The organism is Aquiflexum lacus, assembly GCF_015476655.1.
GTDB classification, from domain to species: domain Bacteria; phylum Bacteroidota; class Bacteroidia; order Cytophagales; family Cyclobacteriaceae; genus Aquiflexum; species Aquiflexum lacus.
Genome location: NZ_JABFHF010000024.1, coordinates 1 through 57,671, shown reverse-complemented (window position 1 = coordinate 57,671; position 57,671 = coordinate 1). Strand labels below are relative to the sequence as shown.

Below are 57,671 nucleotides of genomic sequence, written 5' to 3'. Positions count from 1 at the left end.
AACCTGGCAGTTAGCGCTCGAAATAGATGCAGATACGGGTGTCACGGATGCAGAGTTTGACCCTTCAAACCCTGATATTATCTATGCCGCAGCCTATCAAAGAAGAAGAAAAACCTGGGCCTTACTCGCCGGAGGGCCAAAGACTGGTATTTATAAATCCATGGATGGTGGTGAAAGCTGGAGGCGAATCAAAGAAGGTTTGCCTCAAGGTGATATGGGAAAAATAGGTTTGGCGGTAACTCCTGCCGATCCTCAAGTTGTATATGCGACCATAGAAGCTGACAATGCCAATAAAGGATTCTACCGATCCACAGATAAAGGGGAGCGTTGGGAAAAGCGTAACAGCTACATTTCCGGGGGTACCGGGCCGCACTATTACCAAGAGATTGAAGCTTCACCGACTAATCCGGACCTGGTTTACCAGATGGATGTGTTTATACATGTAACCCGTGATGGTGGAAAGACCTTCGATTATGGCGAAACCGGAAGAGCGAAACACAGCGACAACCACGCCTTATGGATTGATCCTGCAAATGGACAGCATTTGATCGTAGGAACGGACGGAGGTCTGTATGAATCTTTTGATGAAGGAGCCACTTGGCGTCACTTCCCAAACCTGCCGGTCTCACAATTTTATAAAGTAGGACTCGATAATGCTGAGCCTTTTTATAATGTGGTAGTGGGAGCACAAGATCTTGGGACATTATTGGGCCCTTCGAGAACCACAAATGTAGAGGGTGTGCGCAATCAGGACTGGTATGTCCCCTTGGGGGCTGATGGCTATGATGTCGCTTTCGATCCGCAAGATCCGAACATCGTGTATATGGAAATTCAGGAAGGCCAATTACACCGGCATAACAGAACTACAGGCGAAGTATTGAATATTCAGCCAAAACCTGAACCCAATGACCCACCTGAAAGATGGAATTGGGATAGCCCCATACAAATAAGCCCACATGATCATAAAACCATCTATTTTGGATCACAAAGGGTATGGAAAAGTACCGATCGTGGTAATTCATGGAAGCCGATCAGCGGTGACCTAACAACCAATATCAGCAGGTATGAACTGGAGATGATGGACCTTGTCCCAAGTATTGATGCCTTGTACGACAACGGTGCGATGTCGAAATTTGCCACTTTGACCAGCATTTCAGAATCTACCCTTCAAAAAGGATTACTTTATGCCGGTTCGGATGATGGCCTGATACATGTGAGTGAAGATGATGGTCAGAATTGGAGAAAATGTGGCAGCCTGCCCAAGGTTCCTGCACTGACATTCATCAATAGTATCGAAGCCTCTTCTCATGATGTCAATACCGTGTTTGCCGTAGCCGACGGGCACCAATTGGGTGATTATTCCTCTTACGTTTTCATCAGTACTGACAAAGGGAAAACCTGGCGCTCCATTGCAGGAGACTTGCCTGTGAATACGATTATTTGGGTGATCAAGCAGGACCATGTAGATGAAAATTTATTGTTCATCGGAACAGAATACGGAATGTATTTTTCGGTTAATAAAGGCATCAATTGGACCAAGCTTAATGCAGGGGTTCCGACTATTCCTTTCCGGGACCTCGCAATTCATCCCAGAGACAATGATTTGGTAGGGGCCAGCTTTGGGCGAGGGTTTTATGTATTGGATGATTACACTCCTTTAAGGGAGATCAACAAATTGGCCAATGCCAATTCAAATATGGTCTTGCCAGTGAGAGATGCATGGTGGTATATTCCGAGTGTGCCTTTTCAGGCAAAAGGAATGCCTTCTCAGGGATCCACGAGTTTTGTAAGTGATAACCCACCTTTTGGGGCAGTATTTACTTATTATTTAAAGGATCTTCCCAAAACCGAAAAAGCGCAGCGAAAAGAACTGGAAAAAAACCTCAATGAGCAAAGGGCCAGTATTCCATTCCCAGGTTGGGATCAGCTGAGACGGGAGACTATTGAAGAGGAACCAAGCGTCATGCTTTTGGTACGGGAAAAAAACGGGGAAGCCATACGTTGGATAGAAGGAGTAGCCAAAACAGGATTGCATCGTGTAAGTTGGGATTTGAGATTGCCTCCACCCAACCCTATCAATCTAACCGTTCCCGCTTTCCAACCCCCTTGGGTAAGCAATCCTGAGGGACCTTTGGTAGCACCCGGAAAATACAGTGTGGAGCTTTATGTGATGACTAATGGGAAATTGGAGCCACAAGGAGACGCACAGGAGTTTATGGTGAAACCAGTTCATCCAACAAGTGCTGATTTCGAGGAGATGGCGGCTTTCAAAAAGCAAACCAGTGACCTTTCCCGAAGGACCTCAAGTGCTGCCCGCCAATTGGGTGAGGCCGGGGATAAGCTTCGCTATATCAAGGCCGCCTTGACCAAAACACCAAATGCTTCTCCTGATTTATTTGCGCAATTGACAGCGCTCAATGCCTCTTTATTTAACCTGAGAACTGCACTAATGGGAGACGGGGTGCTTCAAAGCAAGGATGAGTCAACATCACCTTCAATCATCAATAGAGTAGGCAGCGTGATTTATGGACATTGGAGTACTACTGAGCCTCCGACTGCAACACACACACGCAGCATAGAAATTGCACAATCTGAGTTTGACCAATATTTGAAAGATGCTTCCAGGTTTTTTGATGAATTGACCGAGTTTGAGTTGAAGCTGGAAAAGGCAGGAGCGCCTTATACGCCAAACAGAAAAATGGATTAAAGGAGAAGGCGAAAATATTGACCTTAGCTAAAAAAAATAGGGACAAGCACCAGGCTATCTGTCCCTGTTTTTTATTTCCCACCAATTATTGGTTGGGCTAAGGCCGGGTATAACTTTCTCGCCCATAAGGGGTGTCACCAATTTGATGTTATTTTCTGCTGCCATATCAGCTACCATTTTGATAGATTCATCCCAGGGATGTAATGCCAAATCAAAGACGCCCCAATGTATGGGAAATAGGAGTTGTGTATTTATATCCTGACATAACTGAATGACCTGATCGGGAAAGAGGTGGGTCAAAGGCCATCCTTTGTTCCAGCCATCTATCTCCACAAAAGCCAGGTCAAAGGGACCATATTTTTCTCCTATGTCTTTCAGATGCGTGCCGTATCCGGTATCGCCACTTATAAATAGGTTTTTGTCATCCCCCTTAATTACAAAAGAGGCCCAAAGGGTTTTATTTCTATCATTATAACTTCTGCTGGTGTAGTGTATTCCTGGAAGGGCAGTTATTTGCAAAGAACCAACAGTCTTGGCATCATGCCAACCCAACTCGCTGATGTTGTTTTTCTGAATACCCCAGCCTTCCAATCTCGCACCTACACCAAGAGGCACGAGAAATTCTGTGTTTCTAGATGCGAGGAATCTCATGGTAGCAGCCTCCAAATGATCATAATGGTCATGGGTGATGACCACCAAATCAATCTCAGGCAGTTCCTCTCGTTTGATGGGTGACACATCAAACCTTCTGAGTATAAACGGTAGAGGACCTCCATTTTCAAAAACCGGATCGAATAAGATCCGCTTTCCATCAAGCTCCAAAATAAAGGTAGAATGACCAAACCACCAGGCAGCAAAATCCGAAGGGGTTTCTGAAAAATCACTTTTGGTAATCATCTGTTTGGGTAATGGGAACCCCGGTGCATTTGGTGAAATTTTAAAAAACCGTGCAGGGCCTGCATCTCCGCCTGTGGTTTGCTCCGGAAAATAGGGCAACTGCTCTGGACTTATGAACTGATCGGTAGCTTCATCATAATATGTCAACCCGGAAAATCTTGCTTTACGTTCTTCCAAGGAATCCAAACTGCCTATCTGTCTACTTACATAATATACCAAGCTCCCTACTACCATCAGAAGTATGGCCAAGGTCAATAGTGCTATTTTCAATATTTTCTTCATTCCTATAAATGGTTAATGACTTTTGGGTAATTCAGTTTTGGAGAAAGGGTATTTGGAGCTGTATTCTTCAAATTTACTCCTAGATTTTTAAAGATATAGATTTAATATTTTCTCGGTTCTGCCCGTCTGCATGCGGTTGGTAAGCAGTTTCTATTAGAGGAGTCACAGAAAAAGGATAGTCTTCTTTACTTAATGATGTTTAGCATCATGACAAGGCTTGCAGATTGAAACAAGCCAATCTACAGATTTTCAAGATTAGGACCCATGTAGCGAAATTCATCGGGTAGCAGCGGATTGTCCAACACAAAAATACGCCTGCTGTTCAGGTTCAGTTGCGCTGTAATTTTGCCGTAATGTGCATTAAAAATGGCGTCCAGCTTGCCTGAGGAGGTAATATTTTGCAGCCCTTGCTCAATCCTTTCGGCCAATTTTGGCAGATTCGGGTTTACATAAAACACAAGCGGAAAAGGATAGAAAAGCAATATATTTTGATCGATGATCAGGCCTTCGCGCTTCGATGCCCGGTTTTCATAAACTCCCAAAACCTCATTTGCCCCGAAAGTGCTGTAATCAAAGCGTTTGTTTTGAAGTCGGTCAAAAATATCATCGAAATTGCCTTTTTCAACCACATTGTAGCCGTTGTGTCTGAAAACAGTTGCGTCACTCCAAGTCTCGGGAATGCCATGTTCCAGCTTTTGCAACTCCTCTGGTACACTGATCCCGGCAAATAATCCAACATCTTCCGCCCTGATAATCAGAAGCCTGTATCCCAGCAGATTTTTCGTCAATGGTTGCGGGATTACAATCATTTCACCTTCCTTAAGTTTTTGATTTCCGGCGACGGTCACAAACAGGTCATGGCCTTTCTCCGCAAATACAAGCGATTCTTGATTACCGGGATACTCTTCCAGGGTCTCCTCTATTTCCCATGCTCCCCAAGCTGCCTCAGTGGCTTCCAGAACGGCTTTTAGTACCTGACGCTCATAAACCTGCCGGGCTTCAGACCTGTTCCCATTCCAAAAACTAACAGTGGTGGTTTTTTGTAGGTTTTGATCCATGGTTATTAGTAAATGGTTATCCGCATTTTTGCCAGTAACCCAATATTCTACAACAAACAGGTCCGATGTCCGATGTACCGGACATTTCAGTTTCCTACCGAGAATTATATTGAATTATCATTTACTGACATCACTACGTTCATACAATGTTTAGTACTTATGTTTCCCTAAAGTCCAGTCATTCTGTTTTAAATGTTTATCCCCCGACGCTATTGCCTCCTTTTCAAGTTCTGTACCCATAGAATCATTCCATCGATTTAAAAATCCAAAAAGAGCAATCACTCCAAGAATTTCCACAATTTCACCTTCATTCCAATACAATCTGAGTTTTTCGGCAACGGCATCATCCACTGCATTTGGAATCACTGAACTGGCAAATGCGAATTCAAGTGCAGCCCGTTCTTGTTCTGAAAACGCAGGATGTGTTCTGAATTCCCAAATATTTTTCAGCTTTTCTTCATCTGCGCCATATCTCTCAGCAGCCCTTATGGTATGCGCCTGGCAATACCTGCATCCTGCAACATTACTGCTGATATATCCAATAAGTCTTTTAAGTGAACTTGTCACCCTGCCTTTATTGTCCATTACTGCTTTGTTGAGTGCAATGAAAGCGTAGGCAATGGAAGGTCTGTGATACATTGTTTTTACACTGTTAGGGCAAAACCCCAATGTTTCATTAAAAAACTGTATCAAATCCTGGAAGGCTTTATCTTCTTTTTCTGCTGAGGGGAGTACTAAAGGTCTTTTCATATTTTATTCAGGGTTTATGGGTATAATTTCATTAAGTTCTTTTTCCTTCACAGTTTTTTCTTCTTCGAGATCATAATCATCTTGTAATCCTAACCAAAACTTTGCACTGGTTCCGAAAAATTTGGCAAATCGTAATGCCGTATCAGCGGTGATTCTTCTGTTGCCCTTAATAATCTCTGAAATGCGCGTTTGAGGAATAAATGTTTCCTTCGCTAAACGGTATGCAGAAATCTCCATAGGTTTCAAGAATTCCTCTAGTAAAATTTCACCTGGGTGTATATTTTCCAACTTTTCCATATTGTTTTGATTAATATTCAGTTGTTTCGACTACTTTCGATTTAGAAAGTTTGTCAGCCTACTTTTAGCCTGAGTGTGTGGTTAATTTTTAATAATTCACAATAGAGCATGCAAGTAGTTTGCTGAATCAATCAGTCCATTTTTGCGAAATCTATCCAAAACCTCAAATTCACCAAGATTGGGATTTGTTCTATTTAATACCAATGCTCTGAAAGCTTCCATTGCAAGATCAGGGTTTAAATCAATGGTATCAGTTATAAAATCATCCGCAGTCTTAGCTGTTAAGCCGAAGGTTGCCAAATACGCTGCAGGAAAGTCTTTCAAGTTGTTAGTTACGATTATGTTTGCATTCGTTTTGATAGCAGCGGCTAATACATGTCTGTCTTTTTCATCTGGCAATTCTAAAGAATTAACAAGTGCCTCATAATTATCAACTAATGCATCTGGGAAGGCACACTGAGCTTTGTTCAATCTCTTTTTTATCTCTTCATCAGGAATACCCTTACGTTTCATTATATTTTCCCATTCTGTAAATATGTGCTTACTCCATTTTGGGGTGAAAAGGTCATATGATGCAAACCAAAAAAGGAGATCTCTGATATCAATCGGATAGATTACATTGGTATCAAGAACGCAAGTGAACCGAACACTATGAATCATATAAACCAGCTTCTTCGTCCGTTTTCATGATTTCTATGAGCAGCCTCCGTTGTTCTGCTTTCATTTTCCTTTTGTAATCAATTACATCTTGGTATTTAATTCTTCTATGCTTACCAATCTTAGTGAAATTGATTTCACCATTCTCCAATAGTTTTACCAAATGTGGTCTTGAACACCCAATAAGTTCAGCAGCTGCTTGAGTAGTAATTTCGGTAGCAATCGGAACTATAGATACCGGTTTACCTTGGCTGGTTTCCTTCAGAATTTTAGCTAATAGTTGCAGTGCTTTCAAAGGAATCTTAATTCTCTCGTTATTCTCTTCGATTTCAATTTCAGGGTATTCAGATTGAATTTGATCTAATGCCGCGGCTAAGGCGTCATAAGACACCATGGCTGCTTTTTGTTCTTCCTTGGAAGGCCTTTCTATGTTCTCAATATTGTTCATATTAATCTGCTTTGTTGTAGCAAACATACGAAATATTCGAATCAATATTCTTTTATTTCGTTTTTAAAAAAGGAAGTTATACCGCCAATATCACAACGGCTTTTGTTTTACCAGTCCGTCTCGCGATATTGTTAACATGTATCAGGGAGTTTGACAATGGCATCCAAACAAGGGAAGGAACTTTGATTAACCTAAAACTTCCACAGCTATGTTTCCTGATCACAAACGCTATTCATGTCAAGTTATTACCCTGTTTCCTATGTATATAAAATCATGGATTTATGTCGTATTTTTTTTGGTTTCTTTTGCCTGTGGCAATAAAAAAGATACTTCCCATGGTGAATGGACGGTTTATCGTGGCGGAAAAGATGCCGCCCAATTCTCTGAATTGGATCAGATCAATGTGAAGAATATTCATTTGCTTGAGCCGGCATGGATTTTTAACACCGGGGACAGCGGAGAGAAAACCACCATCGAATGCAATCCGATCATCATCGGCAGGACGATGTACATCACCTCTCCTGCCCTCGCATTGATCGCCTTGGATGCTGCGACAGGGAAGGAACTTTGGAGATTTGATCCTTTTGCCGGTGAAACGGCAGTGGGTGTCAACCGAGGGGTAACCTACTTCAAAGACGGGGAGAAAGAAACCCTCTTTTTACCGGCGGGGAGCTATTTGTATGCAGTAAATGCCCAAACCGGAAAATTGCAGGCTGATTTCGGAAATCAGGGCAAAATTGACTTACGGGAAAACATGGGAATGGATCCGGAAAGCCTTTCTATAGGATTGTCTACGCCCGGAATCATTTACCAAGATCTGATCATCGTAGGTTCTACCACAGGAGAGGGTTACACCGCGGCACCGGGACACGTCAGGGCATTCAATGCCAAGACCGGTGAATTTGCCTGGATTTTCCACACGATCCCCCAAGAAAATCAGTTTGGTCATGACACTTGGAATTGGATAGCAGGAGAAAATTACGGTGGGGCAAACAACTGGGCAGGAATGAGTCTGGATGAAAATAAGGGTTGGGTATTTGTTTCCACAGGTTCGGCGGTATATGATTTCTATGGTGCCAATCGGCTGGGCGAAAATCTCTATGCCAATTCCATCATTGCACTGAATGCAGCCTCAGGGGAGAAAATCTGGCACTATCAGACCGTCCACCACGATTTATGGGATGTTGACCTTCCCTGTGCCCCGACCTTGATTTCCATCCCTTGGGAAGGGGGTTGGAAAGAGGCCCTGGCGCAGCCCACCAAAATGGGAGAACTGATCATCCTGGACAGAAATACCGGGGAGACACTTCTTTCTTCTGAAGAATCTCCGGTTCCCGGATCTAATGTCCCTGGAGAATTAGCTCATCCCACGCAAAAACTGAATCAGGGAATCCCTTTGGTCACTATGGGATTGGATCCTGAAAAATTGACTGACATTTCCCCGGAATCCAATCAATTTGCCCGAAAGGAACTGGCCAAGTATCGGAATGAGGGAATTTACACACCTCCGAGTATGGAAGGAAGCATAGCTTTCCCAGGACCTAGAGGGGGTGCGCTTTGGGGCGGTGCATCCTACGATTCCAAAAACAATATGATGTATCTCAACCTAAACGAGATCCCCATGATCCTACAACTGGCCAAAGTGGATTCAGAAGGAAAATCACCACAAGAATCTTTAAGCGGCTATGGACTGTATATGACCAATTGCTCTAATTGTCATGGCGCAGAAAAGCAAGGTGTGACGGGTTCTTTCCCTGCATTGACAGGGATTGAAAACAGGCTGGACAAATCCCAAATCATTCAAATCCTGAGTAAAGGAAAAGGAGTGATGCCGGCTTTTCCTCAGTTCACAGAGGCTGAACTCGAGAAATTGGCTGCTTATTTACTGGAAGGAAAAACCGAGAAACTATCCCCTGAAACCCCAAAGATCGGATTGGATAAATACGTACTTCAAGGATTCCGGATTTTCACCGACCAAGATGGATTTCCTGCCAACAAGGCTCCTTGGGGCACTTTGACAGCAGTAGATCTTGCAACGTTTTCGGTTAAATGGAAAGTCCCGCTGGGATACTATCCCGCATTGCGCCAAAAAGGAATATTGGAAGATACCGGTACGATGAATTATGGTGGATGCGTAGCCACGGCGGGTGGATTGGTATTCGTAGGAGCAACAGCGGATGAGCTTTTCCGTGCTTTTGATGCTAACAGCGGAAAAAAACTGTGGTCTTACAAACTCCCCGCCGGAGGATATGCTGTCCCCTCCGTATATGAAGTGGATGGAAAACAATATGTCGTCATCGCAGCGGGTGGAGGTAATCGAATGGGAACGCCCTAAGGTGATGCGATTATTGCTTTTTCGTTGCCGGATGGAAAAAAATGATGTTGATCAGGTGCTTTGCAATTTGGATTCAATCTGAGTTTTTGGAATAATAGGCTAAAGGCTTGGTAAATGGGAAGGTATCCGTCTGACAATCCCCGTGTCGGGATTGTCGGACGGATACGATAAAACCTACCTCAAAGTCTTCCTCTAACCCATCTCCTGCTTCCAAACTTAAAACTTAATCCTTTACACTTGATGTTTCAACCGGAGGTGAGACACCCGGCGGCAAGTCCAAAACCGGATCATCATTTTCGGGAATCCCCCCATCTTCATCATCATTATTGTCTTGATCCTTACATACATAAATTTTAAACACCTTATAAATGATAAATATATTCAGTATAATAAATGGAATATACAGCGGATGAGCAAGGATGTAATCAAGCATGCGGTGAGAAAACAAATTATTAAACCATCGAATCAAACCATTAACCTATTGTTCTCTCAAAAGTTTGAATTACAAGGATTTAAAACTCTCACTTTAGTGAAGTTTATCAGAAAGTAGCGAAAAAAACTAATTATCAAGAATTAATACTAAGTTTTTTGGTTGATGTAAGTTTTTCCAATCTTTTGCAGTTAGTAAGGATTGCTTACCAACTGAAAACAAGATTTACGACTGGGTTTGTAAAAATAGTCTGCGGAGACTGACTTTGGCGAAGAGGTCAAATAGGGAATGGTCAGTAAAGACAGTGACCTTGGCACAAGGGGTTAGTGAAATTGGTCAGTGAAGACCCTGACCTTGGCACGCTGACCATACCGCCAAGACCATGGTAAAAACTCAACTTTCCCCCATTTTCAACTTCCCTTTCCTAATAATTTTTTTGGCCTCAGCACCTTTGATCACACCATGTTTTTCATCTATCCACACAATCGCACCTGTGGGGCATCTTTGGATAGGTACCTGGGTTTGGTGGTTTTTGGAATAGTCGATGACAGGCAGATTATGGATCATGGTAATCATATTTGGGGCATCCATAGCGCATTTGCCACAGGCGGTGCAACCTACCTCACAATCCTCCAATACCCCATCACCTGCTTCAAGACTTTTGCAAGCCACCCATAATCTGTGGCTTATGGGATGAATGGAGAAAAGATCTTTGGGACAAACCTCGACACAATCCCCACAGGCGGTGCATTTTGCCTCATCGACAACAGGAATACCAAAGGCGTTCATACTGATGGCATCAAAATCACAGACTACCTCACAGTCTCCATGCCCCAAACAACCCCAAGAACAACCTTTGCCCCCACCTGAAATCAATGCCGCCCCCCTACAACTGCTCATTCCTTCATAGTTTGCGCGGTTAATAGCCACATTAATCCCGCCCGCACAGGCAAGTCGCGCCACCCTTTTTTCTTCAGAACCTGCATCCACTCCCAAATACGAAGCGATTTCTTTCCTACCTTCTTCACTGCTCACGGTACATTTACCGGGCAACATTTCCCCATTGACCAAGGCTTCCGCAAAAGGCCTGCAACCGGGATAGCCACAGGCACCGCAGTTAGCATGGGGAAGCATTCCCTCCACCACATCAATCCTCGGATCTTCATAGACATAGAGTTTCTTATTGGCAATGATCAGCATCAATGCCAAGAGAAGCGTCAGTCCGCCAAGGGCAAGTAAAGCGATTAGTATTGTCATGGGGAGCCTTGTTTTTTCACTTCGTTATTCGATATTTTTAATGTCCGATGTCGGGTGACCGATGACGGATGTTGCGTTATTATTTGCATCTGTCCTTCAATTGATTTAACATGACACTTTTTCCATCAATAGAGATTCTTCACTTCGCTATAGAGTTGGTTTTCAATTTCAAACTTTATCAAAGCTCGTTCAGAATGACGCACGCTATTTTCAACCCATTTTTGTAGCTAGCTTCCGTCTCCTGTCTTCTGTCTTCCGTCAAATTAACTTCGGTCATCCGACATCAGACATCGGTCATCGGTCATCTAACATCGGTCTTTCTCAATAAATCACCTCCGCCCACTTCTTCCCCGCAATCAATTCCGCTTTTCGGTTGTCCCATTTTTCTTTGGAACCCATGATGTTGATAAAGGCCTTGTTGAGGTTTTCCTTTACTTTTTCATAGCCTGCAATGTAGATGTAGGTGTTGGAATAGTTCAGCAGCTCCAGAATTTCCTCTGCCCTTTCCTCAATGGCAGCATCCAAAGAAATCGGATCTTCCCAATGGGGGCGGGGACTCAAAGCAGAGAAGGCTTCGAATGTCGCTTCATCGTAATAACTCGTCAGGTCACCGTCTTTGTCGTTGAGGTACAGGAGTTCCAAACCGCTTTTGGCACCATAAAACAACCTGATTTTTCCTTTCCAGTCTCCTACCTCGCTGTAGATATGCTTGACGAAAGCACGGAAAGGAGCAATGCCTGTTCCCATGCCTATCAATATCAGGTTGGAATTTTTATCGGCAGGAACTTTAAATGGCAATTCAAAGGGTCCTGTGATGGTAATCTCATCTCCGACTTGGCGGTCGCAGAGGTAGTTTGAACTCACACCATGATACAGTTCCCCGCTGAAATCATCCACATAGGAACAGCGCTTGACCAACATGGTGATATTGGCATTGCCGTTTTTGGTTTCAGGTAGATCGGCCACGCTGTAGAGGCGATGGTGAAACTCGTTACCAAATTCACTTTTATGTTCCATGAGGACACCAAAACTTTGGTCCACCTTAACCTTGAAATCAGGGCTACCGACTTCAAGTACAATCTCGCGTATTTCTTCGGTATTGGCAGGGGTAAGGCGCTCTGATTTTTTCACCTTGGCCTTGTATTGCTGCTTTGTATTGAGGTCTGATAGATAGGACATTGTTGTGCTATTTAGATGTTAGTGTTATATTTTTAAGTATTCTGGTTGGAAGACGGGAGACCGAAGACGGGAGACGGGAGATTGTGTACTATTTTTCCTTTTTGCACACTTTCACACAACCACAGTTGCCACAGCTTCTTCTTTCAGCAAGGACATCCTCATCGGAAATGTTTTCCGAAAAGGTATCCCTCCACCGGGATTGAACCCAGACCCAAGCGAGCATCATGACGACTATCGCCCCGATTCCAATTGCATATGTCATTAATGTTTCCATGTCGATGTGTTATTAACCCAATCCGGAAAATCCCATAAATGTCAGCGACAATATCCCTGCTATCAGCAAAGTAATGGCCGTTCCTTTCACCACATTGGGCACTTCGGCAAATTCCAATTGCTCCCTGATACCGGCCATCAACAGTAGGGCAAGCGTAAAACCTGCTCCGGCACCAAGGGCATACACCAGACTTTGGGAAAGATCATATCCCTTGTTGGTCTGGAACAAAGCCAAACCCAAAATGGCACAGTTGGTGGTAATCAGCGGCAGGAAAATCCCCAAAGCCCTGAACAAAGCAGGACTCATTTTCTTGATAAACATCTCCACCAATTGTACCGTCGAAGCAATCACGACGATATAGCTGATCAATTGCAGAAAAGGGGCATTGATGGCCACCAACAAGGCATGTATGCCATAAGCACATACCGAACTGATCAGCATCACAAAGGTCACGGCCCCGCCCATTTTGGTGGCTGTTTCCATTTTTCCGGAAACACCCATAAAAGGACAGATTCCCAGGAAATAGGCCAAAACGAAGTTATTGACCAAACTGGCATTGATAAATATGCTCCAATAGGATTCCGTGTTCATGCTTTTGCTTTTTTAAGTTTATAGAAGTTGAACAGTACCAGCCAAAGTGCCAAAGTGAAAAACCCTCCTGCAGGTAATATCATGATGATCCATGCCTGAAATGAATCGGGAAATAGGGATATGTCAAAGAAGGTCCCGTTACCGAGAATTTCACGGACCGCACCCAAGCAAAACAGGGCAAATACAAAGCCTACGCCCATTCCCAAGGCATCCATGATGGATTTGCCAATGGTGTTTTTCGAGGCAAAAGCTTCTGCCCTACTCAAGATCAGACAGTTGACAACGATCAGGGAAATAAATGCGCCAAGGTTTTTGTGCAAGTCTACACTGATGGCCTGAATGGCATAATCCACCACGGTCACGAATGTGGCGATGATCAAAATATAGGAGGCAATACGTACCTGTTTGGGTATGAAATTACGGAGGGAAGCCACCAGGACATTCGACATCAGCAACACGAAGGCTGTGGCCAATCCCATGGCAAGGGCATTTTGCGCTGTATTGGAAACTGCCAACACAGGACACATACCCAATACCTGCACAAACACAGGATTATCACGCCAAAGTCCTTTGATAAATTCATCGGTTGAGCTTGGTACCGCTTTGATTTCCGGGTTTTTTGTTATTCCTGCGCTCATTTTTGATCTGGAGTTACTTTAAAACTATCCCTCTGATGATATACCAAGGGAGCCATGATTGCGGTACTTTCACCCAATATATTCCCGATAGTCCGGGAAGAAATGGTCGCACCGGTAATACCTTCTACCTCCCAAGCTTGGGTCTTCCCGCCTTGTTTGACCGGAATTACCTTATTTTCAACTTGGGTCAAATCAGCATTGAGTTGGACATCCAATGCTTTGAAATTGGCCAGGAAATTATCATCCTTTTCAATCTTATCACCCAATCCGGGTGTCTCTTTACTTTCCAGCACATAAAATCCCACCACTGTTTGCGTAGATGGATCGTAGCCATACAGGATGCGGATGACATCCGCATATCCTTGCCCACTTGCTTCAATGGCGACTCCTTTGAAAGTATCGCTATCATCAAAACCTGCATAAACCACCGTCTTGGTTCGGTCCATGCCATCCGAAGGAACAAAAGTCCCCTCAGGGGTCAATTCATAAATCCTCGTTTTTGTGATTCCCGGCAGAACATTGAAAACCGCTTTCTCCAATGCTTCCGCTTTGAGCGTATCAATTCTTTCTTTGGTTCCTTCATAGGTCAATACAATCAATAAAGCACAGAAAACACCGATCCCTACCATGGCGGTCAGCATTTTTTTGCTGCTTCCTGTTGACCCTGTTTGTATGGTTTTATTGTCGCTCATACCATTACTTTTTTAGACCCATAAACTTTCGGCTTGATCAAACTGTCAATCTGAGGCGTAAGGGCATTTCCCAACAAAATGGCATACATCACTCCTTCTGGAAGACCTCCCCAAATTCGGATGACGACCACCAATACGCCAATAAATATCCCATAAATGACTATGCCCAAAGGTGTGATGGGTGAACCCACCATATCGGTAGCCATAAATACAGCCCCAAGCATCAGTCCTCCTGAGAAGAGCATAAATGTCGGTGAGGGGTAAATTTGGCTTTCAACTAGATACAGGATGCCACTTAAAACAAAAACCGTCAACAGAATCGTGACCGGAATTCGCCAGTTCATCATTTTCTTATAAATCAGATAAATCCCGCCCAAGGCTATCAGCCAAGAACAGGTTTCACCGGTAGATCCACTGATCAATCCCAAGGCAAGGTCTGCACTGTCTGTAGTGATTTGGTCAAATTTGAATGCTGAAAGGGGTGTTGCGCCGGAGATTCCATCCACAATTGGTTCCGTAAAAGGGAATGCCATGACAGATTTGGAAATACTGACAAAGCGATCTTCCAAAAAGGCTGGATGCCAGGTAGTGATGGCCACAGGAAATGCGGCCTGCAAGATAGCCCTGCCCACCAAGGCAGGATTAAAGGCATTATAGCCCAAGCCTCCAAAGACAAATTTGCCCAAAGCAATGGCCATGACTCCCCCAAGGAAAGTCATCCACAGCGGGAAAATCGGTGGCAAAGTCAATCCCAAAAGAAGTCCGGTAATGATGGCCGACCAATCCGAAACCGTACTTTGCTGATTTGACCACCTGCACAACAGGTGTTCGGTCATCACAGCTGAAATTACTGCGGTAATGATAACCAGCAAGGCATTGATTCCAAAAGCATAGACTGAAAACAAAGCAACAGGTATCAGGGCATAGACCACGTTTTTCATAATCATGTCCGTGGACACACCTTTGTTGATGTGGGGAGAGGTGCTGATATGAAGGGTCTTGCTAAGCATTTGATTTCTGTTGTTTAGCTGAATTTCGTTTTCTGACTATTCCTTTGGAAAGGCGGAAATATTGCACCAAAGGAATGTTTGAGGGACATACATAGGAACATGAACCACATTCGAAGCAATCCATTAAGTTGAATTCCTCCGCCATGGTATCATAGGCCTCGAATTTTGCCAAAATCCCAAGCTTGGAAGGATTCAGGAAAATAGGACAGGCATCTACACAGGCACCGCATTTGATGCAGGGATAGATTTTATCCACTTTCCGCACCTCATTATCTCCAAAGACAACAATGCCTGAAGTTCCTTTTACGATAGAGATATCCAAACTTGACGCGGAAACACCCATCATAGGCCCGCCCATATATACTTCACTGATATTGTCTACAGCACCGACCTGTTCCAGCACATAGCGCAATGGCGTCCCGATAGGGATCAGGTAATTTCCTTTTTTCTTGACTCCGGGTCCGGTAATGGTAATCACACGTTCCTGTATGCCCTGTCCATGTGGCAATAGTCTCCCGATTTCGGCAGTTGTGGCTACATTCACCACGACAGCATTGACTTCAATGGGCAATCCTCCCGAAGGAACTTCTTTGCCCAACAAAGCCGTGATCAGCATTTTCTCTGCGCCCTGTGGGTATTTTACTGGAACTACCTGTACTCTGACCGGTAAATCTGTGGGGATTTTAGAAGAGAGATGATCAGCGGCATCTTGCTTATTGGCTTCTATGCCGATGATGACTTCCTTGGCTCCGGTCACTTTCAATAAATATCGGATTCCTGTGAAAATATCATCTGCTTGTTCCAACATGACCCGATGGTCTGTGGTCAGGTAGGGTTCACATTCAATTCCGTTGATGATCAGGTAATCACAGGTTTTTCCTTCCGGAATCTTGAGTTTGACATGGGTAGGGAAAGCAGCGCCTCCCAAGCCCACAATTCCCGCATCCTGAATACCTTTCAGAATTTCCTCGGGACTTGCGTCTAGGGATATTGGATTGCCTACCACTACTTCCTGACCCGAATATGGAAAGGGTTCCAGGTAAATTCCCGGAGAAGTTTGACCGGAGATAAGCAGCACATCCGCAATTTTTCTGATTTTGCCTGACACCGGGGAATGCATGGGTACGGACATATAACCATTGGCTTTTGCCAGCAATTGTCCCCGGGATACCTCTTGCCCTTCCTTGACAATTATCTGAGAAGCAGCCCCTATATGTTGCTGCACAGGTAAAATAATCAAAGGGGCAAATGGAAACTGCCTGATGGGCAGTCCATTTGTCTCCTCCTTGTTTTCGGGCGGATGGACACCGTGTTTAAAGGTATTTTTCAATGAGGTCAGCACGGTATCAATTGAATTTTTCTCCTCTTTTAATCCATTTATCTATATCAGCTTCACTTTTATCAGCCGGTAGTCCGGGATGAATCACGCCTGCTGTACATTTCTCAGCAGCTTTTACCAAATCCTGATACGGTCCCGCGTTGGGGTCTTTGATAAATGCCTTTTTGTCATTGTTGTATTGGAACATATTGGGATTTAACTTGATGCATTCGTCACAGGAGGTACAGAATTCTGTTTCCAACCATGGTGACATGGATTGACCGTTGGATCCGGCGTCAGCTGGTTTGGCTGCTTCCGTTTTCTCTCCATCAAGGGCAAAATCCAAAATTCCTGCACCATCATCTCCTGCCATTTTCATCAAACCTTTGGCAATCCTTCCTATGACTTCTGCCCTCACTTTGCTTTCCAGATCCTCTGCAGGCATTTTGCTTTCAGGTTTTACTCCTGCAATGGCTTTGAGCATGATCCAGAAATCACGTCGCTCTTCACAGGATTCCACCATCGTCTTGGCTACCAATACCCGGGTAAGGTGCTGCTTTCTGTCAACTGCCCAGATGTATGGGAATTTGCCTTCTCTTTCGCTTTTTTCCAGTTCCAAAAATTCTTCCAGCACCACCATGTTTTCATTCCAAGTGTCACGGGGAGCATTTCGGAAATGCTTTCTGAATCGCGCTTCTGTCAAAGCAAAATCCGCAAATGTCATGGCAACTTCCATCGTTTTTTGACGGTTGTTTTCAATGTATTTGAGTTGGTAGGTCGGCCAGTTTTGGTGCATGGCAGGATTACCTTCCAGGTCAAAGGCCTCCTCAGGAGTGACTCCTTTGTCGGGATTGTATCGGAATAGTGGGTAAGCCCTGGATTCCACCGCCAATTTTGCCTGATGTGCACCCATGTCATCTGCCACGCCATGTTCCGGTTGGCAGGTAGTATAGAGGTTGAACAGAGCAGGGCGCTTGGTCATCAGACCGTCTATAAAGCCTTCGATCATCTGACTGGTATTGGCCAAAGTGCCTTGGAGGACATAGGTATTTCTATGGGCCATGGCAATCAGTCCGATTTCTTTTCTGGGTTCAGATTTTCCCTTCCAGACTTTGCCATATTGGGCCATGTCGGAAACCTGTCCGATAAATCCTGAGGTACATGCCTGTCCTCCGGTATTGGAATATACTTGAGTATCTACCACCACGACTTTGATCGGCTTACCTGATGCCATCATTCTTGACAGGTTTTGGAAACCAATATCATACATGGCACCATCCCCGCCCAAAGCGACTACAGGTGGACATAATTTCCATTCTTCATCGGTAAACTGACCCCAGTTGAAATAGGTAAAGAACTCTTTTTGCTCTCGGGCATTATAACTGCCTTTCAACTCCATTTCTGCTTTTCGGATAAGTTTGAAACCATCAGCCATTTTGGACATGTGGCCTTCAAATATCCCCATGGCCATGGAGGTGCTGTCCTGAAAGAGGTGGTTGGCCCAAGGGAATGGGTATGGGTTATAGGGGTAAGTACTGCCCCAAACCGAGGTACATCCGGTGGCATTGGTCATCCCCATAGTAGAACGGCCTTTCCCGGTGTTCCCTTTGGTATATTTCCAATGCAGGTGTTTCAGTCCGGTCAGCGTCTGAGAAGTCTCCCGCAGCCATTCTTGGTCTATGGGGGAAGACCCTTTCTCGGATTCCATTCTACTGGCAATTTCTGCCATAGTCAGATCACCGCCCTGCATTTCTGACATAATCTTGGACATCATATTGGTATCCAAAATATTGACAGTATTCATAAGTTTCAACTGAATGTGTTTTTCCAGTTTTTCGATCAGTTCTTCAAGATAGACTATATGTTTTTCAACCCTTGGAATCATCAGAGATTCCACGGTTGCCATAAACAAGTGGACCACGGATTTTTCGGAACAACCTAAGCAGGCCCCATCTCCACTGGCAAAACTTTGATAAGCATTTTTGTCCAACAAGATGGTTTCCAAAGGACCGATCTTTTCTTCCAAATTATCAACACGGTTGAATTTTTTAGGGGTATTGGGAAGGTCACTCCATACGCTCCATTCTTTGCGAAGCCTGTCTACAGAATCATCGGTTTGCTTCACAATTCTCAATGCGTCATCATCACATACTGCTATACACTCCATACAGCCTTTGCAGGTATTTGGATTTACTGTGATGCTGAATAAGCCGCCACTGTTGGGGTTCTTTTTCTCATGCAGGTCATAATAAGGCCTGGTCAATGCAAATTGGAAATCTCCAAGCTCATCCCTGAACCATCCCAATTCTGTTGAAAGCAAAGAATCTTTTTTCTCTTGGGCAATCACCTCGTCAATGGCTTCATTGATCAGGTTATTGACCGTGACGCCATCATGGGGTTCATTGAAAAGTGTGCGTACCCTAGGCTCTAATTGTTTGACAGTTTTGGGCAAAAACTCGAGCTTATCATGATTCCTTTTCACCCGCTTCAATACGGTATCCAAGACATCGGACAACTCCGTGACCAATCCCGGGATGGCGGTATCGGGACAAACGGTGTAGCAGTTACCACAAGCTGTACAATTGTCCGGCACCCATTCCGGATGCTCAAAACGGATTCCTGTCATGTCCCTGAACAAGGAAGATGCGGCAGGCATCACACTCAATCCGATGAATGGGTCGGTGAGGTTGTCATTGCCCTGACCTGTTTGGTAGAAATTACCGGTCTGTTCCCAGAACCTGTGGATATCACTCAGTTTGGATTCACTCTGAGGGGTTGTTTTGAGAATGCTTGGGATGGTGGCTACCCACTGCCCGTTAGTTTTTTCTGTTTGGGCACCCAAGACCTTGTTTTTGATTTCATACACTTCATCAAAACCACGCTTTACAACCCGCATATTGTCATCGACTACGCGTTGGCCTTTGCCGCCAAACTTATGCTGTAATTGGTCTTCGATGGCTTTCAATAATGCCACATCGCTTAGGCCTGCTTTTTCCATCAAAGGTGAGGCTGCAAAGAAGGCGCCTTGGAAGGCAATCCCCTGCATTCTCAATTGTAGTTCAACATCCGATGCTTCCTCTCTGGCAATCTTAAATCCATCTACATAAAATACCCTGATTTCATTTTCTATGATGAGTTTTTGATAATGTTTCGGAATGTCTGCCCAAACTTCATCGGCAGTCTTTCTTTCACTTTGGATGATAAAGGTTCCCCCGTTTTTGAGCCCTGCCAAAGCATTGGTATGCTTGAAGACGTTGGGGTCAGGAGAAAGCACCACATCCACGAAATAGTATTCGCAGTTGATATTGATCGGTTCGGGGGCGGCGGCAAGGTAGTACGTGGTGGGTTGCCCTTTCTTCTCAGAACCATATTTCGGATTGGCTTTGATGTCATATCCCAACAATTCAAAAAGGGTCATCGCCAGGTTTTTACCTGTTGTAATCGCGCCCCAACCACCAATAGAGTGAAATCTCACCGTGATGGCGCCTTTGGGCATCAGGTTAGGGTTTTCAGAACCGTGAAGGGCCAATTCTTTTACCAAAGGATAAGACTCCTGAATGGTTTCCTGATGTGCCCTTTGCTTGGGTGTGAAAGCATTTTCCCTGATAAAGTCTATGGACAAATAGAATCTTGTTTTGTGCTTTCCATTTGGAAGCATATTCTCCACTGCACCAATAATTCCTTCGGGTTGAAGGTCACGGCTACCCATTCCAAATGAACCTGTATACAAGGAAGGCATATCACCGTAAGCGTATGTGGCCAATTCGGGATAGGGTTTGTCTTTTTTGAAGTTCCCGTTTTCAATACATTTTGAAATAACGGCTCGGGTTTCTCTCATAATGGGAGAATCTTCCGCCAATGGCTGATCCAACCTTTCCAGGATGGTTACGCCTTTTCGGCCTTTCAGAATATGGCCCAAAAGATCGGCAGGAAAGGGTCGGAACATGACCAAATCAACCACTCCGACTTTAATGCCCCGGGTTTTTCTCAAATAGTCTACTACTGCCTGCGCACTGGGGACGACACTGCCCTGACCAAGAATCAGGTAATCTGCATCTTCGACCTTGTAGGTCATCACCCTTTCATATTTCCGCCCGGTCAGTTTGTAGTAATCTTCAAAAGATTGGTCCGTCAATTCTTTGATGTGATCGAAGAAAAATGGACGCTGGGCTGCCACACTCTGCATGTAGGAATCCTGGTTTTGGACAATTCCGGCCATCATGGGATTATCCACATCCCAAATCTCCGGAATTCTCCGCCTCATATCACCATAAATCATCCTTTGGGATGGCGTTGGGGTATTGATGATGTCATCAGGGCGGCCCAGAAATTCCTTGATCAATTCCCGCTCGGGCAACATCAGGGATTCAATCAAGTGCGTGGTCAAAAATCCATCTTGGGCGATTACCCCTGGGTTTAAGGCCAATTCAGCGATACGGTGTGAAATGATATTGAGGTCAGCTACTGCCTGAGCGTTTTTGGCAAACAACTGAAAAAATCCGGTGTCATCAATGGCATGGTAGTCATCATGGCCCGCATGCACGTTGAGCGTGGATTTCGTCATGGCCCGGGCACCGATGTTGAGAATGTAGGTCAGTCTTTTGCCCACCGCCGCATACAATGATTCGTGCATGTAGGCAATTCCCTGTCCCGAGGAGAAATTAGCTGCCCGTAACCCGGTCATGGAAAGTCCCGCAGTAACAGCCGCCGCAGCATGTTCACCTTCCGGTTCTATAAAAATCAAGGGTCTATCTGAAATATTGAGGTGACCTTTGGCGGCTTCTTCCGCCCAATATTCCCCCATTTGGGTGGATGGGGTAATGGGATAGGCACCTGCCGCGTCTGAGGATTCACGCTCACACATGATGGCAACGGTATTGCCATCGAGGGCTACCCTGGTACCTGGATATTTGAATTGCTTGTTTTTATTTTCCATGACGTTATCTCGTAGTGGGATTGATGAAAATGTTATAAGCTTAGGAATGCCATCCCAAGTTTAGAAGATGGTTTTTGTGGTGGAGAGAGGACTTGTTTTGGATAAGAAAACTGTTGGCTTGAACTTCTTTAATTTTTGCCAACAAGATCCCTGGTTTTTTCGGCCAGCATAATGAATGTCTGCGCAGTATGCAGGTTCATCATCAGCTTTTCAGGATCATCAGCACTGATTACCGGATCAAAGTTGATGTCATTGAATTTTTTATCGACTTTTTGACATTGACCCAACAAATCCTTGATGTGGTTGGAATTCTGAATATGTGCGCCATGCTGAATCAGGTACCCTGTCATGTATTTTTCAATGGCCTTGTAGGCGTGTTTACAGACATTATAATGGACCACGTCCTCTTCGGGACGGCAAAGTTCTTCTTTGGCCAAGTCGAGCATATCATCGGCTTCAGAAAGTGTGGATTGAAATTTGGGAGAATTCATAATGGCGTATTTTAAGTTATTCGACAAGAACCAAATGGTGAATTTTGAGCCATCAAGGTATTTAGATAAACCCTTAATAATCATGACATAAGTCACTCTTTTGCATGATATGGGTCAAGGTGGGATTGAAGGTAGATTATCGGGATATTCTCCACATCACCATATTTCAGTAAAAAAAGTAAAAGAGGGGTCTCGGCAAGCTCGACCACCGAAATTTGTTTAGGTAAGGGGAGTGGGAGAAATGCGGCTTCGCCGCATTTCTCCCACTCCCCTTATTTAAATCAGGCAACCCGGTCACCGAGCTTGCCGAGGTGGAAAAAAATTGAGGGAAATAAAAGGATGAAAATGCTGCCTCCTGAATAGGGAATACACCAAGGGTAAAACAACCTTAATGGGCAAAAAAATCAGCGAAAATCTGCTCAATCTGCGTCATCTGCGTTCAAACAACGCCTGTAATAGAAAAAGACCGAACATAAATCAATATTCGGTCTTCAATTAATTATTTTAATGGTAAGACAGCCTCTTAGTTTAAAGAGAAGCCAAACTTCAATCAACGGGACTTTTAAAGCATCCTACTATTTAGAAGCCAGAAACTTATTTACTTCTAACCAATACATAAAGGCATCAAACCAACGGTTACTAGTTCTGTCGGGGTTGCCGAGGCCGAAACCGTGGCCACCGTTCTGGTAAAGATGGAATTCTACCGGGATGCCTGCTTTGTACCAAGATTCGATCACACCCGTCTGACCCAAGAACAGAAAATCGTCAGTTGCGATCACATTGAACATTGGTGGTGCATTCTCAGGTACGTCAACAGCACCCATACCCCCATAGATCGGACCGATAAAGGCTAGCTTCATGGTCTTGGAATGGAGTGTGGAGTGCATGGTCAGCCCGGCGCCAGCTGAGAAACCGATCATGCCTATCCGGTCTGTATCGACTCCCCATTCTTTAGCCCTTGAGACGATCATGGCGTAAGCAGCTTCTGCATCTTCAAGTTGGTTGGATAGATTTCGCTGAGGTGGTCGGGGAGCTGGGGTATTGGGTTTAGCATCGGATGGCGGTGCTGGAGCAGGAGTCCGGGGACGGTTCATCCATGCCGAAAAATCTTCCAGTTTTTCAGGAGTTGGGTTAAGACGGTATTTGAGCACAAATGCAGCGATTCCCTGCGCTGCAAGTGCCTCAGCAACTTCCCAGCCCTCATGGCCCATCGACAGCCAACTGAAGCCTCCACCAGGTGCAACGATGACAGCAGTGCCATTGGCCTTTCCCGGTTCAGGAAGGAAAGGTGTGAGTGTGGCAGTAGCGATATTTCGGGCCATCGGATCCCCCCATTGGCGGAACCAGGTTTCTTTTGCCGGTTGGTTATTAACACCTCCGGTTCCGAGGAGAATGGCATTTGGTTCTTCAGGTGTTTCAAGTGGATAGATGGTCCCATCCTGAGCCATCACTGTGGAAGCAAAGACAAGAAAGAAGCTCAATAGAACGGTAAAGGTTTTTTGTAGGTAAGACATAGTGTTATAGGTTTATTGGTAAGAGAAATGAAGTTATTGGATTTAACTGCCACAGGATAAAGTTATAAAAAATTGTCAAATTCACACTTATTGTTTTTTGATTTGCTTTGAGGTTATAAAGAAGGTGGGATTTAGGGTTTGAATACTCTAAGTCCACCATTAAACTACATTTTACACCCAGAGTGCAAAAATCGTCTAAATAATTAGCCAACAATCCCGAAAGGGATTGAACACCGTAAGGTTATTTACCCCGGATGACAATCCGGGGCAAAAAATGATATCCTCAGCTAAAATCTCAAAACCCCGATAGGGGTTGAATTAAACCACAAGTTCACACATTTCTACGCACCCTTCTCAAATAATTCAACCCTTTCAGGGTTGCTACACTAGTTAGTGATTGTTCCTAGTTAATCCACCGGATTTCATCCGGGGTAAATACCCATTCTGGGATTCAATCCCTCTGGGATTTTTAGGTAAATAATCTCAATTTATCATGACCCTTTCACTGAGAATCTAATTTAAGTCGGAATCATAATAGTAAGTAAATTCTTCCGACTACTGTACACAATACACCACGTCCTACCATCAATCTACATATACAGAAGAGGAACAAAGTGTGGCGGAGAATTACCATATGGGTCCACTTTGGACCAAAACATCCTTATCTTAAAAAAGTATAGGATAAACCTACAGAAGCATAGTGGAACAAAGAAAAATTATAGACCTCATCATTATCAGCACCTCCCTCTAGGATACGGTAACCGGCTCGAAGCATCAAGTTATTAGACAAATTATAGGTTGCGGCTGCCAAAACATCTACGGCCCTTCCCTGTGGTGCAGCCAATGCATCACCATCTAAAAGAAGACCAAACCTATCATCGAGTTTCCACAAAAGCCTGAAATTGATAATGGGCACAAAGCCTACATTGGTTTTCTCCGATACCAAGTCCTCTGAAGAAAGCCCGATTCTGGCATCCCTGATTTTGGCGGTAGCGCCCAACCCAAACTCAAACCTTGGATTTCGAATAAAATCATATCGATAGGTCAATCTGTATGAGTTGAATTTATAAGTACTGTTAAGCAAGGTGTTGGCAGGAAATGTTGCGCCTTCAAAGAAAATGTCATTGGCCACACTACCTTGTGATTGGGTTTCAAGCGGAGCGTATAACACTGAAATGAAGTGACGAGATTTTATAATGTAACTCGCCCTCAAACGATAAAATGCTTTAGTCTGGGAATTCAGATCATCTGTCAAAGAAAAAAGCGTCCCCTGATCTCCGGGAATGCGGACATCATTATACCCATTAAATACAGCACCTGTTTCAAGGTCTATAATTGCCTGCGCATGGGCTGTTATTTGTAGGAAAAAAGTCAGGGATAGAATACAGATTGAATAGATAAAAGTTTTCATTTTTCTTTGGTTTAAGGTTTAAAGTAACCGAAATGGATTTCAGGTTTGGTCTTACAGTCTTACTATAAAAAACCCATACCTTGAATTATGGGTTCAATTACTGGGCCAGAATGGGTTGCGTTGTAGAGAAGAGTTTTTGCAAAAGCAGAAAAAAAGTAGAATCCATTAAGGTAGCATCCTGCTTTCAGCAACCGATAAATTACTAAAATGAGTTACCTTGGCCCCATAAATCTGTCTCCATTAAAATGTATCATATGATCTGGCACTTCCATTAACCAAACTTCTGTTTCCCAAGCAATGTTGTTTGAGTGTTTTTTGAATTCCGTCATATCTGGAAAAGCAGTCACATAAACTTTACCGACTTTGCAGTCTATCAAAAAATCTTCAAGTTCCAAAAGCCGTTTTGGAGAAACGGGCCCGTGTGAAGTAACTGCTTCAATAAGAAACAACCATTTTCTCTTGCTGTCATAAATTACAACATCAGGCAATTTGCTATGTTGGTCAATTGGGATACCCAAATCTCTAAGGCCTTTTTCGTCAACGAACAGGTCTTTCTTAGCGGTGTCTCCTAAGTAAAGAAGTGTTCCCCCGTTTGCGAATCGCGGGGCAAATTGTTCAACTATTGCAGCTTGAACTTCATTATGTTTCCCTGCTGAAAGTCTTATTGTTTCTCCATTTTTAAGAAACTAAGAAGAACTGGATTTTAAAATTACTACTTTCCTTTCTTACTAAGCACGAATCACCAGATTGCGTATAGGTGATTTTGGGCGCTGGCCTTCCTTCTTTTCGGTTTGGTATTCCGTTACAAAAGAAAATAAAAAATTCCAAATGTTACTTATAGTCATTGATTTATAGTCAACATATTTAGATTTTTGTCCCGTGGATGTAAAAACAAAAATTGGTCAAAGGATAAAACAACTCCGTGAAACTGTTGATATATCGCAGAAAGATTTGGCATACACTGCTGATTTAGATAGAAGTTACATCGCAAGTGTTGAAAACGGACAAAGGAACATTTCTATTGTAAATATAGAAAAAATAGCTAAGGCACTTGGAGTAACACTCAAAGAGTTTTTTAATAATATTAATTTTGAGAACATTACAACAAATTAAGGCCGACATAGATAACAGGATTACATCTTGTTCAATAAATCCAATATCTCTTGCTGAAGCATTGGAGATAATCAAATTAGCAGTTGAGGATGTGATTAGGCATTCAGGATCGTCTGGAAAAACATCATTAATCACATCCCAACAACTAATTAATCTCTTTCACGAAGTTGTAAAATCCTCAATGGTTCACGAAGGTGTTAATCCAAATTTATTACAGCCACCAATTGGACAGTCAAGAGGTGAAAAAACCTTAGCTGGATTTTTGAAGTTTAAGAAACAAGATATTTGCATCTTCCCAAATAATAAAACTCCTAGAGTTGAGAGAATAGATTTTAATGGTTTGTATAATACTGGAACTACTGAACCTTACGGTGAGCTGTTTTCAGAACATATTTTATCGGTAAATGTTAGAAGTCAATTAAGTAGTTTGTCGAATAATATTGATACTATGTTCGAGCGTACTTACGCAGAACCATTAAATTTACATCGAAGAGTACCAAAAATGGTGCTTGGTGAGTTGTATTTAATTTCTGTTAGAGAACTCTCATCATCACAATTAGCCTTAAACAATGTTGTATATAAGCCATTTACAAACTCAACTGCTAACTATCTTGAAAAATATATTAAGGGATTTGCAGCTCTAAATATGAGAGCTAGCCAAAGAGATGATGACTTTAAATATGAACGTGTTGCTTTAATAATTGCAGATTTTTCACAAAATCCTGTAAAAGTTTATAATACTACACAGGATTTAATTAATGAGAACTTGCTACCTGCAAATTCTATTGCATCCATGGACAATTTGAATTACGATGGGTTTGTAAGGACGCTACTTGATGTATATGATAAACGATTTGGAACTGGAATATTAAGCTGATATTTTTTTATCAAAAATTCATCAATTTCATTTAGGGCAGAAAGATTCCGCAGTCGACATATTTCTTGTTCAGATAATTCGGGAATAGTAAATTTCTCAATAAAGTTTTTTTGATAACAAGGGTAACCTCCTTCAATCGCCACGCTAGTTTTAGATACATAATAATCCATAACGACTGAATTGAGAATTTTTTGGACGACATCAATATTTTCCACTTTTGTTATTGGATTAATAAGGTCATCAAAAAGACCAACAGAAACTGGTTCTCTAAAAAAGAGACCATAACCGTTTGTGAAATATGACTCTTCTTCAATAACCAAAAGAAATCTCGGTTTTTGGCTGAATGTAGGGTTTAAAATTTTCTTACCTTTTTTTGTTAGACCTTGAGTTCTTCCCCAAACATAAAATGGTTCAAACTTTACTTTACCTTTATCTCTTCCATGGAGTCTCTCTTTTTCAGAAAGCAAATATGAATAACACTTTGGGAACTTTGATTTAAATTCCTTCTCCACAATAGGTATAGCACTTCCATTATTTATCACATATGGGAAAATTATTTTTCTAGAATTTTGTTCGGCTTCTTCTTGGGATTTAAAATCAGAAATCTTATAAACTGGTTTAACGCAGTTTTTTTCAATTTCAAAAATTCCTTTTTCCGTTTCCTTTATGTAATATCCATTACGTTCTTTATTTCCATCAACAAAATAAACATCATCTTTTAATGTTGCTACACCTACACAAATTTCAAAAAGCTTTCCAATAGGAGTTCCTATGGTTTCGATAGCTTCAATATTTTTCTGTTCGTCGGATTTTAATAATCGCCATTTTTTTGCGTTTAAATTTTCCAAATAATTTGGCGACCCATTCGCATTTTTAAGAAAATATTCTGGCGAAAAATCAGGCTTTATTCTATCGTAGGTAATGTATTCGTTTTTTTGTTTGTTTAAAAAAGTGATGGCTGTGTAGGTTTGAGCGTCAAATACTTTTTTGTGACTAAAATCCACAATCCTAGTTACACATTTTTTGTTTTGGAAGTACTTTCTCAGAGATTCTCCTGCCAAAGATGTGAAATAGTTATTTGGGGTAATGTACCCTAATTGACCTGTCGGCTTCAATAATTTGTACCCTAATTCAAAAAATGCAAAGTATAAATTAAAAGTCCCTCCTTCAACCGTAGTCCAATTTTTTGTTAAGTAATCTCTGCCTTCGTTTGAAAGGTCTTGAAACTTAACATAGGGAGGATTACCAACAACATTGTCAAAGCGCTGATTCCAATTAGTTTTTAAACTGTCTTGATGATAAAGGTTGAAATCTGATTCAGATAAATATTCATCATATTGAAGAGCATAAATTGTCAAAATGATTTTAGTTCTGTGAATGTTGTATTCTAGTATATCGGAACCAAAAATATTTTCTTTGATAATATCTCTTACTTCCTTCTTAAAAACTCTTCTATAATAGTCAGTTAAACCAACTAGAAACGCACCACAACCACAACTTGGGTCAAGGTTTTTATCAGACTCTCTAGGTTTAATTTCATTAATAATGAAGTCTATCACATATTCAGGAGTAAAAAATGCACCGTTTAGCTTTCTGTCAGAAACAGGAATTATTAATTCTAAGTTGTTCTCTAATTCCTTGATGCTTGAAATATTTAAAGCTGTGGAGTCAAAATATAAAGTTGGATTTGGCTGAAAATTATTGAAGTAGCTAGTTAAAATCGGGCTTCGTTCAAAATCCAAATTTCTGGTTTTTAAGAACGTATAAATCAAGTGGTGCTCAAGATTTTTTAGGTCTTGAGTTTGAATGAGTTGATTTAATATTCCTTTTTTCACTTGAGTTTATATGTTGACTTTGAGTAACAAAAGTACGGATTTTAATTTAAGCCAAGAGAATTTTTTTGAAATTTTCAATCACTTTTTTTCCAATCAATGGGTTCTATTTCCTGTGGTGTTTTTTTATTAAGCTTGCACCCAACTGTTCAATTGATTCTAATATCATTTACAATATGCTCCCAAGAAGGTTTGTTTTTTCTTGACTTGTCCTCCACAGAGAACTCGATCCCACAATACACGCAAACACGATCTCTTCTTTTCACAATGTTTTCAACTTCTTTTGGAATTCCCCATCGATTTGACATTCTGTTTTCAATTATTTAAACATAGCCTCTTTAAGTTGTTTATCCAATTAAATGCTAATTTTATCAGAATCCCAAATCCCCTTAGGCGTAATTTGCAATTACGTCTTCCTATTATTAAGAATTTGCAATTTTCATTCCTTAATACTTAACTTGATAATCTGTCCTTAACATCAAAGAAAAAAATCAAAAATTTCCACCAATCCCCATGAAAAAATCCCTCACCACCCTCCTCCTCCTCCTCCTCTTTTTCCAATTATCCGCCCAATCCATTTCCGACTACCTCTCGGTACCCTTCCCGACTTCGCTGACAGCTGCTCCGGATGGCAATGCTATTGCATGGGTTTTCAATGACCAAGGGGAGCGGAATGTTTTTTATGCCAAGGCACCGGGATATGAAGCCAAAAAACTCACTGATTACAAAGGAGATATCGGAGTGGATATCGGGGATTTGACATTTTCACCGGATGGGAAGATTTTGGTGTTTGTGAGGGGAAACAGCAGAAATCCGGTCGGAGAACCCGCCAATCCTGCACAATTGCAGGAAAGTACGGATAGGGAAATCCACTGGGTTGATTTGACCAAAAGAGAGGTAAAATCCTTCTTAACAGGCTTTGCACCTCTTTTTCATCCGGATGGGAAAAAGTTGACTTTCGTCAAATCAGGAAAGGTTTATTTGAAAGACCTTTCGGGAACGGACAAAGAAGACAAACCTTTATTTTCTGCAAGGGGATCTTTGGGTCAGTTGACTTGGAGTCCCGACGGAAAACTTTTGGCTTTTACCAGCAGCAGGGTAGACCATGCTTTTGTGGGTTTGTTTGACCTGGAAAAAGGGACAGTCAGTTACCCTGAACCCAGCATGGACCATGATTCCTATCCTGCATGGAGTCCGGATGGTAAAAAACTGGCCTACCTGAGAGTTCCGAATATCAACAACAAACTGCCCTTTACCTCCCTCAAAGAAGCCAACCCCTGGAGCATCCGCGTCCTGGATCTGGCGAGTAGGACAGGTGAAGAAGTATTTCAAGCCGATCGAGGCAAAGGAAGTGTCATGGTCCGCGACCTTCCTGCTACCAGTTCAAGGCTTTGGTGGACTCCCTCAGGATCAATCGTTTTTCCTTGGGAGAAAAACAATTGGATGCATTTGTACGCCGTCAATCCTTCCACCAAAGAAGTCAGCCACCTTACCCCAGGTGAGGGACAAGTGGAATGGGTGGAAAGCAGCTGGGTTCCCGGTGAACTGCTGATCACTTCCAATATCGGGAATATTGACAGGAGAAATATTTGGCGATTGGACTTACATAGTTTTGATCTGGAATTTTTGGGCAAGAAAGACGAAATCCAATGGTCTCCGGTTCGGTTGGAAAATGGTCTGGCTTTTATTTCATCCACCCACAACCGTCCTGCTTGGCCGGTGATTGTCCAGTATGGAAAGGAAGATTTGTTGGCTGAAAATTTATTCCCAAATCAATTTCCCGATAACCTGACGATGCCTGAGGCTTTGGTTTTTAAAGCAGCTGATGGATTTGAAACTTACGGGCAACTGCTCTTGCCTCCTGATTACGATGCCAAAAAGAAATATCCGGCTGTGATTTTCCTGCATGGTGGCAGCAGAAGACAAATGCTTTTGGGATTTAATTATGGGCTGTATTACAGTCATGCTTATGCCATGCAGCAGTTTTTTGCCGCCAATGGCTTTATCGCCTTGTCGCTGAATTACCGTAGTGGGATTGGCTATGGTTTGGATTTCAGGGAAGAGGAGAATTATGGGGCAGGTGGGGCAAGTGAGGTGCAGGATGTAATGGCCGCAGCGGATTATCTGGCCTCAAGATCCGACGTGGATGCATCGAAGATTGTCCCTTGGGGCGGAAGTTATGGTGGATTTTTGACAGCCCATGCCCTTTCTCAGGCACCCGGAAAGTTTTTGGCAGGAGTGGATATCCATGGGGTGCACAATTGGAACAATGACATTCCGGTATTTGCACCTTGGTACAAGCCGGAGAAATTTCCCGAAATGGCCGAATTGGCTTTCAAGTCTTCCCCTATGTACCATGTTAAAAATTGGAAAAAACCTGTATTGTTGATCCATGGTGATGATGATAGGAATGTACTTTTTTCAGAGAGTGTGGAACTATTGGAGGTACTAAGAAAGCAGGGTGTGGAAGTGGAACAGTTGGTTTTCCCGGATGAGGTACATTCGTTTTTATTGCACAAAAATTGGGTTGGGGCGTATGAGGCGGCGTTTAGGTATATCCAGAAAAAAATACATGGAAATTAGAAGTTCAAAGGGCTTCATTAATTGGACTTCAAAGACAATTTCCAAAGATTAAAAAAAATGTGCATATTTAAAAAATTGGCTAATTGACTATTTTAGGGAATAAATGATAAAAACATATAAAAATATTATCCTCATCGCTATAATTACTCAATTTAAAATTAAGTTAATCCCCAATTAATTGCCCTGATACAAACAACTGATAACACCGTAAATCCAAATGAAAACCCCTTTATTTTTCATTCTTTTTCTCTTAATAACCAAAGTAGCTGCTCAAAGCATTTCAACTGAGGAAGTTATTACTTTAAGTAAAAAGTACCAGGAAAAGGCATTGTATTTTAGGGAAATGCCGCATTTTGACCGTGACAGTACTGTTTATTATTTTGACATGGCTGTTGACTTACTTCAAAACAATAAGCCGCTTCAATATGGACAATTGGCCGAGTTGTTCAGAGATATCACCGACAGGTCCAACCGCTCGCATAATTTTATTGTTGTAGATTCTATTGCGCCCATTGGCTGGTCGTATTATGAAAAAATCCCCGACGATCAAAAAGATAAAGTTTTGGGTTATGATTTATTGATCAATTGGGCTTTGATCAAAATAATAAGAGGCGAACCAAAACCGGGGCTTGAGCTTTTTGTAAAAGCATTGGATCTGCTTAAAGCTGATACCCGAACAGAGGTTCGACTCAAAATTTTGAAAGACAAGGGCAGGTTTTATTATCAATATGGTTTGCCTGAAGAAAAAGAAATAGGAATTCAATATTTAAAAGAGAGTATGATTGGCTATCAGAACTCCGATTATCCGGAAAAAAACGAAGCCCTCGTCATTGCTTACAAACTTCTCTCTTATCATTATGAAATTTCCAACCCTGATTCCACTGAATTTTATTTAAACCAATTAGACGCGCTGTTACCTCAAATCACCAATCCCTTTCACCATACCTGGCATTCTTACTCAATGGGAAACTACTTTGTTTTAAGAAAAAAGTACGAAGAGGCAGAATCCTACCTATTTAAAACCATACAACTATTAGAAAAGTATCACTTGACTACCATTGATGTTTATCAATTTGCGCATTCGCTTTTGGGTGATATTGCTGAGGTAGAAGGCCGAATTGATGAAGCAATTGCCTATTATGAAAAAGCCAAAAAATCCTCAATTGAGATAAATACCAAAGCAAATACAGCGAGCTTTATTGAAAAATTATCCAAATTGTATGCGCTCAAAGGCGATTACAAGAAGGCCCTGGCATATCATGTTGAATGGGCAGATACCAACGAAAGTATCGAATTGGAAAGAAACGAAAGAAGCCTGCGTGAGAGTGAGTTGGAGATGAATGTACTCAAACAGGATAAAGAGCTTCTTGCAAAACGGCAACAACAGACTATTTATATTGTTGCCCTACTACTTGGCACTGTTATGCTTGGACTTCTATATCGCAATTATAGAGTGGAACAAAAAAGCAACCAGAAATTGGCGGCTTTGAATGAAGAATTAGACCAAAAAAATGTGCTGCTAGATAAACGCAATGCGGAAAATGAATTGCTGTTAAAAGAAATCCACCACCGGGTAAAAAACAACCTTGAGATAGTCAGCAGTTTGTTGGCATTACAATCATCACAGATAGATGACCCCAACACCAAAGATGCGATGCAGGAAGGGCAGAACAGGGTGCAATCCATTGGCATCGTACATCAAAAACTCTATCAGGGCACTAACTTGGGTTCCATTGAAATGAGAGATTATTTTATCAACCTGGGTGAAAGTCTGATCGGATCTTTTGGTGCGGAAAAGCGGGTAACCCTTGAATGTGCCATGGATAACCTTGATGTGGATATTGACACAGCTGTTCCACTTGGGCTAATTGTGAATGAATTGCTGACAAATACGCTTAAATATGCCTTCCCTGAAGGACAGCAGGGCAAAGTTGAAATCACCCTTCAAAAGAATGGGGATGGCGTTCTTCAGTTACAGGTAAGCGACAATGGCGTAGGCAAAAGCGGACAGATCAAAGGCACCGGCTTTGGCGGTCAGTTGATCTCGCTGCTTACCCAACAATTAAACGGTAAAATGCAGGAAGAAGTGAAGAATGGTACACGGATATATTTTGATTTTAAAACTGAAGAAGCTGCATGATCATGTAATGGAATTATTTCTTTTTGAAGGCAGGCTTGATTACATAGGGTAAAATAATGGGTTAAGCCGCTGCCCTCTTTCAATTTCAATCCAAAATCTTTAACCCTTGAGGTAGGTAAAAAGAATCACTGACAATTATCAAAACTTGCAAAAATTGCAAGTTTTGATAATTTAACCTGTTTGCTTGACCAAGAGTAAAAATAGGAATTGCAGGAGATAATCTTTTTCATCCAAACAGACAGCTCCTGTGAAATAACCTACTCGTTGAATATTAGGTTCTAAACAGCTGAGATACAATCCATCTTCGGAAAGAAAACCTGTTCATTGGGGAAGAAATAGTAGCATTTCGTCCTAAGTCATCTATTTGCCACCATTGATTTTCCTATCTTACTTTAGTTTTCGGAACGAAGACTTTTATTAAACCCCCGCGAATCCGAACCCACAATAAATCTAACAAGGTAGAACCATGAGAAACATATTTTTAATCCTCTTCCTTACCCTGTCTTTAAATGCCTTAGGGCAATCGTCTATTCAATATGACATTGTATTGGCAGGAGGCCGGGTCATTGATCCAGAAACAAGACTGGATGCGATCAGAAATGTAGGTATCCAAAATGGCCGAATTGCCATGGTCAGTGCCGATCCTCTGGAGGGAAAAGAAACCCTCAATGTGAGCGGAATGGTAGTTTCTCCCGGATTTATCGACCTGCATGTGCACGGCGTAAGCAATGTGGAGCAGGAATACCAATTGCACGATGGGGTAACGACTGCCTTAGAACTCGAATGGGGAATAGAACATACCGGTGCATGGTATGCATCACGGCAGGACAAGGCATTGATCCATTATGGGGCGAGTGTTAACTGGCCATATGAGCGCTTGAGGGCCACCGGAAAGTATCAGGAAGGTGTGGAGGAGCTTTTGAATATGGTTCGTGCCAATGAGAGAGAAATTGCATCCTTTATTCACGTTGCTGCCCCTTCCTTTACGGAAGACCTTACAACTGAAGAAATGAACCAAACCCTCACCAATATCAAATCTTCTTTGGAGGAAGGAGGTATCGGAATAGGCGTGCCTATTGGGTACTTACCCGGCACAAAGCCCGCTGAGATGTATAGCGTCTTTGAAATGGCAGGTCAATTGGATGCCCTGATTTTTACACACAACCGCCAACCTAATATTTTGGCGACTCAGGAAGTAATCGCCAATGCCGTCCTGACCGGAGCGCCTTTACATATAGTTCACATCAATAGCATGTCGCTGGGGCAAATTGATTTTGCCTTGAACATGGTGAGTGCAGCTGCCCAAAAAGGCTTCGACATTACCACAGAATTATATCCTTATACCGCTGCCTCTACAGGCCTGATGATTGCCATGTTTGATGAAGGTTGGCAGGAAAGATTGGGTATTGATTATGGGGATTTGCAGTTGGTGGCTACTGGTGAGAGACTGACAAAAGAAACCTTTGCGAGAAATAGAAGAACCAATCAAGTAGTCATCATGCACATGATGCAACCCGAATGGATTGCAAGAGGTATTGCAGCGCCCGGTGTGATCATCGGATCAGATGGTATGCAATATAGTAAACTCGCCCATCCCCGTACCGCCGGGACTTTTTCCAGAGTTTTGGGAAAATATGTCAGAGAAGATCAGGTGCTGGACTTAAATACTGCTATCGAAAAGATGACCCTGCTTCCGGCAAAGCGTTTGGAAGGTATAGCTCCCATGATGCGGTTCAAGGGAAGGATACAGGTGGGTGCCGATGCAGACATCACCGTTTTTGATCCCAAGGCTGTAATTGATAAAGCGACCTTTAAAGGAGGGTTGGAGTTTTCGGAAGGAATTGAGTATGTATTGGTGAATGGAACCTTTGTTTTGAAAAATGGCAGGACCGTCTCCAATGTTTTCCCTGGGCAAGGAGTGTATGGGAAGTTTAAGAAGTAAGATCACAAGATATGGAATAATACAGTAGGGAACATTCCGGTTTTTTACTAATGATAATAAAATAATCATTTCATTTTAAGTCTAATCTTTATGAACCAAGTTGTAAAAAATCGGATCCATGCTGTTGATGCTTTGAGAGGCTTTGCCTTAGCCGGAATTGTGATTGCTCATGTATTGGAACAGTTCTTAGCTGGGTTCCCTACTGATGAAATGCGGGCTGTTATGTTTTCAGGACCTGTCGACTTCATAGTTGACACGGTTTCCTTTTGGATAATCAGGGGAAAGTTTTTTGCCCTGTTTTCGTTATTGTTTGGCCTTAGCTTTTTCATACAGATGGATAATGCTGAAAAAAGCGGTGTGAATTACAAAACCCGGTACCTGTGGCGTTTGTTGGTATTATTAGTAATCGGTGTTGCACATAATTCTTTCTATTCCGGGGACATCTTGGTGATTTATGTGCTTTTTGGATTTTTGCTTATCCCTTTTCACAGTACCAGCAATAAGGTTGTACTTGCCTTAGCTGTTATTCTATTTCTGGGTGGAGGTAGGTTTTTGTCCTATGGCATTTTTGGTAATGATTCCATCATAGCACTGAACATTGAAAATTTTGATGAAAAGTATATGGCGGCGATCACAGGTGGGACTTTATTGGATGTTTGGCGGGTCAATTTTATTGCACTGATTGGCAAATTCAATTTTCAAATGGGTGTATTCGGTCGAGGCTATCTGACATTTGCTTTTTTCCTGCTGGGTATGTGGATTGGCAGAACCCGACTTCTTGAAAATCTTCAATCCAACACCACAGTTCTTAAAAAAATAATCCAGTGGTCATTTGTGGGTACACTTGCCATGATTCCTCTTTTTTGGTACTTGTTTTCCCAAATGGAAAGTATATTTGATTTCACTTCATGGTGGTCCATGTTTGCCTTATCTGCTTACGATAATTTCAATTTTTTCTTTACCATATTCTTGGCTGCCGGGTTTGTTTACCTTTTTGAATTGCCAAAAATGCAAAAAACACTCGCCTGGTTAGCTCCTTATGGACGTATGGCACTGACAAATTATGTATTTCAATCCCTGATCGGCACATTCTTATTCTTTAATTGGGGCCTTGGGTACATGGGTCAATTGAGGAATATTGAACTTCTATTGATTGCCTTTCTGATCATTGGCGCACAAATGATCATAAGCTTTTACTGGATGAAAAAATTTAAATATGGCCCCATTGAATGGCTATGGCGATCACTCACCTATTTAAAGGTACAGCCATTTATAATTTCACAACCAATTCCGGTGGTGATCAAAGAAAATTAAAATGGAATCGAAAAAAAACAAAGGTATTGATCGCCGCGAATTTATTGGGATAAGTGCAAAAGGTGCTGCAGGAATTAGCCTGGCATCTCTCTCGGTTCTATCCGGTTGTTCGGATAGCGAGACAGCTAAAACAGTTTTTGGCGCCTGTTATCATGATTGTCCGGATCGTTGCAGTTGGACAGTAACTACAGTTAATAATCAAGTAACGGATTTTCAGGCAAGCAAAAACGATCCTTATACGGCGGGTAAGCTTTGCAACAAGATGGTCAGCTTTCCCAATGATGTCACTTTCCACCCTGACCGGATTTTATCACCCTTAAAAAGAAGTGGGCCAAAAGAAAGCGGTGAATTTGTGAAAATCAGTTGGGAACAGGCCATCCGTGAAGTTGCCGCTAAACTTAAAGTTATTATTGAGCAAAAGGGGGGAGAAGCAATCCTTCCCTATAGTTTTGGCGGAAATCAGGGAATGGTTCAGGGAGGAGCCATTTCCAGTAGATTTTTCGCTCATATAGGCGCCAGTCAATTAGAGAGAACAATATGTGGAGATGCTGCCGTGGAAGGTGTTTTGGCCACAAACGGTCAGACAACCGGCGTCCTGCCAGAAGATATTATTCACAGCAGATACATCATATTGTGGGGCACCAATCCTGTGCTTTCCAATCAACATTTATGGCCTTTTATCCAAGAGGCAAAAAACAATGGCGCAACAATCGTCACGGTAGATCCATTTCAGTCGAAAACTTCGGAGGAATCTGATTGGCATATTCAGCCGCGCCCGGGAACAGATACGGCCCTTGCATTAGGTTTGATGCATGTCATTTTAGCCGAGAATCTTCAGGATCAGGAATACATCAATAATTACACTTTGGGCATAGTGCAGTTGAAAGAACATGTGCAAAAATATGATCCGGAAACAGTTGCCCAAATCACCGGTCTGGAAAAGGAAACCATCATTGCGCTAGCCAAAGCATATGCCACAGCTTCGCCTTCACTGATTCGTGTGCTGATTGGGATGGAGCATCAGGTTAATGGGGCAAGTGCCTTTAGAGCAGTGGCGATGTTACCGGCATTGACCGGTGCATGGAGACATTTCGGAGGCGGGTTGATGCATATGACCTATGAACTATTTGGTGAGGCACTAAACTGGGAAAGTATCAACCTCCCTGGGGCACTTGCCGATCTAAAAACCCGGTCAGTCAATATGGTGGAATTGGGAAAGGCCTTGAATGACATGGAATTAAATCCAAGTATCGATGCCCTGTTTGTTTATAATTCGAATCCCGCAGTCACTACACCCAATCAAAATTTAGTCCGTAAAGGTCTGGAAAGAAATGACCTGCTCACTGTAGTTTCTGAACATTTTCTTACAGATACGGCCCGTTATGCTGATTATATATTTCCGGCCACGAGTGTTCTTGAAAATTGGGATATCCTCGATTCTTGGGGAACCCCCTATCTGAATATCAATGAACCTGCGATTGAACCGATAGGGGAATCAAAGCCCAATTCGGAACTGTTCAGATTACTGGCCCGGGAAATGGGATTCAAAGAAGCCTACTTCTACGAATCCGATATCGATATTGTAAAAAAGACCCTTGATAGCAATCATGAATATATGAAAGGCATTTCCTTTACGTCGCTAAGAAAAAGAGGCGGGCAAAAGCTAAACCTTCCTGCGAAGTGGATGCCCCATGCAGAAGGGAATTTCAAAACCAGCTCTGGAAAGTGCCATTTTTATGATCCTAACCTGGAACAAGCGCTTCCAGAGTATATTCCATTCAAATACAGTGATGAAGAAATGAAGCAATACCCTTTGCATTTATTGACCATCAAGACCCCTGAAAATTTCTTGAACAGTAGCCATGCTAACATAGATCATATCCTTGAAAAAGAGGGTAAATTTTATTTGGAAGTCAATCCGAAGGATGCTGCCATGCGGCAAATTGCCGATGGTGATGAGCTCAAGGTATTTAACCAAAGAGGTCGGGTGTACATAACAGCACGCATTAGCAATAAAGTACAGCAAGGAGTAGTCTGCATGCCACAAGGATTCTGGCCTTCACTGTTAAAAGGAGGGTCCTCCGCCAATGCTTTGACAAACCACTTGCTGACGGATATGGGCAGGGGTGGTGCTATTCAAGAAGCAAGGGTAGAAGTTGAGAAAGTGTAAATTGGAAATATCGCCCAAGTATGGAGCGCTTTTGAGATTAGAACAGATCGGGAAGTTCCAACCAATATACGGGGTTTAAATAGTATCCAGCTTCATTATGAAAATGGGAGGTGGTTTATCGATAGTTGGACCCTTCAGATGGAAACTATCAATAATTCATTGGTACAAGATTTTTTAAATGATAAATAATATTTTTGATTGATGGTCGGCAGCTAAAGGGCTGCGGGTATTCCCCAATGATCATAAAATAGTTTTCCCAGTTTGGCAGAAAACTCAAATCCTTCATTAGTCGCATTAAGGGGTTTGGAATCATCGACGTTGGTACATTTCAGGCCAATCACATACTCGCTATCCGGGGTAATGAAATAGGCCACGTCTCCACGGTATCCCGGGGTGAAACCCGCTTTGCCATACAATTCTATATTGATAATTTCTCCTGTGCTTAGATTTTTGGCATAAAGATGTGCCTCTCCCTTGAAGTCTTTAATCATTGCCGCCAATTCATTTTCTAAATTCAATTCCTGTATTTCTTCTGCCTTATTTATCCTTGAATTGCATGAAGAAAAAAGGGCTATAGATATAATTATCTTGAAGAAGTTGATGTTAAAAACATTTGAGTAATTCATAATGGAGGGTTATTTTAAATTTTTGTAAATAGGAGGTGGTTGAATTATTTTATGATGATATGATTTTCAAAATAGCTTTATCATGTTCTTTAAATGCATTACTTGCTTCCAAATGTTTTTCCATGGCATCCATATCTTCGCCATATAACGTTGCACTAAATTCCCATGCCCTTTCCATCATTCGGATAAATGCAGAAGGGTCATTTTGACGGGTAAGCCGTCTCAATGCTCCAACATAATCATCACGGTAAACTGTGGGAATTATAATTTTTGTTTGCCCGACTTTTGATAATTCTGAATTCATCATCACTCTTGCTATCCGCCCATTTCCATCCAAAAAAGGATGCACCTCACTCACTAAAAACATGATGTAAATGGCTTTGGCAAAGGGATGAGTCAATGCCTGATAATAGTCAAACCCCTTTGTGAGTGTGCCTTTTACCAAGGTGTGGTCGACAAAATGGGTTTCACCTGCCCTGTTGTTTTTATCTTTGAACTGCCCCGGTTTCTTGGATGTCCTTGCACTTAATAAAACTTGATGTCGGTATAAAAGTATTTCCAGCATTTGTTCTGGGTCTGACGGGGTGATACTCATTTCAGTTTTATTGCTCACCAATTTATACGTTCCCAACACATCATGCGAATCTTCATCACGGGTGGGCATTGGTGTTCCTGTTTCTATAATATGCCTTGCTTCCTCCACTTCAAACTCTGTCCCTTCTATGTAATTGGAAAAATAGGCTTCAAAAAAAGCAAAGTTTCGGAATGATCGGTTACTTGTATTTTTTTCCGGCTGATTAGTGAATTCCTGTTGCTTTAATGCAACAAACAATTTCTCAAATATGGGCAATCTTGCAGGATCGTAAGGATTGCCAAATGCCCTCGCAACTGCCATTGGAGATGACAATATTTTTGATGGATGTGTAGCAAGTAAAGCGCTGATGAGTTTGTTTAATTTTTCAAACTCACTTTTCATATCCAATTTGTCAGCTACCTCCTTTGCCTTATCTCTCAGATCATTTAATCCTTCCTCGCCATTTACCCTGATAATGCCTTCCAATCTTTCTTCTATTTCAGGCAGAGTAAGTGTTTTTGATTGTGGACCTATTTGGCGGCTTACTTGTAAGTTTTCCAATAATGCTCTTTCCGTTTGAGAAGCAAACAATTCACCGGAAAACCGATTATCCCCTTCAATAGCTGCATGACCTTCCATAAACCGAAGGATTATTCCCGGCAGGTTAATTTTTTTTGTGTAAGTGTAAGTAAGAAAAATGTGCCCTTCTGATGTGGGCTTAAATTCCAATGCCGACCTGTGACTGAGTAAAGCTCCGGGATATAATTTACCAAGTATGGCAAATAGGTTTCTTCTAATAATTGTTTCCGGGCTTTCTGTAAAATTAGGAGTGTAAATTCGCGGAGCTATTTTCCTCAATTTACCTGCTTTTTCCAGCTTGGAAATTTGTTTGCTTACCTGTGGTTCGCTGGAAGAAAAAACCACTTCCTGAAGATGTATTGGTAAAATATTTTCCATTAAATCAGTTGCTTGATATAAATTTGGAAAATATTTTCCATTAAAGGTTTATTTTTTTATAATATTTTCCAACATAATCAAATTTGGGTTTAGCAAATATTTTCCATTAAAACGGAAATTATTACGAAAAAGGAAATTATTTTCCAGTAAGCACATAATAATGGAAAATATTTTCCATTATAAATTACATAGTTCCCTGATTGAATTTTGGAAAAAACAAAAAATCCTAGCCGCTACATGCTTAAACCTGACCGCTACCCGCTATCTGCTTTTTGAAATTTATTAAAATCATAGTCCCCTTACTGACATCCTGCATCAATATTCCATCAATCTGACGGGTTAGCAGATCCACCAACTGGGTGCCAAAGCCCGTGCCTTTAGCTTTTTCATCCGAAGATTTACCCACTCCATTATCACTGATTTTAAGTTGTAAATTGTCTTCATTCACACTTTTCAAACTCAATTCAATATTCCCTTTTGCACCTTTGGGAAAAGCATATTTCAGTGCATTGGTAAGCAGCTCATTGACAATCAATCCTAATGGCACAGCCGTATCCACATCCATTTCAAGTTCCTTCATTTCAATATTGACCTTAATCCTGTCGGTTTCGTTGTAGGAATCCAAAATATTGATGCAGAGATTTTCGAAATAATTTTTCATTTCAATAAATGCCAAATGCTCGCTTTGGTAAAGCTTTTGGTGCAAGATTCCCATAGAGTGGACCCTGTTTTGGCTTGCCAACATAACCTCCTGCATGGTAGGGTCATCCATTTTTGCAGACTGCAGGGCAAGTAAACCCGACACCACTTCCAGGTTATTTTTTACCCGATGATGAATTTCCTTCAGCAATAGGACATTTTGATTGTTTTTTAATGAAAGCTCATTTTGGGTTTTGGTCAGGTCTCTGATTGTCGCATTTAATTGCTGAGTCCGTTCTTCCACTTCCTGCTCCATCGCAAGGAAAAGTCTTCCGTATTGATTGGTGATATAAATATAAATGCCCAAAGGATAACTGACATACAACAAAATCAGGTCAACATAATATAGGAACGTGCTCAGTGTGATGAGGTCAGCATTGACCATCCGATTGACCAATAAGAAAACTGAGGTACCTATGGCTCCAAATGTCACATAAAGCGCCCCTTTGTTATTTTCCTTGATGGCGATCCGCATGATGATGACCATCAAAATAATGACGGCAAGGATGATCGTCCCATCAAAAAGAATGAAATTGAAAACAGGAATAAAATAATTGGCGGTCCTCAAGAGTGCCAACCAAACCAGGTGCCTGGTCCAATAAAATTTCTGTATTCTAAAAAGTGAACTTAGAGAATAGGGTAAAAGCCCATAACCCAAAGCAAAAGCAGTGGAATTTAATATACTACTGAAAATGGGATTGGTAAAACCGTCAAGTTCAAAAAAGAGAAGTATATGGGCACAAATGGCTGCACATAGAAAGAAAAAGGTGATAAGCGTAATCACCAAATAAGGCTCTTCCTTTCGGAATTTGAAATATAAGAGCACGTGCAGTACCAAGAGGATAAATAGTACTGCGACTATTACCGACAAGGTGGCAAAGCTGTTGGGATATCGAAAATCTGAAAATTTTGCGCGGACTGCTGTGGAAAAGCCTATATCAAAACCCAGGTTTTCAGCAAAGTACCTGAATATTTTAAAGTTGTTTTTTGCCTGATGGTGTGAAAACCTGACTGCTAAGGTATGGACATCCTGAGGTTTAATTTTTAAGGGTCTGTCCGGTTCATAGTTGGGTGTATGGGTTTTTTCCAGTTGGCTATCGGTTGAAAAATTCCCATAAGTTTCCACAAGCTCCCCATCCAGATAAATTTCTGCTGCCCCCCAAGAGGAAAAATACAGCCTTTCAATGGCTTCCATGGTTTTTGGATCGGCCGTAAAGGTAATCCGCCACCAGCCAAATCCCGACCACAGACTATCCGGCATCTGATAGGCTTTTAAGCCAATGGGGTCTATCCTATACCAACTCGTGTCATCAAAATCAGGATTCGCCCATTCCGGATTGTCGCCAGGCTGATACCTCCAATTGTCTTTAAATTTTAACTCCAGCAAACCTTCCCTAAATAGGCTCGCATCTACGTGGGCTTTTTGGGCATAGGAATCTAAAGAGCTGAAATAGAATAAAATAAAGGCAGTGCCAATAAAGTATAGATATTTTGATATCGGGCTTTTAAAATGAATTTGGGGACAATTCAGCATACACCAAACATAAATTTAATTTTTGAAATTTCAGGTAAAAATGACCTTTTGGTCGTGAAAAATTAAAAATCCTCACTCGGAAAGTAATTCCGTTCATTGGGGAAGTATTTTACCCTTTTCGTCCTAAGCCGGGACGGTGGAAACTTTGGATTCATTAATTTATGGGATAATGGTCGTGGTTTGACTATTTGATGAAACCAAAACAGAAAATCATGAAAGATAAAGTCGCATTGATAACAGGTGCCAGCAGTGGCATAGGTAGAGCAACTGCACTTGCTTTTCACAGGATCAACCCTTCTCGCGGATGGTGGACTGACGCTCACTTTATAATAATTTCAATCTTTTAATCAATTCTAAATTAATAGCAATCATGAAAACAGTAGGCATTATCGGAGGTTCAGGCTTTATTGGAAGCTTTAACACTCAAAAATTTCTAAATGAAGGATACAAGGTAAAAGTATCTACCACAGACCTTTCCAAAAAAGAAAAGTATGAACATTTGCTCAGCCTCAAGAATGCTGAGAATCTGGAAATCGCTCAATTGGATGTGGAAAACAAACAGGAGCTTATGGATTTTTTGAAAGACTGTGACATTGTGATTCACGGAGGAACTCCCTTTCAATTGGATGTGAAAGACCTTCAGAAAGAACTGTTTGACCCGACCATCAAGGGTACCGAAAACTTCCTTGAAGCAGTTCTCAAAACTCCTGGGATTGAAAAAGTCGTGTTCATTGCATCTGTGGCAGCATACAACACCAACTTTCCATTTTTACCTGCAGGAAAAACTGAAGGTGAGCAAATTACTGAAGAAGATGCGCCATTTATGAGCGAAGAGGGCATTCCTTATGCCCAGGCAAAGTTTATCGCCAATCAGGCGGTCAATAAATTCATCGCAGACCACCCTGATCTAAGTTTTGAAATTACTTCTGTTTCACCGACGGGTGTAATGGGGAAATCTTTATCAAACAGACAGGATTCCACTTCAACGGGTATACAATTTCTGTTTAAAAATAAAATTGCCCCCAACCCATTCATACAAATGATCTATGATATGGATGTATTATGGGCATTGGTAGATGTAGAAGATGTTGCCGATGCTATTTTCAAAGCGGCCACAATCAAAAACATCCATGGAAAAAATTATCTCTTATCAGGGGAAAGTTACAGGGTCTCGGATGTGACATTAATGCTCAACAATCAAGCTCCAATAGGCAAGCCTGAAATTGTTTACAGTTCTGCTTTGGCAACAAAGGACTTGGGAATAGCATTTAAACCTGTCAGCATTCCTTTGAATAACTATTCTTCTTAAGAACAATGAAACAAAGAAACCTCAACACCCGCAGAGATTTCATGAAATCTGCTGCGGTTATAACCTCTGGTTCACTTGGTTTAACCATGTTGCCGCAATTTAGCACGGCTACACCTCCTCTACCATCCGAAAATCGGATCAATGTAATGGGACCCAGAGAAGGATTTTCACCTCAAATTGGGACCTTGGTTTCCATGATGGATTGGATGCGGATGGTAATATTGATGCCTGTGGAGGGGATGAGCGTTAAAGAGTTGGATTTTTTATTGGACGAAAACTCTAACTCCATAGGAGCGATGCTGCTCCATTTGGCCGCCACGGAGCGGTTTTATCAGATCCATACTTTCGAGGGAAAGGCATGGGGAGATTTTAGTAAGGAAGATTTAGATCGCTTTGATGTGGCGATGAACCTTGGTGACGAAGCCCGAAAAACCATCAAAGGCAATAATCTGGAGTACTACCTGAATATCATGACGGAAGTGCGGGAAAATACCATCAAGGAATTTGAGAAAAGGGATGATAGTTGGCTTATGGCGGTCGATGAGGAATGGCCTTGGGGTCCTACCAATAACTACTGCAAATGGTTCCATGTCTGCGAACATGAGTCCAACCACAACGGGCAATTCAAGTACATCAAAACCAGGCTACCAGGAGGGAAATTCAGTAAAGGGTAGGTGGAGATTGAAATTTAATATTTATAAAAACGACTTAACCGGCAAGCCAATTACCTATGCCATAATGAATATGGTATTGATAGGACTGTTAGCGGTAATACTCATGCCAGTTCAAATATTCACAACGACAAAATTCTTTTAAAATGAAAAAACTAAACCTTAACCTTATGTTTACCATTGCCGGGAGGACCAGAAAATGAAAAATGTAGACCCTTATCTAAAGGCCGAAATACAAAGACGCAAGTTTCTTGAGTGGATCGGATTATCCAGTTTGGCTTTGGCTTTACCGGCGATATCGCTTTCGGGATGCACATCAAGTCCGGACAAATCCGAGGAAATTCCGGACTTTAAAAATGTCTTTGACTTGGAGGAGATGTCCGGAAAAGTCATGGGAAAAGATGCCATAGATTACCTGAACGGAGGAGCTGACGACTCAAAAACCGTAAAAGCAAACGTTGAGGCCTATCAGAAAATTCAGATCAGAGCGCGCAGATTAATTGATGTCAGTACGATCTCCACAAAGGTTGAACTGTTTGGAAAAGTCTTGGATACTCCGATCATTTTAAGCCCTGTTGGATTTCAGAAATTTTTCCATCCTGAGGGTGAAATTGCTTCAGCGAAAGCATCGGTTAAGAAAAAACATCAGATGATTGTTTCTTCAGTTTCCAATTTTTCTGTGAATGAAATCGCAGCGCAATCCCAAGCCGATCTTTGGTTCCAACTTTATCCAACAACAGATAGAAAGGTCACCAAAAAACTCCTTGAACGGGCAGAAGAGGCAGGGTGTAAGGTCTGTGTATTGACTGTGGATACTCCTGTGATTGGAAACAGGGAAAGAGGTGGCACAACACTTACCAAACTTACAAATTCGAAAGAACTCAAAATGGGGAATTATGAAGGGATATTACCTGAAGGAACCGAGATTGATGACCCGGGATTGACTTGGGAAATCATAGCTTGGCTTAGGGTAAACTGTGACATGAAAATTGTGCTGAAAGGAATTGTTACCCGGGAGGACGCTGCGCTCGCCCTTGAGTATGGTGCAGACGGAATTATTGTCTCCAATCATGGGGGTAGGCAATTGGAAAGCCTTCGATCCACAATTGAATGTCTTCCTGAAATAGTGGAAGAGATTGATGGCAAGATACCGGTTTTGATAGACGGGGGCATAAGAAGAGGAACAGACATTTTTAAAGCTTTGGCTCTTGGAGCAACAGCGGTTTGTATAGGAAGGCCATTTTGCTGGGGGCTCGGGGCCTTGGGTCAAGAGGGAGTTGAAATAGCCCTGGACATTCTCAAGGGGGAGTTGGTCCGTGACATGCAACTTGCCGGCGCGGCCTCAATTGAAAAAATTACGAGGGATTTTGTAATTGGAATTTAATGCAAATTGAACTTGTCGGTTTAATGATATTTTTCAATCCCTTTTTCAGAAAAACTCTTTCGGGAAAGTAATCCTGTTCATTGGGGAAGAAAAAGATGCATTTCGTCCTAAGTTGACGTTCTGGCAACATTGATTTTCCTATATTACCATAGACAGGTATACCTATGTTTTATCCCTAACCTTCAACTTATGAGAAAGTCAACCCAATTCAATCATTTATTCCAGTTTATATTGGTTTTTATCACAGTCATATCCTTCAATATAAGCCTCTTCGGCCAAACCAAAAGCGATACTTTGCTAATCAAGGAAGCAGTATTCAATTATCTTGAAGGACTGCATGACAACGATGCTCCAAGAGTAGAAAAAGCCATGCATCCTGAATTGGCAAAAAGACTTATAACCAAGGACAATAAAGGAAATTACAAGTTGGATATCATGGGATGGTCGCACCTATTATTCAATATCAAAACCGTTGACTTTAAAACGATGTATAAAGCAGGTGTAAATCCTGAAGAGCCTTACCGGGTTGAAGTGATTTTTTATGACATATCCAACGATATCGCCACTGTCAAAGGCATACAGAACAAATTTGCTTTTTTTGATTACATACACTTAGGAAAAATCAACGGGGAATGGAAGATCATCAATATTTTATGGGCATGGGATTGAAAGATTTTAAAATGAAAAAATCACTCTGCTCAGTATTGGTTCTTACCGCCTGTATGTTTATAAACAGCTGCAATTCAAATAAACAAGAAATTGACCTGGACGCTAACCGGGATGTTGTGAAAAATTATCATAGTGTTTGGAGTGACGGACAGGTATCGGAATTGGATAAAATATTGGCACCCGATTTTGTCTGCCACTTTATAAACGGGATTGAGTGGAAAGGAATTGCAGGAGCAAAATATTCCATTTCAAGTCATAGAAAAATATTTCCGGACTGGAAAGAAGAAATAGTCGATATGGTAAGTGAAGGCGACAAAGTGGTAACAAGATATAAATCGACAGGTACCCATCAGGGAGCATTCGAAGGACTTGATTCTACCGGTATTAATATAACAATCTATGAAACTTCTATATACAGAATAGTTGATGGTAAAATAGCAGAGCAATGGGGTTTTCCCGATGCATTAAGTTTGAAAAATCAACTCTCAGGAAAAAAATAAAAAGGGTTTCGTTTTTGATCATTTAATATGAAAATTGCAAGGAAACATAGTAAACGAGATCATCTCTTTTTTTCGGCACTCACCATTTTGATTAGTGCAATTGGATTTGCTGGATTCTCTTTTACTTATTTCGGTCCTATTATTAGAAGTTCGTTTCCACCGTCCGGAATGGTCTTGCATCTGCATGGTTGGTCCTTTTTCCTTTGGTACCTATTGCTCCCATTTCAGGCAATATTGATTGCGGGGAGAAAAAATGCCATACATATATTATTGGGCCGCCTTAGTGTTATTTTAGTCTTATTGATGACCTTGACGGGCATTTTGGTACTTAGCGTACGTGTTGAAGATGCAATGCGCAACGGGGCACCAAAAATCTGGTTGCTTTACGGGCCTCTGGTACTTTCTAATCTGGTACTGTTCGTTATCTTCTATTCTGCAGGGATATACATGGCTATTAAGAACCGCCTTCAATCCCACAAGCGGTTGATCATTGTTGCCAGCTCAATTGGACTAGGGGCTGGTGTCTTTCGCTTAATAAATTTCCTGAGCGGCTTCCATCCTATGTCACTACCTGTAGGCGTGCTAAGTTGCAGTTTATTTATTGTCATTGGAATTATCTATGACTGGATTACACACAGGTTTGTGCATCCTGTGTACTGGGTAGGGATTGCTGTCATGCTTGTCGTGGAATTATCCTTGTTACCGCAAGTGAATGGAGAAATTGTTACCTGGATTAATGAAGGACTTGCAACTATTGGGGAGTACCTTAAAGATTTTTATCCGGCCGAACAAGCTGATTAGTTTTAGTACTATGCGGTAAGTTAATTTGAGTATCCTGCAACAATATAGAGACAAAATCTTTTGGAAATACAGTGATCAAAAATAGCGTAATTTAAAAATACTCACACCATAAAAACGACCACCAAAATCAAGTAAAAGTAAAGGGTCGGGAAGCACTAAATTGAAAATGATCAGCTTAAATAAACATTGATCATGGCAGATATTTTCTAGCCTCTATCCTACTCCCAATAATTTATAATTTTCCTTCGGACAGAAAACCATTTCCTTCGGACAGTAAATCAGGTGTTTCGTCCTTGATCGGTTTGATTTCAATTTAATGATCAGTTGATTAGAATATGTTTTTCAAGGATTTAAACTGAATGAATAAATTCCCAAACGCATTCGTCATCATACTTTCTGTAATACTATTTTCATGGGTCCTCACTTTTATCATTCCTAAAGGAAACTATGAGCGAGAACTTGACACGCTAAATAATCGAACCACTGTGGTACCCAATTCATATGAACCCATAGAAGCACCACAGCTCTCAGCTTTCAATGCGCTCCTTGCGATACCCAAGGGTATTGCCGGTCGAGCGGATTTAATTGTATTAATTCTACTGCTCGGGGGATGTTTCTATTTAATTGAAAAGACAGGAGCGCTCAATCAGGGTTTAAATCAACTCATCACACTGCTGAAGGGAAAAGAGGTATTCGCCCTAACCATTATCATATTATTGTTCTTGACTGCCGGATTTACCATTGGATTACAAGAAGAAATCATAGCATTGACCCCTATTTTACTATTGTTTGGACGGACCCTTGGCTACAATGCATCAACAATTGTAATAGCCAGCTATGGGTCAGCTGTTGTGGGTGCTGCCTTCAGCCCATTTAATCCTTTTGGAGTGTTGATCGCACAAAAAGAAGCAGAGCTCGAATTATTATCAGGCGTAGAGTACAGGTTAGTATTTCTGCTTATTGCTGTTATAGCTTGGACGTTATTCATCGTTCGGATTGCGAGCAAAAATCGTGTGGAGAAAGCTAAACTGGAATTGGATATTGAAGGATTAGCGGCCAAAAACAAAATAATTTTGGCATTACTTGCACTCACCTTTAGTGTCGTTACCTATGGATTGATAGTGCTAAGCTGGGGTTTTATTGAAATGTCTGCATGCTTTTTTGGTTTAGGTTTATCATGTGGATTTATTGCAGGTTTTGGTTTCAATAAGACTACTGAGATCTATATTGACGGTTTTAAAGAAATGATTTTTGCTTGTATAGTTATTGGTCTTGCAAATGGTATTTCTATTATAATGAGTGAGGGATTCATTGTTGACACTATTGTATTTGGACTTTTTTCTCCTTTACAAAATGTACCTCCTTCCATTTCTGGGGTCCTTATGATGATATCTCAAGCCATTCTTCATTTTCCAATACCCAGCTACTCCGGACAGGCTATTCTGACGATGCCTATTTTAACACCCCTAGCAGATTTGATAGGACTTTCGAGGCAGGTGTGTGTTCTAGCCTATCAGTATGGTGCTATTATGATGGATGTAATTATGCCCACAAATGGATCTTTAATGGCTGTATTAGCCCTTGCAGGAATTAAATACAATCATTGGATCAAGTGTATCATAAAACCCACCCTATTGATCTTGGGAATTGCGGCTATTGCAATTTTAATAGCAGTACAAATTGGATATGAATGAAGCTATTGTTGTACTTAATTTAAACCAAAATGAAAAATATACTCAAATGGGTTAAAAGAATTTTCATCACCATCTTAAGTCTAATTGTAGTTATCATGATTGGACTTTATACTACTTTTTTCTTTTGGAAAAAGGATCTCGTTAAGAATTTGCCTCAGGATTCACAAGTTATAAGTACTGACAAAGGAGATATAGAATATAGATTATTGGGCAATTCTGACCGTTATATGCTTATGATTCATGGGTCTCCAGGCAGTGTTCACGTTTCTGAAGGTGAATCATTTGTTGACGAAGGGCTTAGTGTATTGGGAGTCTCTAGACCTGGCTATTATCAAACGCCATTATCTTCTGGAGGAACCCCAAAAGAAGAAGCTGCACTTTATAAAAGCTTATTGGATAAACTGAAAATAAATGCTGTCTATGTCAATGGAATATCAGGTGGTGGCCCCGTAAGTATTCAATTTGCGATAGACTATCCCGATAGAGTCGCCGGACTGATATTACGTGCAGCTGTTTCTGAAAAAATTTCGGAACCAACAGATAACGAGGGTCTTTTAAGCTCATTTTTTCAAACTGAATTTGGCACATGGTTAGGAATTCAAATTGCTAAAACTCAAATGGCAGAGGATGGAAAAGCGAAGATAAACTGGTTTGTCGAACGAGGCTTTTTTCCATTCACTTCTATTGAAGATGGGTTGGATAACGACAACAATGAATTTATAAATTTAAAAGATCTGGAGTTAGAGAAAATAATATCGCCAACAATCCTATTTCATGGAGATAAAGATAATAATGTTCCCTTTTCACATTCTCAGAATGCTGCTAAAAGAATACCAAATTCAACTTTTTTTGAAATGAAAGGAAAAGATCATTATGCTTTTTTTACTTCGTACAGTGACACGATCAATACTGAAATTATGCAATTTATCAATAGACAAAAGGAATAGGGATATTTAACCCGAAATATAATTAGAGCAAAGAACCATTACAGCAATGAAAATAACCACATCATACCTGATCCTTATAATTTCAATAATTCTCTCCTCCTGCTCCAAAAAACTGACATCCACGCTAGACCTGTCCGTCGCAGAAAAGGAAGAAGTTTACAAAGTATTAAAAGACGTTTCCTACGGTTCAGATGCAGAACAGGTGATGGACGTTTACCTTTCTCAAAATGCTACATCCTTTGGTAAACTGAATTACACTATTGTCTTCCTTCATGGAGGAGCTTACTATCTGAGCGACAAAAGTCAGGAGGAAAGGTACATTGAACCTTACCTGAGGAAAGGTCTGAATGTAGTCAATCTGAATTACAGGTTGAAAAGAGGGATTCCATTGGCCACAAGCGACCTTACCAATGCCCTGAATTTTCTTAAAGCCAACAATGCTGACTTTGGATTGAATTTGGACAATGTGATTGTGACTGGCTTTTCTGCGGGGGCGCAAATTGCCACGAATGTAGGTTTAAGACAAGATAACCCATCCTTTCCGGATAAATTGAATACAGGAATAAGCATTAAGGGGATCATAAACTTCTCTGGCCCTGTAGATGGCTTAGATGTTATAGAAAAAATATTCGTAGATCACGAATACGAGCTATTTAGTAAAGCCGGTAAAGCGCTCTTCCCCTCAGAAGGCTACACCAGCAATGAGGTATTATCTGTTTATGCACCAGTTAGCTACTTTGATGCCGATGACCCTCCTATTTTCCTTTGGCATGGTGGCCTGGATGACCAAATCCCACCTGCGACTTTCGAGCAGTTTGTTTCCCTGATGAGGAAGGTGAAAGATACCAGGATGTTTATTCCTAACGGAAAGCATAGTCCTACAGAGGAAGAACTAGCCACTGCTTATGTGGAAATATTTAAGTTTTTGGAAGGCTTATAAAGTAAATCCAATACCTGCCGGATTGCACAAATATCCTTGATAAATCATGAAATATCAGACAAAATAAGAACCCCAGAAATGATATAAAATTTCAAAATTTCAACTAATTGAATAACTAAAAAACAAAAACCATGGATTTACAACTCAAAGGAAAAAACGCCATCGTCACGGGTGGCAGCAAAGGCATAGGGAAAAGCATAGCTTTAAATCTTGCTGAAGAAGGCGTCAACGTAGCCATTTGCGCTCGCGGTGAAGACGCCTTAAAAAAGACAGAGAAAGAACTAATTGAAAAAGGCGTAAAGGTGATTGCACTCACCTGTGATGTCGGAAATACCCAACAATTAGATACATTTCTTGACGAAGTAAAAAAGCAATTTGGAACTGTAGATATTTTAGTCAATAATGTTTCAGCATTAAGTTTGGGAGATGATTTCAGCGACTGGGAAACATCCATCAATGTAGATTTATTAGGAAGTGTGCGAGGCACAAGGAAAGTGATCCCTTGGATGCTTGAGGCGGGCAGTGGAAATATTTTGTTCATTTCATCAGGTTCAGGACTTGAAGCGGGTTCGCCTCCTGCCTATGCCGCGGCAAAAGCTGCACTAATTAGCTATTCTAAAACAATGGCTATTCAATTGGCACCAAAAAATATCAGAGTTAATACGCTCGCTCCAGGTTCAGTAGAGTTTCCCGATGGACTTTGGGAATTAACCAAAACACAAAATCCACCTTTATACGAATGGGCACTCAATGCGATTCCTTCCGGAAAACTGGGAACTCCGGACGAAATTGGCAAGGTAGCGACATTCATTGTATCACCTTGTGCCAGTTGGGTTGTTGGAGCATGCCTGGTTGTAGATGGCGGACAACATAAAGCAAATTTATGAAAACAGTGACGAGATTTGAGTATGAAAGAAATATAAAGCTAAAACGAATTTAATATCGCAATTTTTAATGAATTATGAGCAAAAAATGATAATTGCGATATTTTGGTGAAAAGTGATACAATTTACCCCAAATATCTGCATTAAAGATGTTTCATTCGATTCGGAGTATCCAAATAAGCTTGATGAAGACATTACCATCACAGGAATCGTCAACTTTTCCGGTCCTGTGGATGGATTGGATGTGGTGGAAAGGATTTTTACTGAGCATGAAAATGAACAGTTTAGAGCCGTGGGCCGAGCGCTATTCCCAGCTGAGGATTATGAATCAAAAGAGAACATCGCCATCTACGAACCGATCACCTATTTTGATCAAAACGACCTACCCACTTTTCTCTGGCATGGAGGCTTGGATGATCAGATTCCGCCGGGGACTTTTGAAAAGTTCGTTCCCATGCTTCGGAAAAACAAAGACATTCTAATCTATATACCCCTTTGAGGACATAGCCCGACGAAGGAAGAATTGAAATATGCATATATTGAGATATTTAAATTCATGAATAATTTATAAAAGGGAAGAAAATTCTGGAAAATAAGACTAAATTGAAAGATGCTCGATTTTAAACCTACAGCGTTTTGTAATTAGACTGGCAAAAAATATGGCAAACCACCAATGATTAAATTTTTCAGGAGAATAAGGTAAAAATTACTAGAACAGGGAAACCTCAAAAGGTATCTGATTTATGCTATTGGAGAAATTCTATTGGTAATCATCGGTATTTTGATCAGAATCTTTCCTGGGCGATGATGTCCAAAGGTGAGAAATTAGGATTAAGTGCTTTGAAGCTAGAAGGGAGGGATAGAAGTATGGATAAGATCAGCGTAGCAAAGGATTTAGAATTTGAAAATTTTATTTTCAATCAAATCTGGTTTACCCAGAGAAAAATAAATGGGGCAAAAGAATTACTCACCTTAAATAATGAAATCTTAGACGAGATTCAGAAAGCAAGATAGGTAAACCATTCTACTGAAAACAAGTCATTCGTAGTTGCCTTACTTGTTTTGGGCATTCCCAACTTGCTTTTGATGTATGTTCCTTATACAGCATGGTGGCAATCCTTTGCGGAGGGAATAGTAAAAGCCATGAATTGAAAAAATGTATTGAAAATTGATAAACCCTGATTCGGCAATGATTACATAAAATTTCTAAAAATGGAAAAGGCATATAAAAATTTAGGGTACTTCTTCCTGCTTTTGGTTCCACTTGCCTTTTTGGGATTTTATAAAAGGTATTTAAGTCAATTTCCGGAATTTCAGGAGACCACAACCTACATTCATATACATACAGCAATTGCTTCAATTTGGCTTTTTATGCTGATCATTCAGCCCTTTTTGATAAGGAACAGGAAATATAAGCAGCACCGGATCGTTGGAAGGATTTCATATTTTGTTTTCCCCTTGCTCATTCTTTCATTTATTCCTGGAATCATGCGGATGGCAAGTTCTGGTAGCCCAAATTTATTTTTCCCTTTATCAGATGCCATCATGTTGATTATTTTGTATTCGTTGGCAATATATCATAGAAAGAATGTTGCAAAACATATGAGATATATGATTGGCATCGCATTGGTATTTCTTGACCCTACGCTGGGTAGAATAGGTGTGTTGCTTTTAAAGCTATCGGATAACGTAAATCAGAATGCGCTCTGTGTGCTGATATATCTGATACTGATTTCATTGATATTGCTGGATAGAAAGAATGAAAAGGATTACCAACCTTATTTATTGATTCTCTCATTATGGATAATCCATCAAATTACCTTCAATTTGATATTTTGACAACAAAAGAAAGAACAGCAACAAAGCAAAAAATGAAAACGAACCACCAACAACACATAAAATAACTAAAAAGAAATCGATATGAGAATCACTTCATTTCCAACACTTGCTTTAGCTCTTTTAATGCTATTTGCATGCAATCAAGGTAAGGATGCCGAAAATAAAATGGAAAAAAATGAAGGGTTAGAAATAGCCAAGAAGGAGCTACTGATTTCCACCGTAGAAACCTACATAAAAGGAATTAAGGAACGGGATTTTTCAATAATACCTTATGCTGAAAAGGTTACAATGCGCACTCCATTTACCAAAAATGGTACTAAAATTCAATTAAAAGGAAAGGAAGCATTGTTTAATGAATGGTGGAAACCACTTCTATTAACACCGAATGCAAAAGAAGTGGTCTTTAAAGTCACGGATTATTACTTTAATGAGTCATTAACAAGCATAGTTGTAGAAAGTGTCGTGACTGATTACAATGCTGAACCACCTGCTATCGTCTATGTTGCCGAACGATTTACCTTGAATGAAGCAGGTGAAATAATTGACCAAATCAATCATATCGATGTGCGTGATGTTTTGACGCCTGGATGGTCTGAAAAATAACGGATAATTTAAAGAAACAGCCATGACAACCCACTCAAATAGAATTTCATTTTCCCCGACCACTGTCAAAACCCACATTAAATTGGATAATATACTATCTAATCATAGGCCTTCTGTAGGACAATATGCAACTACGTTTTCCCGATTAATTTTAATGATGATGTTTGCCTTAGCAATGAAAACAGCTGAGGCTAAAGTAGTCCGGGTGGTGGTTGAGGAGCGTGTACTGTTGGCAAATGGACATTTCTTTGGCAATGTTGGCCAATATGAAAAAATAAGGGGTACAATCCATTATGAGGTTGACCCGGAAAATCCTGCAAGTGCAGCGATAGTCGATTTGGAATTTGCGCCAAAAAATGTTCGGGGAATGGTGGAGTTTTCCGGAGATTTTATGCTGCTAATACCTCTTGATATGAGCAAGGCAAATGGACGATTGGTTTATGAGGTCAATAACCGGGGGCGCATCTTTACTTTTACCAGTCTTAATGGAGGTCAATTAACCAATAACCCTCAAACATTAGAACAAGCCGGTGATGGGTTCCTATTACATCAAGGATACAGCCTTCTTTTCAGTGGTTGGAATTGGGATGTGACTGAGGGAGATGACAGGTTTCAATTTGAGGTGCCCTATGCTAAGGATGGAGAGCAAAGCATTAGGCAAAAAATAGCAGCAGAGATAGTTAATAATATGAGTTTGAAAGCTTTGCAAACAATGCCTTTGGCAAAGCAAAGCCGTGGTTATCCCTCAGCAAATTACCCGAATAATAACATGGATGTGCTGACTGTCAGAGATACTCCTGAAGGGAAGAGAACAATAATCCCAAATGATCAATGGAGTTACTCATCCCAAAAAGGCGATGAAATTTTTGCTGACTCCCTAAGTTTATATCTTAAAAATGGATTTCAACCGGGGGAAATTTATGAGCTGATCTATGAGGTTAAGAATCCAAAAGTTGCGGGGTTAGGTTTTGCCGCAGTAAGGGATATCTTATCCTTTTTTAAATATGAGTATGAGGATGCTTTCGGTTTTCACAATCCACTGATTGCTGAAACCGAACTCGGGAAAGAACCTGCCATCAAATACACTTATGTGTTCGGATACTCTCAGCCCGCTCGTTTCATTGCACATATGCTTATGCAGGGCTTCCACGTAGATGAAAAGGAAAGAATGGTGCTCGATGGTGCTCGGATTCACGTAGCTGGTGGTGGAAAAGGTGGCTTCAACTCCCGCTTTGTTCAGACATCGCACCACCCTCTTCATCTGGAAGGCAATTACATGCCGGCTGACTATCCGCCATTTAACTTTCTGGCCGAGGAAGACCCCGCATCAGGAGGGAACAATGACGTATTGGCGGTTGCCAAAAAACTGGGCAAGATGCCTAAAATCATTATTACCAACAACGCTACCGAATATTGGGGCCGTTCCGCTTCATTGATTCATACCACTTTAGATGGAAGCAAAGATGCCAGCATTCATGAAAATGTGAGAATCTTTTTAACCAACGGTGCTCCTCACGGACCAGCACAGAGAAGGCACGTGGACGTAGCAGAGCATGCAGTGAGTACCATCAATTCCGACGGAAGAGCAATCCTAATTATGCTGGATGAATGGGTATCAAAAGACATACAACCGGCAGACAGTAGATATCCCAGATTAGACCGTGGTGAATTAATCACCGCTGTTGAACATAAGCAGCAAATGCCCGTCATTCCTGGAATGCGGCATCCAGGCACAAACCTCCAGCCCCCCATATGCGATTATGGTCCTGATTTTTGGAGCGAAGGAATCATGATAAATGTGCCTCCCGTTATTACGGGGCATTATCCTACATTCGTGCCAGCGGTCGTGTACTGAAATAGGTTGACACAATTTAATTTAAAATTGTAAACCTATATA

At 41.4% G+C, this 57,671-nt stretch carries 47 protein-coding genes and 1 pseudogene (1 of these 48 running past the window's edge); 23 read left to right on the top strand and 25 right to left on the bottom strand.

Annotated elements, in window-relative coordinates; translation table 11 throughout:
• A protein-coding gene (locus HMJ38_RS18750; protein WP_194975967.1) for a VPS10 domain-containing protein crosses the window boundary here: on the top strand, window positions 1-2,707 show its 3' portion. It extends 563 nt beyond the left edge of the window; the window shows 2,707 of its 3,270 coding nt (coding positions 564-3,270); its start codon lies beyond the left edge, outside the window; its stop codon occupies window positions 2,705-2,707.
• Between the two features lie 54 nt (window positions 2,708-2,761).
• Here HMJ38_RS18750 and HMJ38_RS18745 read toward each other — a convergent pair whose 3' ends face one another.
• The 6 genes from HMJ38_RS18745 to HMJ38_RS18720 form a co-directional block, all read right to left on the bottom strand.
• Window positions 2,762-3,886 (bottom strand): MBL fold metallo-hydrolase, encoded by a 1,125-nt coding sequence (locus HMJ38_RS18745; protein WP_194975966.1) that lies wholly within the window; start codon window positions 3,884-3,886, stop codon window positions 2,762-2,764.
• A gap of 239 nt (window positions 3,887-4,125) precedes the next feature.
• Window positions 4,126-4,944, bottom strand: a complete 819-nt coding sequence (locus HMJ38_RS18740; RefSeq protein ID WP_194975965.1) for a type 2 periplasmic-binding domain-containing protein — start codon at window positions 4,942-4,944, stop codon at window positions 4,126-4,128.
• 150 nt (window positions 4,945-5,094) lie between these two features.
• Window positions 5,095-5,694 carry a carboxymuconolactone decarboxylase family protein gene (locus HMJ38_RS18735; protein ID WP_194975964.1) on the bottom strand — a complete coding sequence of 200 codons (600 nt, stop codon included), beginning with the start codon at window positions 5,692-5,694 and terminating at the stop codon, window positions 5,095-5,097.
• A gap of 3 nt (window positions 5,695-5,697) precedes the next feature.
• Complete coding sequence (locus HMJ38_RS18730) at window positions 5,698-5,991, bottom strand: HigA family addiction module antitoxin (protein ID WP_194975963.1); 294 nt, start codon at window positions 5,989-5,991, stop codon at window positions 5,698-5,700.
• A gap of 96 nt (window positions 5,992-6,087) precedes the next feature.
• Window positions 6,088-6,651 (bottom strand): PIN domain-containing protein, encoded by a 564-nt coding sequence (locus tag HMJ38_RS18725; protein WP_194975962.1) that lies wholly within the window; start codon window positions 6,649-6,651, stop codon window positions 6,088-6,090.
• Window positions 6,641-7,123 carry a helix-turn-helix domain-containing protein gene (locus tag HMJ38_RS18720; protein ID WP_228780146.1) on the bottom strand — a complete coding sequence of 161 codons (483 nt, stop codon included), beginning with the start codon at window positions 7,121-7,123 and terminating at the stop codon, window positions 6,641-6,643. Before HMJ38_RS18720 ends, HMJ38_RS18725 begins: the two co-directional genes overlap by 11 nt.
• Window positions 7,124-7,304: 181 nt before the next feature.
• Between HMJ38_RS18720 and HMJ38_RS18715 the strand changes: the two genes are divergently transcribed.
• Window positions 7,305-9,431: an outer membrane protein assembly factor BamB family protein gene (locus tag HMJ38_RS18715; protein ID WP_228780145.1), complete on the top strand. Its 2,127-nt coding sequence runs from the start codon at window positions 7,305-7,307 to the stop codon at window positions 9,429-9,431.
• Window positions 9,432-9,504: 73 nt separating this feature from the next.
• Here the strand turns inward: HMJ38_RS18715 and HMJ38_RS25375 are convergent, their stop codons facing one another.
• The 15 genes and pseudogenes from HMJ38_RS25375 to HMJ38_RS18645 form a co-directional block, all read right to left on the bottom strand.
• Window positions 9,505-9,645: a hypothetical protein gene (locus HMJ38_RS25375; protein WP_228780144.1), complete on the bottom strand. Its 141-nt coding sequence runs from the start codon at window positions 9,643-9,645 to the stop codon at window positions 9,505-9,507.
• Window positions 9,646-9,654: 9 nt separating this feature from the next.
• Entirely contained in the window at window positions 9,655-9,864 is a 210-nt protein-coding gene (locus tag HMJ38_RS18710) for a hypothetical protein (RefSeq protein WP_194975960.1), read from the bottom strand.
• Between the two features lie 390 nt (window positions 9,865-10,254).
• Window positions 10,255-11,118, bottom strand: a complete 864-nt coding sequence (locus HMJ38_RS18705; protein WP_194975959.1) for an RnfABCDGE type electron transport complex subunit B — start codon at window positions 11,116-11,118, stop codon at window positions 10,255-10,257.
• 321 nt (window positions 11,119-11,439) lie between these two features.
• Window positions 11,440-12,297, bottom strand: coding sequence for a ferredoxin reductase domain-containing protein (locus HMJ38_RS18700; protein ID WP_194975958.1), 858 nt, complete (start codon window positions 12,295-12,297; stop codon window positions 11,440-11,442).
• 88 nt (window positions 12,298-12,385) lie between these two features.
• Window positions 12,386-12,571 carry a hypothetical protein gene (locus HMJ38_RS18695; RefSeq protein ID WP_194975957.1) on the bottom strand — a complete coding sequence of 62 codons (186 nt, stop codon included), beginning with the start codon at window positions 12,569-12,571 and terminating at the stop codon, window positions 12,386-12,388.
• A gap of 12 nt (window positions 12,572-12,583) precedes the next feature.
• Entirely contained in the window at window positions 12,584-13,162 is a 579-nt protein-coding gene (locus HMJ38_RS18690; RefSeq protein WP_194975956.1) for an electron transport complex protein RnfA, read from the bottom strand.
• Entirely contained in the window at window positions 13,159-13,800 is a 642-nt protein-coding gene (gene rsxE, locus HMJ38_RS18685) for an electron transport complex subunit RsxE (RefSeq protein WP_194975955.1), read from the bottom strand. Before rsxE ends, HMJ38_RS18690 begins: the two co-directional genes overlap by 4 nt.
• On the bottom strand, window positions 13,797-14,492 hold the full coding sequence (locus tag HMJ38_RS18680) for an FMN-binding protein (RefSeq protein WP_194975954.1): 696 nt from the start codon (window positions 14,490-14,492) through the stop codon (window positions 13,797-13,799). Before HMJ38_RS18680 ends, rsxE begins: the two co-directional genes overlap by 4 nt.
• Window positions 14,489-15,502, bottom strand: coding sequence for an RnfABCDGE type electron transport complex subunit D (locus HMJ38_RS18675; protein ID WP_194975953.1), 1,014 nt, complete (start codon window positions 15,500-15,502; stop codon window positions 14,489-14,491). Before HMJ38_RS18675 ends, HMJ38_RS18680 begins: the two co-directional genes overlap by 4 nt.
• Entirely contained in the window at window positions 15,495-16,832 is a 1,338-nt protein-coding gene (rsxC, locus tag HMJ38_RS18670; RefSeq protein WP_228780143.1) for an electron transport complex subunit RsxC, read from the bottom strand. Before rsxC ends, HMJ38_RS18675 begins: the two co-directional genes overlap by 8 nt.
• A gap of 16 nt (window positions 16,833-16,848) precedes the next feature.
• Complete coding sequence (locus tag HMJ38_RS18665; protein ID WP_194975951.1) at window positions 16,849-21,756, bottom strand: 2-oxoacid:acceptor oxidoreductase family protein; 4,908 nt, start codon at window positions 21,754-21,756, stop codon at window positions 16,849-16,851.
• Between the two features lie 128 nt (window positions 21,757-21,884).
• Window positions 21,885-22,247 (bottom strand): HEPN domain-containing protein, encoded by a 363-nt coding sequence (locus tag HMJ38_RS18660; RefSeq protein WP_194975950.1) that lies wholly within the window; start codon window positions 22,245-22,247, stop codon window positions 21,885-21,887.
• Between the two features lie 575 nt (window positions 22,248-22,822).
• Window positions 22,823-23,761, bottom strand: coding sequence for an alpha/beta hydrolase (locus HMJ38_RS18655; RefSeq protein ID WP_194975949.1), 939 nt, complete (start codon window positions 23,759-23,761; stop codon window positions 22,823-22,825).
• Window positions 23,762-24,422: 661 nt separating this feature from the next.
• Window positions 24,423-25,172 carry a porin family protein gene (locus tag HMJ38_RS18650; RefSeq protein WP_194975948.1) on the bottom strand — a complete coding sequence of 250 codons (750 nt, stop codon included), beginning with the start codon at window positions 25,170-25,172 and terminating at the stop codon, window positions 24,423-24,425.
• Between the two features lie 212 nt (window positions 25,173-25,384).
• Window positions 25,385-25,843 (bottom strand): annotated as a pseudogene (locus HMJ38_RS18645) (BsuBI/PstI family type II restriction endonuclease); the annotation flags it as partial.
• Window positions 25,844-26,051: 208 nt separating this feature from the next.
• Between HMJ38_RS18645 and HMJ38_RS18640 the strand changes: the two are divergent.
• Entirely contained in the window at window positions 26,052-26,285 is a 234-nt protein-coding gene (locus HMJ38_RS18640; RefSeq protein ID WP_194975947.1) for a helix-turn-helix domain-containing protein, read from the top strand.
• Window positions 26,263-27,162, top strand: a complete 900-nt coding sequence (locus HMJ38_RS18635; protein ID WP_194975946.1) for a hypothetical protein — start codon at window positions 26,263-26,265, stop codon at window positions 27,160-27,162. Before HMJ38_RS18640 ends, HMJ38_RS18635 begins: the two co-directional genes overlap by 23 nt.
• Here the strand turns inward: HMJ38_RS18635 and HMJ38_RS18630 are convergent.
• Complete coding sequence (locus tag HMJ38_RS18630) at window positions 27,093-28,997, bottom strand: Eco57I restriction-modification methylase domain-containing protein (RefSeq protein WP_194975945.1); 1,905 nt, start codon at window positions 28,995-28,997, stop codon at window positions 27,093-27,095. The genes HMJ38_RS18635 and HMJ38_RS18630 overlap by 70 nt on opposite strands.
• Before the next feature lie 510 nt (window positions 28,998-29,507).
• Here HMJ38_RS18630 and HMJ38_RS18625 point away from each other — a divergent pair.
• The 5 genes from HMJ38_RS18625 to HMJ38_RS18605 all read left to right on the top strand — a co-directional run bounded on the left by HMJ38_RS18625 (window position 29,508) and on the right by HMJ38_RS18605 (window position 39,143).
• Window positions 29,508-31,577, top strand: a complete 2,070-nt coding sequence (locus HMJ38_RS18625; protein ID WP_194975944.1) for a S9 family peptidase — start codon at window positions 29,508-29,510, stop codon at window positions 31,575-31,577.
• A 217-nt stretch (window positions 31,578-31,794) separates the two neighbouring features.
• A complete protein-coding gene (locus HMJ38_RS18620) occupies window positions 31,795-33,717 on the top strand; it encodes a sensor histidine kinase (protein ID WP_194975943.1) in 1,923 nt (640 codons plus the stop codon).
• 466 nt (window positions 33,718-34,183) lie between these two features.
• Complete coding sequence (locus tag HMJ38_RS18615) at window positions 34,184-35,659, top strand: amidohydrolase family protein (protein WP_194975942.1); 1,476 nt, start codon at window positions 34,184-34,186, stop codon at window positions 35,657-35,659.
• 90 nt (window positions 35,660-35,749) lie between these two features.
• Entirely contained in the window at window positions 35,750-36,973 is a 1,224-nt protein-coding gene (locus tag HMJ38_RS18610; protein ID WP_194975941.1) for a DUF418 domain-containing protein, read from the top strand.
• Between the two features lies 1 nt (window position 36,974).
• A complete protein-coding gene (locus HMJ38_RS18605) occupies window positions 36,975-39,143 on the top strand; it encodes a molybdopterin-dependent oxidoreductase (RefSeq protein ID WP_194975940.1) in 2,169 nt (722 codons plus the stop codon).
• Between the two features lie 212 nt (window positions 39,144-39,355).
• Here HMJ38_RS18605 and HMJ38_RS18600 read toward each other — a convergent pair whose 3' ends face one another.
• The 3 genes from HMJ38_RS18600 to HMJ38_RS18590 form a co-directional block, all read right to left on the bottom strand.
• Entirely contained in the window at window positions 39,356-39,769 is a 414-nt protein-coding gene (locus HMJ38_RS18600) for a hypothetical protein (protein ID WP_194975939.1), read from the bottom strand.
• Between the two features lie 49 nt (window positions 39,770-39,818).
• Window positions 39,819-41,300 (bottom strand): Fic family protein, encoded by a 1,482-nt coding sequence (locus tag HMJ38_RS18595; RefSeq protein ID WP_194975938.1) that lies wholly within the window; start codon window positions 41,298-41,300, stop codon window positions 39,819-39,821.
• 241 nt (window positions 41,301-41,541) lie between these two features.
• Window positions 41,542-43,533: a sensor histidine kinase gene (locus tag HMJ38_RS18590; RefSeq protein ID WP_228780142.1), complete on the bottom strand. Its 1,992-nt coding sequence runs from the start codon at window positions 43,531-43,533 to the stop codon at window positions 41,542-41,544.
• 370 nt (window positions 43,534-43,903) lie between these two features.
• Between HMJ38_RS18590 and HMJ38_RS18585 the strand changes: the two genes are divergently transcribed.
• The 14 genes from HMJ38_RS18585 (at window position 43,904) to HMJ38_RS18520 (ending at window position 57,629) form a co-directional block, all read left to right on the top strand.
• A complete protein-coding gene (locus HMJ38_RS18585; protein WP_194975937.1) occupies window positions 43,904-44,842 on the top strand; it encodes an NAD-dependent epimerase/dehydratase family protein in 939 nt (312 codons plus the stop codon).
• Between the two features lie 5 nt (window positions 44,843-44,847).
• Window positions 44,848-45,516 carry a DinB family protein gene (locus tag HMJ38_RS18580; protein ID WP_194975936.1) on the top strand — a complete coding sequence of 223 codons (669 nt, stop codon included), beginning with the start codon at window positions 44,848-44,850 and terminating at the stop codon, window positions 45,514-45,516.
• Between the two features lie 196 nt (window positions 45,517-45,712).
• Window positions 45,713-46,897: an alpha-hydroxy acid oxidase gene (locus HMJ38_RS18575; protein WP_194975935.1), complete on the top strand. Its 1,185-nt coding sequence runs from the start codon at window positions 45,713-45,715 to the stop codon at window positions 46,895-46,897.
• Window positions 46,898-47,086: 189 nt separating this feature from the next.
• Window positions 47,087-47,566, top strand: a complete 480-nt coding sequence (locus HMJ38_RS18570) for a nuclear transport factor 2 family protein (protein WP_194975934.1) — start codon at window positions 47,087-47,089, stop codon at window positions 47,564-47,566.
• Window positions 47,567-47,577: 11 nt separating this feature from the next.
• Window positions 47,578-48,066: an ester cyclase gene (locus tag HMJ38_RS18565; RefSeq protein ID WP_228780141.1), complete on the top strand. Its 489-nt coding sequence runs from the start codon at window positions 47,578-47,580 to the stop codon at window positions 48,064-48,066.
• Between the two features lie 27 nt (window positions 48,067-48,093).
• Window positions 48,094-48,867, top strand: coding sequence for a hypothetical protein (locus tag HMJ38_RS18560; protein ID WP_194975932.1), 774 nt, complete (start codon window positions 48,094-48,096; stop codon window positions 48,865-48,867).
• Between the two features lie 359 nt (window positions 48,868-49,226).
• Window positions 49,227-50,561, top strand: a complete 1,335-nt coding sequence (locus HMJ38_RS18555; protein WP_194975931.1) for a YfcC family protein — start codon at window positions 49,227-49,229, stop codon at window positions 50,559-50,561.
• 29 nt (window positions 50,562-50,590) lie between these two features.
• Entirely contained in the window at window positions 50,591-51,508 is a 918-nt protein-coding gene (locus tag HMJ38_RS18550; RefSeq protein WP_194975930.1) for an alpha/beta fold hydrolase, read from the top strand.
• A 46-nt stretch (window positions 51,509-51,554) separates the two neighbouring features.
• Window positions 51,555-52,448 carry an alpha/beta hydrolase gene (locus tag HMJ38_RS18545; RefSeq protein WP_194975929.1) on the top strand — a complete coding sequence of 298 codons (894 nt, stop codon included), beginning with the start codon at window positions 51,555-51,557 and terminating at the stop codon, window positions 52,446-52,448.
• Between the two features lie 131 nt (window positions 52,449-52,579).
• Window positions 52,580-53,335: an SDR family NAD(P)-dependent oxidoreductase gene (locus HMJ38_RS18540; RefSeq protein ID WP_194975928.1), complete on the top strand. Its 756-nt coding sequence runs from the start codon at window positions 52,580-52,582 to the stop codon at window positions 53,333-53,335.
• Window positions 53,336-53,447: 112 nt separating this feature from the next.
• Window positions 53,448-53,831: a hypothetical protein gene (locus tag HMJ38_RS18535; protein ID WP_194975927.1), complete on the top strand. Its 384-nt coding sequence runs from the start codon at window positions 53,448-53,450 to the stop codon at window positions 53,829-53,831.
• Window positions 53,832-54,544: 713 nt separating this feature from the next.
• Window positions 54,545-55,171 (top strand): hypothetical protein, encoded by a 627-nt coding sequence (locus HMJ38_RS18530; RefSeq protein ID WP_194975926.1) that lies wholly within the window; start codon window positions 54,545-54,547, stop codon window positions 55,169-55,171.
• An 81-nt stretch (window positions 55,172-55,252) separates the two neighbouring features.
• Window positions 55,253-55,774, top strand: coding sequence for a hypothetical protein (locus HMJ38_RS18525; RefSeq protein WP_157370083.1), 522 nt, complete (start codon window positions 55,253-55,255; stop codon window positions 55,772-55,774).
• A 22-nt stretch (window positions 55,775-55,796) separates the two neighbouring features.
• Window positions 55,797-57,629, top strand: coding sequence for an alpha/beta hydrolase domain-containing protein (locus HMJ38_RS18520; protein ID WP_194975925.1), 1,833 nt, complete (start codon window positions 55,797-55,799; stop codon window positions 57,627-57,629).
• Window positions 57,630-57,671 lie beyond the last annotated feature (42 nt).

Bases quoted from the DNA above. Each gene is read 5' to 3' on its own strand.
- HMJ38_RS18720 (WP_228780146.1), bottom strand. From the start codon at position 7,123: ATGTTTGCTACAACAAAGCAGATTAATATGAACAATATTGAGAACATA.
- HMJ38_RS18665 (WP_194975951.1), bottom strand. From the start codon at position 21,756: ATGGAAAATAAAAACAAGCAATTCAAATATCCAGGTACCAGGGTAGCC.
- HMJ38_RS18650 (WP_194975948.1), bottom strand. From the start codon at position 25,172: ATGAAAACTTTTATCTATTCAATCTGTATTCTATCCCTGACTTTTTTC.
- HMJ38_RS18545 (WP_194975929.1), top strand. From the start codon at position 51,555: ATGAAAATAACCACATCATACCTGATCCTTATAATTTCAATAATTCTC.
- HMJ38_RS18525 (WP_157370083.1), top strand. From the start codon at position 55,253: ATGAGAATCACTTCATTTCCAACACTTGCTTTAGCTCTTTTAATGCTA.
- HMJ38_RS18560 (WP_194975932.1), top strand. From the start codon at position 48,094: ATGAAAATTGCAAGGAAACATAGTAAACGAGATCATCTCTTTTTTTCG.
- HMJ38_RS18675 (WP_194975953.1), bottom strand. From the start codon at position 15,502: ATGCTTAGCAAGACCCTTCATATCAGCACCTCTCCCCACATCAACAAA.
- HMJ38_RS18570 (WP_194975934.1), top strand. From the start codon at position 47,087: ATGAGAAAGTCAACCCAATTCAATCATTTATTCCAGTTTATATTGGTT.
- HMJ38_RS18580 (WP_194975936.1), top strand. From the start codon at position 44,848: ATGAAACAAAGAAACCTCAACACCCGCAGAGATTTCATGAAATCTGCT.
- HMJ38_RS18735 (WP_194975964.1), bottom strand. From the start codon at position 5,694: ATGAAAAGACCTTTAGTACTCCCCTCAGCAGAAAAAGAAGATAAAGCC.
- HMJ38_RS18550 (WP_194975930.1), top strand. From the start codon at position 50,591: ATGAAAAATATACTCAAATGGGTTAAAAGAATTTTCATCACCATCTTA.
- HMJ38_RS18705 (WP_194975959.1), bottom strand. From the start codon at position 11,118: ATGACAATACTAATCGCTTTACTTGCCCTTGGCGGACTGACGCTTCTC.
- HMJ38_RS18655 (WP_194975949.1), bottom strand. From the start codon at position 23,761: ATGTCTTACCTACAAAAAACCTTTACCGTTCTATTGAGCTTCTTTCTT.
- HMJ38_RS18590 (WP_228780142.1), bottom strand. From the start codon at position 43,533: ATGCTGAATTGTCCCCAAATTCATTTTAAAAGCCCGATATCAAAATAT.
- HMJ38_RS18710 (WP_194975960.1), bottom strand. From the start codon at position 9,864: ATGCTTGATTACATCCTTGCTCATCCGCTGTATATTCCATTTATTATA.
- HMJ38_RS18725 (WP_194975962.1), bottom strand. From the start codon at position 6,651: ATGATTCATAGTGTTCGGTTCACTTGCGTTCTTGATACCAATGTAATC.
- HMJ38_RS18615 (WP_194975942.1), top strand. From the start codon at position 34,184: ATGAGAAACATATTTTTAATCCTCTTCCTTACCCTGTCTTTAAATGCC.
- HMJ38_RS18680 (WP_194975954.1), bottom strand. From the start codon at position 14,492: ATGAGCGACAATAAAACCATACAAACAGGGTCAACAGGAAGCAGCAAA.
- HMJ38_RS18660 (WP_194975950.1), bottom strand. From the start codon at position 22,247: ATGAATTCTCCCAAATTTCAATCCACACTTTCTGAAGCCGATGATATG.
- HMJ38_RS18610 (WP_194975941.1), top strand. From the start codon at position 35,750: ATGAACCAAGTTGTAAAAAATCGGATCCATGCTGTTGATGCTTTGAGA.
- HMJ38_RS18605 (WP_194975940.1), top strand. From the start codon at position 36,975: ATGGAATCGAAAAAAAACAAAGGTATTGATCGCCGCGAATTTATTGGG.
- HMJ38_RS18520 (WP_194975925.1), top strand. From the start codon at position 55,797: ATGACAACCCACTCAAATAGAATTTCATTTTCCCCGACCACTGTCAAA.
- HMJ38_RS18530 (WP_194975926.1), top strand. From the start codon at position 54,545: ATGGAAAAGGCATATAAAAATTTAGGGTACTTCTTCCTGCTTTTGGTT.
- HMJ38_RS18695 (WP_194975957.1), bottom strand. From the start codon at position 12,571: ATGGAAACATTAATGACATATGCAATTGGAATCGGGGCGATAGTCGTC.
- HMJ38_RS18585 (WP_194975937.1), top strand. From the start codon at position 43,904: ATGAAAACAGTAGGCATTATCGGAGGTTCAGGCTTTATTGGAAGCTTT.
- HMJ38_RS18575 (WP_194975935.1), top strand. From the start codon at position 45,713: ATGAAAAATGTAGACCCTTATCTAAAGGCCGAAATACAAAGACGCAAG.
- HMJ38_RS18565 (WP_228780141.1), top strand. From the start codon at position 47,578: ATGAAAAAATCACTCTGCTCAGTATTGGTTCTTACCGCCTGTATGTTT.
- HMJ38_RS18730 (WP_194975963.1), bottom strand. From the start codon at position 5,991: ATGGAAAAGTTGGAAAATATACACCCAGGTGAAATTTTACTAGAGGAA.
- HMJ38_RS18715 (WP_228780145.1), top strand. From the start codon at position 7,305: ATGTTTCCTGATCACAAACGCTATTCATGTCAAGTTATTACCCTGTTT.
- HMJ38_RS18745 (WP_194975966.1), bottom strand. From the start codon at position 3,886: ATGAAGAAAATATTGAAAATAGCACTATTGACCTTGGCCATACTTCTG.
- HMJ38_RS18540 (WP_194975928.1), top strand. From the start codon at position 52,580: ATGGATTTACAACTCAAAGGAAAAAACGCCATCGTCACGGGTGGCAGC.
- HMJ38_RS18555 (WP_194975931.1), top strand. From the start codon at position 49,227: ATGAATAAATTCCCAAACGCATTCGTCATCATACTTTCTGTAATACTA.
- HMJ38_RS18740 (WP_194975965.1), bottom strand. From the start codon at position 4,944: ATGGATCAAAACCTACAAAAAACCACCACTGTTAGTTTTTGGAATGGG.
- HMJ38_RS18600 (WP_194975939.1), bottom strand. From the start codon at position 39,769: ATGAATTACTCAAATGTTTTTAACATCAACTTCTTCAAGATAATTATA.
- HMJ38_RS18620 (WP_194975943.1), top strand. From the start codon at position 31,795: ATGAAAACCCCTTTATTTTTCATTCTTTTTCTCTTAATAACCAAAGTA.
- HMJ38_RS18625 (WP_194975944.1), top strand. From the start codon at position 29,508: ATGAAAAAATCCCTCACCACCCTCCTCCTCCTCCTCCTCTTTTTCCAA.
- HMJ38_RS18595 (WP_194975938.1), bottom strand. From the start codon at position 41,300: ATGGAAAATATTTTACCAATACATCTTCAGGAAGTGGTTTTTTCTTCC.
- HMJ38_RS18690 (WP_194975956.1), bottom strand. From the start codon at position 13,162: ATGAACACGGAATCCTATTGGAGCATATTTATCAATGCCAGTTTGGTC.
- HMJ38_RS18700 (WP_194975958.1), bottom strand. From the start codon at position 12,297: ATGTCCTATCTATCAGACCTCAATACAAAGCAGCAATACAAGGCCAAG.
- rsxE (WP_194975955.1), bottom strand. From the start codon at position 13,800: ATGAGCGCAGGAATAACAAAAAACCCGGAAATCAAAGCGGTACCAAGC.